At 58.5% G+C, this 46,850-nt stretch carries 31 protein-coding genes and 1 tRNA gene; 4 read left to right on the top strand and 28 right to left on the bottom strand.

From position 1 onward, the window contains the following. From G1C94_RS03285 to G1C94_RS03265, 5 genes are all read right to left on the bottom strand, one after another. Positions 1–5,452: InlB B-repeat-containing protein (locus tag G1C94_RS03285; protein ID WP_172144612.1), on the bottom strand; the 5,452-nt coding region annotated here is incomplete at its 3' end. 1,654 nt (positions 5,453–7,106) lie between these two features. Next, positions 7,107–7,748, bottom strand: coding sequence for a hypothetical protein (locus G1C94_RS03280; protein WP_172144610.1), 642 nt, complete (start codon positions 7,746–7,748; stop codon positions 7,107–7,109). 61 nt (positions 7,749–7,809) lie between these two features. Next, complete coding sequence (locus G1C94_RS03275) at positions 7,810–9,597, bottom strand: isopeptide-forming domain-containing fimbrial protein (RefSeq protein WP_172144608.1); 1,788 nt, start codon at positions 9,595–9,597, stop codon at positions 7,810–7,812. A 224-nt stretch (positions 9,598–9,821) separates the two neighbouring features. After that, positions 9,822–11,579: an isopeptide-forming domain-containing fimbrial protein gene (locus G1C94_RS03270; RefSeq protein WP_172144607.1), complete on the bottom strand. Its 1,758-nt coding sequence runs from the start codon at positions 11,577–11,579 to the stop codon at positions 9,822–9,824. Positions 11,580–11,862: 283 nt separating this feature from the next. Continuing rightward, the gene (locus G1C94_RS03265) at positions 11,863–13,686 is read right to left on the bottom strand and encodes a SpaH/EbpB family LPXTG-anchored major pilin (RefSeq protein ID WP_172144606.1); all 1,824 of its coding nucleotides are present in this window, start codon (positions 13,684–13,686) and stop codon (positions 11,863–11,865) included. A 297-nt stretch (positions 13,687–13,983) separates the two neighbouring features. On the opposite strand from G1C94_RS03265, the gene G1C94_RS03260 reads away from it, so the two are divergent. Next, entirely contained in the window at positions 13,984–14,844 is an 861-nt protein-coding gene (locus G1C94_RS03260; RefSeq protein ID WP_172144605.1) for a PucR family transcriptional regulator, read from the top strand. A gap of 60 nt (positions 14,845–14,904) precedes the next feature. On the opposite strand, the gene G1C94_RS03255 is transcribed toward G1C94_RS03260, so the two are convergent. From G1C94_RS03255 to G1C94_RS03195, 13 genes are all read right to left on the bottom strand, one after another. Further along, on the bottom strand, positions 14,905–15,885 hold the full coding sequence (locus G1C94_RS03255) for a class C sortase (RefSeq protein ID WP_172144604.1): 981 nt from the start codon (positions 15,883–15,885) through the stop codon (positions 14,905–14,907). A 105-nt stretch (positions 15,886–15,990) separates the two neighbouring features. Continuing rightward, the gene (locus G1C94_RS03250) at positions 15,991–17,742 is read right to left on the bottom strand and encodes a SpaH/EbpB family LPXTG-anchored major pilin (protein WP_172144602.1); all 1,752 of its coding nucleotides are present in this window, start codon (positions 17,740–17,742) and stop codon (positions 15,991–15,993) included. A gap of 209 nt (positions 17,743–17,951) precedes the next feature. After that, positions 17,952–19,799, bottom strand: a complete 1,848-nt coding sequence (locus G1C94_RS03245) for a SpaH/EbpB family LPXTG-anchored major pilin (RefSeq protein WP_172144600.1) — start codon at positions 19,797–19,799, stop codon at positions 17,952–17,954. 537 nt (positions 19,800–20,336) lie between these two features. Beyond that, a complete protein-coding gene (locus tag G1C94_RS03240) occupies positions 20,337–22,136 on the bottom strand; it encodes a SpaH/EbpB family LPXTG-anchored major pilin (protein WP_172144598.1) in 1,800 nt (599 codons plus the stop codon). 222 nt (positions 22,137–22,358) lie between these two features. After that, positions 22,359–24,041 (bottom strand): isopeptide-forming domain-containing fimbrial protein, encoded by a 1,683-nt coding sequence (locus tag G1C94_RS03235; RefSeq protein ID WP_172144596.1) that lies wholly within the window; start codon positions 24,039–24,041, stop codon positions 22,359–22,361. Next, positions 24,034–24,342: a hypothetical protein gene (locus G1C94_RS03230; protein ID WP_172144594.1), complete on the bottom strand. Its 309-nt coding sequence runs from the start codon at positions 24,340–24,342 to the stop codon at positions 24,034–24,036. Before G1C94_RS03230 ends, G1C94_RS03235 begins: the two co-directional genes overlap by 8 nt. Before the next feature lie 768 nt (positions 24,343–25,110). Beyond that, positions 25,111–25,800, bottom strand: a complete 690-nt coding sequence (gene rplA / locus G1C94_RS03225) for a 50S ribosomal protein L1 (protein WP_172144592.1) — start codon at positions 25,798–25,800, stop codon at positions 25,111–25,113. A 15-nt stretch (positions 25,801–25,815) separates the two neighbouring features. After that, positions 25,816–26,247, bottom strand: a complete 432-nt coding sequence (rplK, locus tag G1C94_RS03220) for a 50S ribosomal protein L11 (RefSeq protein ID WP_172144590.1) — start codon at positions 26,245–26,247, stop codon at positions 25,816–25,818. A gap of 446 nt (positions 26,248–26,693) precedes the next feature. After that, on the bottom strand, positions 26,694–27,470 hold the full coding sequence (gene nusG, locus G1C94_RS03215; protein WP_172144588.1) for a transcription termination/antitermination protein NusG: 777 nt from the start codon (positions 27,468–27,470) through the stop codon (positions 26,694–26,696). Between the two features lie 63 nt (positions 27,471–27,533). After that, the gene (gene secE / locus G1C94_RS03210) at positions 27,534–27,761 is read right to left on the bottom strand and encodes a preprotein translocase subunit SecE (RefSeq protein ID WP_172144586.1); all 228 of its coding nucleotides are present in this window, start codon (positions 27,759–27,761) and stop codon (positions 27,534–27,536) included. 35 nt (positions 27,762–27,796) lie between these two features. Then, a tRNA-Trp gene (locus G1C94_RS03205) sits at positions 27,797–27,872 on the bottom strand. A gap of 123 nt (positions 27,873–27,995) precedes the next feature. Beyond that, entirely contained in the window at positions 27,996–29,204 is a 1,209-nt protein-coding gene (locus tag G1C94_RS03200) for a pyridoxal phosphate-dependent aminotransferase (protein WP_172144616.1), read from the bottom strand. A gap of 220 nt (positions 29,205–29,424) precedes the next feature. Further along, positions 29,425–29,877 carry a Panacea domain-containing protein gene (locus G1C94_RS03195; RefSeq protein WP_172144584.1) on the bottom strand — a complete coding sequence of 151 codons (453 nt, stop codon included), beginning with the start codon at positions 29,875–29,877 and terminating at the stop codon, positions 29,425–29,427. Between the two features lie 42 nt (positions 29,878–29,919). On the opposite strand from G1C94_RS03195, the gene G1C94_RS03190 reads away from it, so the two are divergent. Next, a complete protein-coding gene (locus tag G1C94_RS03190; RefSeq protein WP_216656808.1) occupies positions 29,920–30,996 on the top strand; it encodes a RelA/SpoT domain-containing protein in 1,077 nt (358 codons plus the stop codon). A gap of 28 nt (positions 30,997–31,024) precedes the next feature. Here G1C94_RS03190 and proB read toward each other — a convergent pair whose 3' ends face one another. The 6 genes from proB to G1C94_RS03160 form a co-directional block, all read right to left on the bottom strand. Further along, positions 31,025–32,170: a glutamate 5-kinase gene (gene proB, locus G1C94_RS03185; protein ID WP_172144581.1), complete on the bottom strand. Its 1,146-nt coding sequence runs from the start codon at positions 32,168–32,170 to the stop codon at positions 31,025–31,027. Further along, positions 32,167–33,855 carry a GTPase ObgE gene (gene obgE / locus G1C94_RS03180; protein WP_172144579.1) on the bottom strand — a complete coding sequence of 563 codons (1,689 nt, stop codon included), beginning with the start codon at positions 33,853–33,855 and terminating at the stop codon, positions 32,167–32,169. The genes proB and obgE overlap by 4 nt, the downstream gene beginning before the upstream one ends. A gap of 72 nt (positions 33,856–33,927) precedes the next feature. Further along, complete coding sequence (locus G1C94_RS03175) at positions 33,928–34,752, bottom strand: hypothetical protein (RefSeq protein ID WP_172144577.1); 825 nt, start codon at positions 34,750–34,752, stop codon at positions 33,928–33,930. After that, on the bottom strand, positions 34,749–35,753 hold the full coding sequence (locus G1C94_RS03170; protein ID WP_172144575.1) for a DNA-processing protein DprA: 1,005 nt from the start codon (positions 35,751–35,753) through the stop codon (positions 34,749–34,751). Before G1C94_RS03170 ends, G1C94_RS03175 begins: the two co-directional genes overlap by 4 nt. 172 nt (positions 35,754–35,925) lie before the next feature. After that, entirely contained in the window at positions 35,926–37,338 is a 1,413-nt protein-coding gene (locus tag G1C94_RS03165) for an ATP-binding protein (RefSeq protein ID WP_172144573.1), read from the bottom strand. A 182-nt stretch (positions 37,339–37,520) separates the two neighbouring features. After that, positions 37,521–38,798: an ATP-binding protein gene (locus G1C94_RS03160; RefSeq protein WP_216656806.1), complete on the bottom strand. Its 1,278-nt coding sequence runs from the start codon at positions 38,796–38,798 to the stop codon at positions 37,521–37,523. Positions 38,799–39,424: 626 nt separating this feature from the next. Here G1C94_RS03160 and G1C94_RS03155 point away from each other — a divergent pair. Next, positions 39,425–39,700: a hypothetical protein gene (locus G1C94_RS03155; RefSeq protein ID WP_172144571.1), complete on the top strand. Its 276-nt coding sequence runs from the start codon at positions 39,425–39,427 to the stop codon at positions 39,698–39,700. A gap of 132 nt (positions 39,701–39,832) precedes the next feature. Here the strand turns inward: G1C94_RS03155 and rpmA are convergent, their stop codons facing one another. The 4 genes from rpmA to dapE all read right to left on the bottom strand — a co-directional run bounded on the left by rpmA (position 39,833) and on the right by dapE (position 45,050). Beyond that, positions 39,833–40,078, bottom strand: coding sequence for a 50S ribosomal protein L27 (gene rpmA / locus G1C94_RS03150; protein ID WP_172144569.1), 246 nt, complete (start codon positions 40,076–40,078; stop codon positions 39,833–39,835). Between the two features lie 45 nt (positions 40,079–40,123). Beyond that, positions 40,124–40,432, bottom strand: a complete 309-nt coding sequence (rplU, locus tag G1C94_RS03145; protein WP_172144568.1) for a 50S ribosomal protein L21 — start codon at positions 40,430–40,432, stop codon at positions 40,124–40,126. 169 nt (positions 40,433–40,601) lie between these two features. Then, positions 40,602–43,541: an Rne/Rng family ribonuclease gene (locus tag G1C94_RS03140; RefSeq protein ID WP_172144567.1), complete on the bottom strand. Its 2,940-nt coding sequence runs from the start codon at positions 43,539–43,541 to the stop codon at positions 40,602–40,604. Between the two features lie 321 nt (positions 43,542–43,862). After that, complete coding sequence (dapE, locus tag G1C94_RS03135; protein WP_172144566.1) at positions 43,863–45,050, bottom strand: succinyl-diaminopimelate desuccinylase; 1,188 nt, start codon at positions 45,048–45,050, stop codon at positions 43,863–43,865. A 327-nt stretch (positions 45,051–45,377) separates the two neighbouring features. Between dapE and G1C94_RS03130 the strand changes: the two genes are divergently transcribed. Further along, positions 45,378–46,319 (top strand): AEC family transporter, encoded by a 942-nt coding sequence (locus tag G1C94_RS03130; protein ID WP_172144565.1) that lies wholly within the window; start codon positions 45,378–45,380, stop codon positions 46,317–46,319. The last annotated feature ends 531 nt before the right edge of the window (positions 46,320–46,850 follow it).

The raw sequence follows: 46,850 nt of genomic DNA, 5'->3' as shown, positions 1-46,850 counted from the left end.
GGGTGCCGCCCTGGGGGTCGAACGCGTCGTCCAGCTTCGTCCAGTGGGCGGTCAGCTTCTTGCCGATCGCATCCTTCACCGTCGTCACCAGATTGCCGTCCTCGTCATACCAGCCATCGAACTTATAACCCGGCAGCGTCGGGGTCGGCAGCTCGCCGTCCGCACCCGTCCAATCCGACGGCAGCTTGCCGCCGGCCGGGTCGAACGCGTCGTCCAGCTTCGTCCACTTGGCGGTCAGGTTCTTGCCCACCGCATCCTTCAGCGTGGTCACCTGGTTGCCGTCCTCGTCAAACCAGCCATCGAACTTATAGCCGGGACGCGTCGGGATGGGCAGCTGGCCGTCCGAACCGGTCCAGTCGGACGGGATCGTGCCGCCGTCCGGGTTCAACCCGTCCGTGCTCGCGTTCTTCGTCCACGTGGCCGTCAGCGTCTTGTCGCCGGTGTCGGACGCGCCGATGCCGGTGACAGGATTGCCCTTCGCATCAACCCAACCCGCGAACGTATAACCACTCCTCGTCGGGCTCTTCAAAGTGGCGCCCACGCCGTACGTGTACGTGCTCGGGTTCTTCGGGTCGGTGCCGCCGTCGAGCTTGTACGTGATCTTGTACGTGTTCGCCTTCCACGTGGCGTTGACCTGCAACAGGGCCTGGTCGAACGTGCCCGTGACGTTCCTGTCCCAGCCGGTGAACGTGTAGCCGGTGCGCGTCGGGTTCGCGGGGATGGTGTACTTGGTGCCCAGCGCGCCGGTGAGGACCTTGGACGCGCTGCCATCCGTGTCCACTCCGCCGTTGTAGGCGAAGATCACCACGCTGGCGGCGGCCGGCGCGTACTGCGCGGTGAACGTCACGTCGCCCGCGACCATCGTCAGATCATCCAGTTCGTCCGCGGTTTTCAGGCCGTACTGGTCCGACTGCCAGCCCACGAACGTCCAACCCTCGTCCACGCTCACGTCCGGGGCCTTGACGCCGGTGAGCCTGGCGCCCGTGGTCACCTTATACTCGTCGGTGCCCGAGATCGAACCATGCGAACCCCTGTCGAAGGACACCGTGTTCGCCGCCGGCTTCCACGTGGCCGTCACCACCAACGACGGCGCGTCGAACGAACCGCTCGGGATCGTGTCCCAACCCGCGAACGAGTAACCCTTCATCGTCGGATCCGCCGGAATCTCATACGCGGTGCCCAACGCGCCGGTCACGGTCCTGGACGGGTTGCCGTCCGCATCGGTGCCGCCATCGAACACGAACGTCACCGAACCCAACGCGTTAGCCGTCCACACCGCCGTCATCTCCACGTCCCTGGCGGGCATGACCAGGTCGGCCAACTGGTCACTGGTGACCAGGCCATACTCGTCGGACTGCCAGCCCACGAACGAATACCCGGCGTTCGCCGTGGCGGTCGGGGCCGATACGCCGGCGTCGGACAGCTTGGCGTCCGTGGCCACACTGTCGTAGGACAGGGTGCCCGAAATCGTGCCATTGGAGCCCTTGTCGAACGTCAGCTTGTGCGACACCGGCGTCCACTGGGCCGTGTACACGGTCACGCCGTCCGACTCGTACGTACCGCTCGGGGTCACGGTCTCGCCCGCGGCGTTCGTCCAGCCGGCGAACTCGTAGCCCTCGCACGACAGGCTGTCCGTGGCGGGCACCGTGTAGGTGCCGCCCTTCAATCCGGATTCGGACAGGAGCGACTGGCCGGCGACCTGGCCGCCGTTGGCGTTGAACACCACCGTCGCGCCATCATTCTTCGCATACTGCGCCGTGAACGTCACCGTCTGCGCGGAACCATCCTGCAGGCCCGTGACCAGGTACTTGCCCTTCACGCCGTCCTTGCCATACACCAGATCGTCCGCATCGCACTTCCAACCCGTAAACGTCCAACCAGCCGCAGGGCTCGCCGTCGGCTCGCCGGGAACCCTGTCGCCGGAAGCCACCTGGTAGGTCGACTCGCCGTCCAGGCCGGTGCCGTCGCCCTGGTCGAACACGACCGTGTTCACGGTCCTCTCCCACACGGCCGTATACGTCACGGACTTATACGTCTCGGACAACTCCTTGTCCCAGCCCTTGAACGTGTAACCCGTACGAGACAACGCAGACGGAACCTTCGCCTTATCCGCAGCCGTGTACCCCTGGCCGTCACGGCCGGTCAACACCAGCGACGAATTATTGTCCGCGTCCAGGCCGCCGGCGTAGTTGTACAACACCTGCACACTCGACTCCGGCACATACTGCGCCGTAAACGACACCGTCCCGGCCTTATCGCCCGTGTTCGTGCCCGCGACGACGTACTTGTCCACAGTGTCCTGCGAATACACCCTGTCGTCCTCGTCGCACAGCCAGCCGGTGAAACGGTAACCGCCATCAGCGGTCGGCGCGGCCGGCTTGCCATTCACCGGGCTGCCGGTCTTCACCTTCTCGTACACCGTGGTCTCGCCCGCGGCGATCGTACCGTGATCGCCATCCTTGAACGTGACCGTGTTCTCATTCGCCGTCCACTGCGCCGTGTACTTCACATTCACGTACTTACCAGACGGGATCGTGTCCCAACCCGCGAACTCGTAGCCGGCGCGCGTCGGCTCCTTCGCGGCCTTCGCCGCATCCTCCGCCGTGTACTCGCCGTTCGCCGTACCCGACAACGTCAACGACGTCACGCCATCGACATTGCCGCCGTTGTAATCGTACGTCACCACCGCATCCGGCAGGTCCGTGTACTGCGCCTTGAACCACAGGCCCGGCTCGGCCGGCAGGCCGGCGATCTGGTACGGCTGGTAAATCGCACCCTCCGTGTCCTCGCCGTCCTTGGTCACGATGGACAGCCAACCCGTGAACTTCTTACCAGCCGGAGCCGTCACCGTCGGCTCCACATACGTTTCCTCGGTGGTGGAGTCCAGCCTCTCGCCGGTATTCACCGTCAACGACGCATTCACACCCTTGTCCAGGGTGCCGCCGTTCGCATCGAACGCCACCGACTGGGGCAACGCGTCCCACTGGGCCGTGAACACCGCATCCGACACAAACGTCACCGTCGTGGCCTCCTTGGCCGGCGCGTCCACGGTCGACGGAGTCGACACCCAACTCTTGAACGAATAACCCTCACGCGTCGGGACCGGCACGGCGGCGGTGGTGTTCTGACGACCCTTGACCGTCGACTTCTCCGCCTCGTCCGCGTCCTTGCCGCCGTTGTAGTCGAACGTCACCGTCACCTCAGGCAACGCCTCATACACCGCAGTGAACTTCAAACCATACTCCGCGGGAACAGCGCCGACCTCATCGGGCTGGTACACCGCGCCATTCACCGTGTTACCGGCAGTGTCGGTCACGCTCGACTGCCAATACAGGAACCGCCAGCCAGCCGTAGGGGTCACCGTCGGACCATTCGTCGCAGGATACGCCTCGCCGTTCTTACCCTTGCCCTTGCTCACAGCCTGCTCGGTCGTGACCACCAGCGTGGCCGGCGTATCAGCCTTCAACTCGCCGTGCTCGCCCTTGTCGAACGTCACCTCGGTATCCGTCGCCGGAGTCCACTGAGCCGTGAACGTCACATCCTTGTCATACGTACCCGTGTACTTACCAGTCGCCGCATCCTTCGTGGGCACGGCGACGGTCGTCGGGCTGGCCTTCCAGCCGCTGAACGTGTAACCCGGCTTCGTCGGCTCCACCGCAGCAGTGGTGTACGTCTTGCCCTTCGAATCAGACAGAACCTCCGACGTCCACGACTTACCATCCACAGTCGAAGTGCCGCCATCGTAGTCGAACCGGACCAACACCTTGTCCTCATCCACATACTCAGCGGTGAACGTCGCATTCGACCTGACCACCCAATTGCCAACGGCAGCCGGGGAGAACAACCCGCCATCCGAACCGGTCGAAGTACCCTCATCGGTCGCGGAAAGACGCCAACCGGCAAACTTCTTACCAGCCTTCGTGCCCGCGTCCGTCACGTTCACCTCGGGAAGCTTATACTCCGCGCCCTTCGACACAGCCAAACCATTCGTCACCACCAGCGAGAGAGGCGTGCCGTTCTTCATCTCGCCGTAACCATCATCGCCGAGATCGAACTTCACCTCACGACCAACCGTCGCCGTAATCTCAATCGCACCGGTCACGTTCTTGGCCGGAATCGTCAACAGGCCACTGTCACCGTCAGCGTCGAACGTGTAATCCGTACCACTCACCAACGTCGTGGTGTCATCGCCGTTCTTGACCTTCACCGACACCAACGAAGAATCCAACGAACCCTCCGAAGCAGTCAACGTCGCCGAATAATCCTCACCCTTCACGGCACGCTTCGCCGTATCAGTGGTCGTCACACGCGCATCCAGGCTATACGTCACATCAACAGGATCAACCGAAGCAGACGCCGTGTTGAGGTTGAAATCCTCAAACTCAACATAAAACTTAAACGAGGAGCTAGCCGCCTCATCATTCCACTGACCGCCAGTTCCAAAACCGTATGTGGCACAACCTGTCACGGTACCGGAGCCGGTGGGTTCATTAGTAGCTTTGTTCCAGTTGGTGTATACGCCATCGGGAGCCTTACCGCTCGGGTATGTGGGACCGGTCCAAAGCAGCCGTCCCTTGCTCGAACCCGTCACCCAATACCACTTCTGACCATAGTCCGCATCCGACTGAGAGGTGGTGGCATCGTACGTGTCAGGATCATCACCAGCATGAGCCTCAGACGTCATACGGGTCGCGCCCATCCAACCATACTGGTTGTTGAACGACCTGTAAATCAGGTTATGCTCCCCAGCCGACTCAATAGTCAGCAAATGACCCTTCGAACCAAGAAACGACAGTTTCTTCGCAGCATCAAACGCGGCAGTCCAAGTCTTGCTCTCCGAGATGTACGTGTATGCGTGCCCGTTGTACAGGACCACCTTATTGTTCATATCGTTGCCGGCCGAGTCCTTGATCTTCAACGTGTCGCTCACCGCGCTGACCGTGATGTTCTGCGTCTTGTTCTCATCGGCATCCGTATAGAACGTCAAACCACGCAAATACGTCTGCAAATCCGCAGGCTGTATGCTCGCGGCACCGTCCGACGACTTGAACGTGATATACGAATACTTGCCATTGGCAGCCACCGAACCACCGGCCACATACGCGCTCGTATTGTCCAGCGCGTCCACGGCGGTCGCGCCGGTCGGCACGGCAGCGGCGGGAATGAAGTAGCCGGAGTCGACCTGCACCACGACATACGAACTCGCCTTGCCCGACACCTCAGCCTGCTCCAACTTGTACGAGGCACCCTCGGTCTTCGAGCCCAAGCCGAGGAAGGTCTTCTGATTCACCTTAAAATCCACCGACGGCCCGGTGGCGGTGGTGTCGCCGCCGTCGCCTTCCGCCCATGCGGAAGGCACGGCCACCGCCAGCACCATCAGCGCAGCCAATATGGCGGCCGGTATGGCCGCCAGCCAACGCCCCAAACCATCATGAGATGAAAATCTCACCATAAGAAACTCCTAAAAATTCCTTTATTCTTCAACCAACCCTCCCCCAACACAAAACGACGCTTCCCCCGCGCGAAACCCGCGCGAGAAAAACGCCCTCCCGGTCGGGAGAGGAGGAAACCCCACGCACCGGCCGACCGGAATATCCGGCCGTTCCGGTGGGACAGGGGTCACCAATAGCCCTGAAAACTACCCCCCCCCGCGACAGCGAGGTCACGAAACTCACGTCCCAGCGGTTGACCTGAACCCCCGAAAGCGACCAGTCCCGCCAAAAACCAAACCCCCGAAAAAAGACACGCCACAAAACGCGAGACCCACGAAAGGAACAAGCCCACCCGAATCCCTCAACCCGGCGGAACGCGCGTACGCCACGCACATCGTGCACGACGACGACAAGACGCTTGCCGCCCCTTGCGGGGCGAGATTTCTCGACTCCGCTACCGCTCCGCTCGAAATGACAAGGAACGATATGCGCTACGCCGAAACGGCAAGCGACGGGACGGAACACAACACTGCTCAAAACGACAAGGAACCCAGCCCCAGGGCTCCCGCTGGCGGGAGCTGTCGCGCGTCTGCGCGACTGAGGGTGGTTGGACCAGACACGTGCCCGGCGAGACCACCCTCAGTCAGCCTGACGGCTGACAGCTCCCGCCAGCGGGAGCCTAGGACGAAACAAACCGGCTACGTCAGAATGCCCTAGGCGGATGTTGACGTGTGAGACGTAAGACTTGGCCTACCGGCCCGGAGGGTGTCGAACACGGCAACATCCGCCGCCAGACACCGGAGCCGATCAAACAACACGAAAACTAAACGGAACCCACTAAGAACGAAGACAACGAGCACTGCAGCCCAAGACAAACCAGGAACAATAGCAAACGCACTGCGACTTAAGACAAACCGAGAACGTAGCAACGGGCACTGTGACTCAAGCACGCAGGGAACGAGTTCACTACGTTAGCATGGGTCTACAGAGAACACGGGACGGACTATTACCGCCAAACCGGTGTCGCCCGTTGATATCGACACGAACAGCCCACTGGGCTGTTCGTCCGGGGTGTCGAACACGGCAACATCCGCCGCCAGACACCGCAATCAGTCAAACAACACGAAAACTTGACGGAACGCACACTGAGAACGGAAAAACGAGCACTGCGACCCAGACAAACCAAAAACGATAGCAATAGCACTGCGACTTGAAACAGACCGAGAACAATAGCAATGGACACTGCGACTCAAACACGCAGGAAACGACTTCACAGCGTCAGCATGGGTCTACAGAGGACACGGGAATGATCTATTACGCAAAATGACGCCGTCCGTTGATATCGACACGAACAGCCCACTGGGCTGTTCGTCCGGGGTGTCGAACACGGCAACATCCGCCGCAGACACCGGACCAGTCAAACAACACGCAAACCAAAACAGAACAGCAAAACGCACATTGAGAACAAAGCCCGATGAGCATCGCGACTGAAAAGCAGCAACCAAACCAACTCGCCCTCAACACGCACACCGCCCCTACGGGGCAAGATTTCTCGACTCCGGCTACGCCTCCACTCGAAATGACAAGGAACGGAATGGACGGGGCAGTATGGATAAGCGGGCGAAACGCACACTGAGAACGGGGAAGAAGGGGCGGAAAGCCGCGGGGATCGCCCTACTGGACTTCGATGGTGACGGGGGGACTTTGGGCTTTGGAATCGTTTTTTAGGGTCAGGCGGGCGACGTAGGTGCCTCTATCCACTTTGGGCAAGGTGGCGTCGTCCGCACATTCGGTGCCGGTGCGGTTCGTGTTCCACGTCACCGTGCGAACCTTCCTGTCGCCGCTGGCCATGAGCAACTGCGTGCCGTCCACGGGGCACAGGTCGGAACGCCAAACCGTCTCGTCACCCGACGTGATGGTGAGCACCAGCGAGGAATCGGAGTCGTCAATCAGGCAGGAATCAGTGCCTTCATGCGTGATCGTCTCGGTCCATTGTAGCGAGCCGCCCACGGCAACCGACGCGGCTTGGGCGCTCAACTCCAGTCGCGTGTCGCTGGAGGCGCAGTTTTTGACGCCGGTGGTGCGCTTCGGTTCGGGTGCGGAATCACGGCCCAACGCGGCATGGCTCGCCGTCGCGCGGCTGATGGCCGGGCCGATTTCGCCCACGCCGCGGACGATGCTGTACACGCAAAATATAGCCAACGCAAGCGCCAGCAACAAGCCGATGCCCACCACAATGCGACGACGGCGATAGACCGCCTGCTGCCGCTTGCTGACCGCCCGCTTGCGTTTGCCGTTCCGTGTGCCCTGTGCCATAACGCCTTTAGTTTACTTCACGCACGGCGCGGCGGGCTCGATATTCGACGGGCGAAATTATCTAGCGCCTGGCCTTGCGACGATGAGCGGCCACAACAGCCACGCTGACGGCGATCAGCACCACGCCGAACACGCCAAATATCACAGCGCCTATTGCGCCGGTTCGCGGCAGTCTGAAGTCGGCCTTCTTGTTTGTAATGTTGAACGTGAGGCGGTTATGTTCATCCGGCTTAACAATGAACCAGCCACCGACCGCACTGGTGTCGTCCGGTATGCCATCGGGTTCATTGGTAATGGAATCATCCTTACCAATCTTTTTTTCGTCACGGATATCAATTGTGGTTGGCTTATTATTGGGCAGAGCGTAACCGCCGGGAGGCGCCTTGGTCTCCACCAGTTCGTAGACACCAGTGGCGCCCAAACCGTCAATCCGAACCTGACCATTGGAACCGCTGGTGAGGATGGGGGTTCCTTCCTTAGGATCAACAATGTAAATACCGTCGCTCTTTTTCTTTACCTTGACTTCAGTGCGCTGGCCGTTGTGAAGAGGATTCTTATATGGCTTCCACTGCAACTTGAACTGGGCATCCTTCAGTTTCTTGGTCTCCTTCTCAGCATCTACCTTGGTGAGCTCGACACCGTAGGTATATACCGTGGTGACGGAGGGACGGCCACCGACTTCCGTGTACTCGCCCTCACGATCGTAGTTATCCTTCAGAATCAGCGCCTGAGCCCAGTTCTCGACGCCGCCTTTAACCGGAGCCTTCTCATTCAACTCGCCCTCGTACTCGATGATGAGTTCCTGTCCATCTTCGCCGGCATTAGTGAGCTTATCCTCATACTGCTCTGAGTTAAATTCAATCGTGAAACCCTGGCCTTTATTGCCGCCGTCGGGGTCAAAAGTCTTCACCGAATAATCTGAGCCGCTATTAAGCATTTCGCCATCACTGATCCGAACCTTGATCGAAGATGTTTTAATGGTCAGGCCAGATTGCGCTTGATCTTTCACGCCGAACTTTTTATTGAAAGTACGCTGAGGATAGTTGGGAACCGGGGTCTTAATCATAAAGTTGAGTTCGTCACCAATCTGGCTATGGGCTTTAGTCTTGATCTTATCAGGCTCGTCTTTGCTAGTTACCGTCTTCGTGCTGGTGATCTTTTTGCTCTTGGCTTCCACATTATTGCCGGGGGCACCATTGACAGTCTCAGCCTTAAGTTTGTAACCCTCGTTAGTCCACTCCGGCTTGATGAAGCTGGCGATCGGCTGATACACGCAAGTGCTGCCGTTGCTGAGCCTAATTAGATAGCCACCCATCTGGAGAGTGAAAACAAGCGAGCTACCGGCACTTTCGTCGGCCTCTGTAGCTTCACCGGCCCTCTCTGCAACACTTTTCTCCTCGCCTCTGCCAGCCTCCGTCAATTGAACAGTTCCCTCCGCGATGGCCGCAAGCAACGCATCGGAGAAGTCACGCATATCACTGTGGAGCAGTTTTCTGAATGTATCAGTCGGCGCGTTATTCTTGCCGATGTACTGCTTAAAAGACGAGTTATTACTATTTTGTATCCATGTGGCCACCTGATCATCAAATACGTACACCGGCTCAACCGGCTGGTGAACATCACCCTCATCTTTCCACTTCAGTGTCATGTATCTGTATGCCTTGCCGATCACACCCGTTTCAAGGCCAGTCACTGTAATCGTGGCCGTGCTGTCTGAAGTCACCGGATCGTTTGCGGGCTCAGCCGTTGCGGACATGGAGGCCAGGCCGAAAGCGCCTAGCATCGCGGTGACCAGAGCAACCGCGATGAGCGTCAAACAGCCACGACGAAACCGTTTCCCTTCAAACATGCTTCATCATTCCTTTCTTCTTCCGCCGCTTCCCGCACGACTTGTATCAATTTCGCTCGCATCGATTCCGTTTTAGACGCTAGCCGTATTCCCCAAAAACCGTTTCACCCCGTCAAGAAACGGCCAACAACACCTCATGAGGTTCACCCGCGGCGCAACCATTGCCCCCATGCTCCCGTGCCTGACGCTCTGGGGGCAATGGCTACGGCCGCTGGCAATCGGCACTACGAAGAGCGCTTGTTCTTGCGGCGATGGGCGATCACGAGAGCCGCGCTGGTGACAATCAGCGCCACGCCAACCACGCCAAAGATGGCAGCGCCTATCGCACCCGTCTTCGGCAACTTGAAATTGGCCTTCCTGTTCACAAATTCGTACACGAGACGGTTCTCGTCGTCCAAAGAAACGGACTTACCAGCAATCGTGCTGGGCTCACTGCCGAGATTGTTGTCAGCAGCAGTATCCGGCACACCATTGATGTCGCTATCATTGATCACGATTTTGATCGACTTACCAGGCAACGCATAGCCACCCTCAGGAGCTTTAATTTCCTTCAGGATGTAGGTGCCCGCGCCCAGACCATCAATCTGAACCAGACCATTGGGACCGCTGGTGATGGTGGTAGTCGCCCCACCACCGGAATCGGGCTGAACGACATACTTGCCCGTGGTAGCACCTTCCCCGGCATCGGTGGCTTCCTGCTGCTTTACATGGACTTCGGTTCTGCCTTTTTCACCTTTTCTGCGCAACTCGAACTGGGCACCTGGGAGTTCGATCTTCTTCTTGTACGAACCTTTGCCCGTCTTGCCAATCTTGGTGATCTTGACACCATAGGTGTGTATCTCCGTATCCGCAGGAGTCGGAGACGTGTACTCGGTGTCAGGCTTGTAGAACTCCTTGGGAATCAACGGATGAGCGCTGTTCTTCGTGCCGCGCATAATCGCAGCCTTATTGTTCAACGTGCCCGTGTAAGTGACGACAAGCTTCTTGCTACCCTTGCCGGCCTTAGCGAGCTTGTCCTCATACTGCATCTTGTCAAAAATAACTTTGAAGCCCATGTCACGATTGTTGCTGCGATCAGGGTCAATAGTCTTCGTCGAGTAGTTTGTGTTTTCAATAAGCTCTTCTCCGCCCTCAATCATGACCTTAATTGAAGTCGTTGTAATAGTCAGACCGGAAGTCGGCTGATCCTTCACGATGAACTCCTTGTTGACGGCATTATCGGGATAGTTGGGAATCGGGGTTTTAATCGTGAAAATGAAAGAATCGCCGATTTGGCCATAAGCTGCTTGGCCGTCGCCATTCACCGTGTCCTTGTCCTTCCTCTTCACCGTCTTTGTGCTGGCGATTTTCATGCTCTTGGCTTCTGCTTTGCCCTCAACAGTCCCAGCCTCAAGTTCGTAGGTTTTGCCATCCCCTTTCGACTTCGGCCTGACGTAAGTGGCAATTGGCTGATATACACAATTGGGGCCGTTGCTGAGCTTAATCAAGTAACCACCCATCTTGAGGTTGAAATTAATTGAGCCATTTTCTGCGCTAGCCGTAGAAGTGGAATCTGACTCCCTAAATACAACATCGTTCTTCTCAATGGCCGCAAGCAACTTGTCAGAAAAATCGCGCATATCACTGGTTCCCAGCGTTCTGAATTTTTCAGTGGGTGCGTTGTTACGGGTCTTAATATAGCTACTGAAGTTCCTCCTCACCCACTGAGTCACCCCATTTGCAAATTCGTATTCGGGGAGGGTCGGCACATTCTCACTAGTGTTCCACTGCACCTCCAGGTATTTATATGCAGTGCCCGTCACACCCTTTTCAACGTCCTTCACCGTAAGATTGGCCGTCTGATTATTTAAATATCCCGATACATCGGGATCGCCCTCCTCCGCAACCGACGTGGAGGCCACACCGAAAGCGGCCACTATCGCCATGACCAGAGCAACCGCAACAGGCAACAAGACGCGATGACACCATTTCCCCTCAGACATGCTCCGCCGTTTCCTTTCTTCCGCCGTCTCCTGATGCAAGAACCAGCCAGCGGGAGAATCTCCAAGGCAAAACAGCCGCAGCACACCGACTTGCCAGCTCGCAAGCTCACATCAATTCTGTCGGTGACACGATAAACCCATTTTGGGCAAGGCTGATGCACCCCATTAAGAAGCATGAACAGCACGCTTCATGGGGTTCATCCAAGTTGTGCACGTCTTACTGCATCTCGTTTCGCCTTTCTGTGCTTGACATTTCTGGGGGGTAGCCGCCTTGTGACCATCGTCACTGTGAGGAGCGTTTGGTCTTGCGGCGGCGATGGACGACCACAAGAACGGCACTGGTGACAATCAGCGCTACGCCAACCACGCCGAAGATGGCAGCGCCTATCGCGCCGGTCTTTGGCAACTTGAAGTTGGCTTTCTTGTTGGTGAGGTCGTAGGTGAGACGGTTATTGTCGTCTACTTTAGCGGGTCTACCAGCAATCGTGCTGGGCTTAATCTTGCCGACAGCGCTACCAGCAGTAGCAGTATCTGGCACACCATCAAAGTTGCTATCTCTGATCACAATCTTAATCGGCTTAGCGCGCAACGTATATCCGCCTGGAGCTCTGGTTTCCCTCAGGATGTAGGTGCCCGCGTCCAAACCATCAATCTGAAGCAGACCCTCGGGACCGCTGGTGATGGTGGTAGTTGCCGTGCCACCGGAACCGATCTGAACGACGTACTTGCCCGTGGAGGGAGCAGCCCCGGCATCGGCGACTTGCTGCTTTAGGGCAACTTTGTTGCCGGGCTCGCCATTCCCCACCCCTCTATAGAGCTCGAACTCGGCACCTGGCAACCCCGACTTGTCTTTGCCCGCCTTGCCAACCTTGGTGATTTTGATACCGTAGGTGTATATCTCCGTATCCGCAGGAGTCGGAGTCGCGTAGTCGGTGCCAGACTTGTAGAGGTTCTTGGGAATCAACGGATGAGCTCTGTTCTTCGTGCCGTTCTTAACCGGAGCCCCACTGTTTAACGTGCCCTTGTACTCGACGGTGAGCTTCTTGCCATCCCTGCCAGCCTTAGCAAGCTTTTTTTCATACTGATCTTTGTTGAATGTAACTTTGAAGCCCATGCCACGATTGTTTTCGGACTGAGCTTGAACGGTCTCCTGCGAGTAGTGGCCTTCGCCTTTGTTTTCTTTATCTTCAGTAAGCTCTTCGTCTCTACTTTCTTTATCCCCAATCCAGACCTCAATCGTACTCGGTATAATGGTCAGGCCAGAAGCCGGCCAATCCTGCACAGTGAAGTCCTTATTGGCAGCTTCAGGGGGATAGTAAGGAATCGGAGTGACAACCTGGAAAATAAAAGTATCGCCGATTTGGCCATGAGCTGACCGGCCGTTCTTATTCACCGCGCCACCGTTATGCACTTTCATCGTCTTTGTGCTGGTGATTTTCTTACTCTTGGCCTCTACAGTATCGCCAGCGGTGCCCTCGACATCCTCAGCTTTGAGTTTATATTTTCCGGCAGATTTATCCCACTCCGGCATAACGAAAGTGGCAATTGGCTGATATACGCGATTGGTACCGTTGCTGAGCGCAATCAAGTAACCACCCATCTTGAGCTCGAAACTAATTGAGGTATCATCAGTTTCGCTACACTTAAAAATCTCATCTGCTGGCAATGCAACTTCGTTTTTCGTGATTGCTGCAAGCAATGCGTCAGCGTAGGTGTGCATCTGAGTGGCTTTCAGCCTTCGGAAATCGGCAGTCGCATAGTTATCTCTGCGCTCACCTGTAATGTATTGCTTAAAAGCCCCCCCCCTCATTTGTGACCTCATCCAGTCAGCCACCTGATCTTCAAATATGTATTTGGAGCTAAGTGGCTGGTTCTCAGTAGTGTTCCAATCTGGATTTGCGTATCGGTATGCCGTGCCGGTCACGCCCTTTTCAACATCTCTCACCGTAAGCTTAACCGTTTGCTCGCTTAAATAATCCGACACATCCACATCTGGAGAATCAGCAGCGACCGACGTGGAGACTAGGCCGAAAGCGGCGGCTATTGCCATGATTAGAACAAGCGCAACGGGCAATACGCCGCGACGACATCGTTTCCCCTCGAACATCCTGAAGCCATTTCCTTTCTTCTTCCGCCGTCTCCTGATGCGGGAACCGGCCAGCGGGAGCAATCCCCACGGCAAAGCAGCCGCCAGCAGCACGCCGACTCGGCCGGCTCGCAAGCCCGCATCAATTCCACTGGTGACACCGTAAACCCATTCCAGCCAAAGCGATTCACCCCATAAAGAAGCGTGAACAGCACACCTCGTGGGTTCCCGCCCTTACTGCCCCCGCTGCCTCATGCCCCGCCCTGCAACGAGACCAGCTGACGGCGAAACATATTGAACATCAGTACACTGGGAGAGATGACCAGCGATTTTCTGAGTCTGCTGACTGCCGACGACACGGCGGGAGGAGACGGCGGTGGCCGCGTGCGCGCCGTCGCTTTTGAATGTCTCGTCTCGGGCATTATCGACGAGCGCGCCGTTTCCGTCTTGCGCCTCGCCGGGTTCGACGGCGATTTCGGCTGTTTCGCCATCGCCGGGCGACCCGCCGACGGTGGCGGCGCGGGGGCTGCCATAGCAACCATCCGTCAGGCCGTGCATGACCTTGGGGGCAGCGAACCGTTGACCGGCGTGCACGATGGGGCCGTCGTCGCGCTCATCCGCCTTGAGGCGGCTGTCCGGCCGGAAGCCACTTGCACCGCGGTGTCCAAGGCGTTCGCCCCCGGCACGCCGATATGCCTCGGGCCGACCAGACGCGGCGTCGAAGGCGCCTCAATCGCCATGCGCGCGGCATTGACAACGTTGGCAGCGGCACCGGCGCTGAGCAACACCGCACTGAGCAACACTGCGCTGAGGCACACCCCAGTCCCAAGCCGAGCGACGGCGCATCGGCCAATCGTCCTGCACGCCGAAGACGCCCTGCCGGAGCGCGCGATGCTGGGCGATCAGGAGGCGCGCCGCGAACTCGTCGACGAGGTGTATGCGGAATTGCTCGGGAACAGCGACGACGACCCCACCATGCTCACCGTCGCGACGTTCCTGGAATCAGGCGGCTCGCTGGAAGTCACGGCACGCGCGCTGAGCATCCACCCGAACACGGTGCGATATCGCTTGAAGCGCATGGCCGACACCACCGGCTGGGACGCCACCGACCCGCGTGATGCTTTCGTACTCACTTGCGCGATCGCACTGGGGCGCATCGCGCAACATTCGCGTCTCTGACAGACGCGCATCATACGCACACATCGCACACGCACATCACAGATCACACATCAACGCACATCACAACCGCGAGCGCCGCCGCGACTCATCCGCGTGCCGCGCCCGCACACCAGGCATCAAACGCCGCACGGCAATAACCATCATCAGAATCTCGAGAATAGCCAGCATCGTGGTGCCGCCGGAAAAAATGCTCAAACGAACGATCCACGGCAGCCGCTCGAACCACAGGGGCTTTGGAAACAGCTCCGCAAACTTCGAGCCCTTCGACTGAGACGCGCGCTTCTGCCCGGGCAGGCGGTCGGCGCGCTCCCCCGTGACGATGAGCCGGCGCGTGTTCACGCCGTAGGGCGTGCACGTGACCAGCGAGACCAGGTCGCGGCCGGCCACAGGGCGGAGCTTGCCCACCTCATGCGGCCTGATCGTTTCGATTTTCACGACATCGTACACAAGCTGCCTGCCCAGCACGTTGATGACGAATTCGTCGCCTTCCTCCAGCTCGTCGAGTCGGGTGAAAAGCAGGGCGCTCGGCAGGCCGCGATGGCCCGTGAGCAACGAGCGATATCCCTTGCCGCCGATGGGAAGCGCCGTCTGGACGATGTGCCCCACGCCTTTGGCGAGCGCCTCGTCGCCGATGCCGTGGTAGATGGGCAGATCGACGTTGATTTTGGGAATCGTGATGCCGCCCATCACGCCGTCTTTGTTGACGTTCAGGATTTCTTCGTAGTTGGCGGGCCGGGTATAGCGGCTGCCGGCCACGAACGGGTCGTGCACTGGGTCTGAGGCGAGGTTTTCATTGTATGCGAGCGCGGCGTCCCATTCGGCTTGCAGCTGGTCTGTCGCCTGCTTGGATACAACGTTGTTCTGGTTCGCGATGACTTCGGTGTGTTCCATGTCGGCCAGCCAATCCGCCACCATGGGGTACGAGAAAACGCCTACTCCCAGCATGAAAAGCAGCGCCGCCAGCACGAGAAACGGAACTCCGCCGTGTTGCTGCTCGCGGCGGAGTCCGCTTCCTATCGAGACCACACTGTTTGTGACCATATGACCCTTCGTGGCGATTAATTCGTGGTGATTACTGCGTGATGGTTACTTCGTGGCGTAACGATTGCTTCGTGTCGATTACTTTCGTAACGATTATTCGTGACATTACGAGGAGCGCCGGGCTCTGCGACGAATAATCACAAGAACCGAGCTGATGGCAACCAGCGCCATGCCGATTACAGCGAAGACCGCAGCACCCATCGCGCCGGTTTCAGGCAGCTTGAAGTCGGCTCTCCTGTTTTCGATCTTGAACGTGATGCGATTATCGCTGGCATCCAGAGTGGCAGGTCCGCCATTAACCATACTGGTGGTGTCTGGCTTGCCATCTGGTTCAGCGGGCTTACCGTCGGATCCATCGTTGCGATTGTCGTCGCGGATGGTGATTGTCGTAATCGGATTAGCAGGCAAGGTGTAGCCATTGGGCGCCCTGACCTCCTTCAGTTCGTAAGTGCCAGCGCCCAGACCATCAATCTGAACCGTGCCATCCTTACCACTGATGATGGCGGAGGTGCCCTCGGGATGAACAATGTACTTGCCCGAAGCATCAGCGCCCGTAGTGCCAGCAGCCTGCTTCACCTTGACCGCGGTGGCATCCCTGGCATCCTTCTTCTTAGACGACTTCGACTTCCCAGACGACTGCTTATACAACTCGAACGTGGCACCCGAAAGCAGGATGTTCCCGTTACCTTTCATCACCTTGGTGGCCCTGATGCCGTAGGTATACACCGTGGTGACAGCGGCAGGTGGGGGCGGGCTTGTGTATTCGCCGCCCTCGGAATCGTAAATGCTCTTCGGCAGCAGCGGCCACGCACTGTTGCTCGTGCCGTCTTTAATCGGAGCTTTATCATTCAAACTGCCTGTGTATTCGACGATGAGACTCTTGCCTATCTTGCCGGCCATAGCGAGCTTCTCGCGATACTGATTACTGCTGAACTCAACCTTTATGCCAGCAGAGTGGGTGGCATCAGCAGGAATTTCGGTCACGCTATAAGCCGAAGTCGGAAGATCAGCGTCGCCTTCAATCTTGACCCGAACGCTGTCCTGCCGAATACTCAACCCAGGCCCCGGGCTGTCCTGCACGCCAAACCGCTGGTTGGTGGCATGAGTGGGATAGTGAGGAATCGGGGTCTTAATTTGATAGAGGAGATCCTCGCCGATTTGGCCGTGGGTCTTCAGCTTGCCGTGCACCGTCTTCGTGCTCTCGATCACTTTGCTCTTGGCTCTCGCTTCGTTGCTTGCGCCGCCATCAACATCCTTAACCTCAAGTCTGTATCCCTCGGCACCCTCATCCCACTGCGGCTTGACGAAAGTCATAATCGGCTGATACACGCGCTTGCTGCCATTGCCGAGCTTGATCACGTAGCCTCCCATCGCAAGCTTGAAAATAATCGCGTCATCGTCAGCAGAGGTAGGAATGAAATTCGAGAAATCCGACTCAGTAGAAGGCAAACGAACAGTTCCAGCCTGGATGGCCGCAAGCAGCCGATCGGCGAAGTCGCGGGTTCCTTCGGCACTGAGGTTTATGAAATCGGCGGTCGGCTCGTCGTCGGTACCGATGTAGCTCGGGAAGTATTTCCTCACCCAGTCGACCGCACCCGGAGCGAATACACGAACCGGATCAACCGGCTGACCGACTTGATCATCCCACTTCATATCCATGTACTTGTATGCCGTACCTTCCACGCCCGTCTCGACCTTACCCACCGTAAGAACGGCCGTAGTCTGCGAAGTCACATCCGCCGCGGGCTTGGCAGTCGCCGACGCGGCAGCCCAGCCAAAAGCGCCCACCATCGCGACAATCAGAGCAACCGCAATGGGTAGCAAGCAATCGCGACGAGACCGTTTCCCATCAAACATATTCCGTTGTTCCTTTCTTCTTCGCCGCTTTCCAGCCGCATCCCCCGCTGGTTACACGCTAGATTCATTCCAGCTAAAGCGATTCACCCCATCAAGAAGCATGAAGACCACACCTTATGAGGTGCGCCCAGCTCCCAGTCGGCTGTGCGGCGCTTTTGCTTTGGGCGCTCGTTCGGCACTTCTGCTGCGGCGCTCTCCGCTCCGCGGCATTACGAGGAGCGCTTGCCCTTGCCCTTGCGACGACGACGATGGACGACCACAAGAGTCACGCTGGTGGCGACCAGCGCCACACCGAGCACACCGAAAATCACAGCACCTATCGCGCCAGTTTCGGGCAGATTGAAGTCGGCCTTTCTGTTCGTGAAGGTGTATATGAGGCGATTATCGGCGGAGTCCACAGTGGCGGTCTTGCCGCCGATCTTGCTGGTGCTGTCTGGCACACCATCGGGTTCAGCAGGCTCAGACTGATCGCCTTTATCGCCAGACTCGCCGTCGCCGTTGGCCTGTTCGTCTTTGATTTCAATCACGATCGGCTTATACGGCAGGGTGTAGCCGCCGTTGGGCGCCTTGACTTCCTGTAGCCTGTAGGTGCCCGCGCCCAGGCCGTCGATTTGCAGCAGACCATTCTCGCCGCTGGTGAGGGTGGCGCTGCCGGAGGGACCGCTTTGGACAACGTACATGCCCGCGGTGGCGCCGGCTTTTGGCTCCGAGCCAGCATCCCCCTCCGAGCCAGCATTCTCCTCCGAGCCAGCATCGGTGATTTTCTCTCCTACACTGACTTCAGTATTGCCACTCTTCCCCCTGTACAGCTTGAACGTGGCACCCTTCAGCCCATTATTCTCGTTTTGAGAATCCGCCTTGGTGAACCTGATGCCGTAGGTGTACACCGTGGTGACAGCGGGGCGGGGGAGCGGGTCCGTGTAGCCGACAGTTGGGTTGTAGATATTCTTCGGAATCAATGGCTGAGCGTAGTTATGTGTGCCACCCTTAATCGGAGCGTCACGATTCAGCGTGCCCTTGTAGGTGACGGTGAGCTTCTTGGCTTGTCTGCCGGCATCAGCCAGCCTGTTCTCATATTGATCATTTGTGAATTCGACCTTGAAGCCAGTGCCGCGCTTGTCATCAGCTCCGGCATCAACAGCCCTCACTGAGTAATGCGTATCGGGATCGAGCGGGGCTTCTTCGCCCTCAATCTGAACCCTAATCGAAGATGGATTAATAGTCAGACCGCGATACGGGTGATCCTGCACGCCGAACTTCTTGTTGAGGGCACCATCGGGATAGTGAGGAATCGGGGTCGTAACGAGGAAGTCGAGAACATCGCCGATTTGGCTGTGGGTCTTCTTCTTGGTGTTCACCGTCTTCGTGCTGGTGATTTCCTTGCTCTTGGCATCAAATTCCGTATCGCTGGGAGTGCCGTCGATATTCTCAACCTCAAGTTGGTATCTCTTGGTGGCCTCATCGTACCGCGGCCGAATATAAGTGCCAATCGGCTGATACACGCGACTAACGCCGTTGCTGAACCCAATCAGATAGCCACCCATCGGGAGGTGGAAAGTGAGCTGAGCATTGTCGCTGCCGTCGGAGCCGACACTCGCGGCAGTCTGCTGGTCGACTTGCAGAGTAGCTACATTAACGGTACCTCTCGCAATAGCCGCAAGTAATCGATCGGAAAAGTCGCGCATATCAGCGGAGTTCAGGGTTCTGAATGAGTCGGTTGGGCCGCCGTCGGTGCTGATGTAGTTTTTAAAACCCGTCTGTTCTCTCAGCCACTTAGCCACTTCGGTGTCAAATAAGTATTGCGGGGTGCGTGGCTGATGCACTGTATCATCCCAATTCACGCTCATGTACCTGTATGCCGTGGCTTCCACGCCATCTTCAAGGTGAGTCACCTTGAGCGCGGCCGTGGTCGCTGAGGTCACGTTGCCGGCTGGAGCTGCTGCAGGATTAGCCGTCGCCAGCGTGGAAGCCGAGCCGAAAGCGCCCACCATTGCGGCCACCAGAACAACCACAATGGGCAACAGGCGGCCGCGATGAGACCGTTTCCCATCAAACATATTCCGTTATTCCTTTCTTCTTCCGCCGCTTTCTTTAGCGAGCCAGCCAGGAAACCCGAGGCGGGCAACCAGCGCAAGCCGCGGGCGAAGCGAGGTGCCGCCCGCTTCAATTCCCGTCGATTCTCCCGAAAACCCGCCCCGCGCGCAGCCCATGATCCCCCATGACACCACAGCATGAACTGCGCGCGCTTCCCCCTGAGAACACCTTTTGATTGAAAACTTTCAGCAGCCCATCAACAGCCCATCCTTGTATTCCTTTGTATTCCTTGTTTCCCTTGTATTCGCAACAATTTCCGTCGCTTATACGCTAGCCGCATTCCGAAAGGAGCGGTTCACCCCGTCGCGAGGCGCGAATGGCACCCCACGGGTTGCGGGTTCGCGCAGAGGCGCTGGGGGGGTCGCCCAGCTGTGCAAGCACATGTTGGTTCGCCCGGCCGAGACACATGGGTTCGCCCGATCATGCAAGCATGGGGTTCGCCCAGCCATGCAACGCCTTTGAGGCCTTTGACGTTTTTACCGTATAGCTACTCTGCGGCGCTAAGAGGAGTGCTTGACCTTGCGGCGACGTATGACCACCACAAGAGCGACACCGCCAGCGACCAGCGCCACACCGATCGCGCTGAAAGCCGCAGTGCCCATCGCACCAGTCTTCGGCAACGTAAAGTCATACTGGCCTGGGTCTGGGCCGGGGCCGGGACCTGGCTGCGCCGTCGACTTGTTCTCAATGTTGCCTACGAGGCGGTTGTTATCAAGCGCCGTAACGGCCTTACCACCAATCATGCTGCTGTTGTCGAGATCCGGCTTACCATCAGGCCCATTAGAGCTACCATCTTCAGTTTTTTCGTCGCGGATTATAATCTCAGTCGTCACCAGCTCAGCAGAGTCGCTATAACCTTCAGGAGCCTTGGTTTCCTTCAGTATGTAGGTGACACCTGCATTCAGACCATCAATCTGAACGAGCCCCTCGGCATTGCTGGTGATGGGGACGCTACCCGGGGAACCAGCCTCCTGAACAACGTACATGCCCGTGGCGGCACCAGCCTGTCCCGCTGAGGTGGGATCAGCGGATTGTTTTTTTACCTTGATTTCAGTAGTGGTGCCATCTTCCTTCTTATACAGCTCAAATTCGGCATCCCCCAGCTTTCTGCTCTCATCCTTGGAATCCACCTTGGTGAGTTTGACGCCGTAAGTGTATAACGTGGTAAAAGCAGGAGTTTCAGGCGGATTCGTGTACTTGTCGAAGAGGTTAAGCTTGGGATCGTAGTTATCCTTCACAATCAGCGGACGAGCGTGGTTTCGTGTACCGCCACCCTCAATCGAAGCCTTATCATTCAATCTGCCTTCGTATTCGACGATGAGGCTCTCGCCTGATTCGGCAGCGTCGGTGAGCTTACTCTTATTATATTGCTCAGTGTTGAATTCGATTCTGATACCACTGCCTCGATCTTTTTCAGCAGAGACACTATCATCCGAATAATCCTTGTTCTCCTTCGAAAGCATCTTCCCGCCAATTTGAACCTTAATCGAAGATGGCTTAATGGTCAGACCACAATCCGGATGATCTTCCACGCCAAAATGCTTGTTGGTGGCATGAGTCAGATATTTGGGGATCGGAGTTTCAACCCGGAAGTTCAGAGCTTCGCCGATTTGGCTATGGGTTTTAGTCTTATTGCCATCCACCGTCTTCTTGCTGGTAATTTTCTCGCTCTTGGCCGCTATTGCGTCAATAGGGCTAAGGTCGAGATCCCCCCGGATCTGAAGATTTCCATTCGGGTGCAACCAGACATCAGCAAGAATCGGGGTATATATGCAATCGCTGCCGTTAGTGAGCTTAATCACGTAGCCCCCTACCGGGAGGGTGAAACTAATCTCGGCTTTACCGCCAGTACCGGAAACCGCAACATCACTCGAATAAGAAGTCAAAGTAATTAAGTCATTCGCGACAAGACTGAGCAACTTGTCGGTGAAAGCGTTTCTGTCTTCAGAGTCCATGTCCCTGAACTCTTTAGTCGGTTCGTCGCCATCTTTGTCGCGATCTTTGATGTAGTTTTTGCTTGCAAAGTCATTGCTCACCACGTTGATCACTGGTGACTCGAAGTGCTGTTTCGGCTGGTTGTCCTGGTCTCCCTCTCCCTCCACCTTCATATATTTGTATGCTGTGCCTTTTACGCCCTTTTCAAGGTTAGTCACCTTAAGCTCAGTGGTGAGGGCTGAAGTCCCCTCGGACTCGGCCGTCGCCGACATGGAGGCCGAACCGAAAGCACACACCATCGCGGCGACCAAGGCGACCACAATGGGCAACAAGCAACCGCGACGAGACCGTCTCCCATCAAACATGCTCGGTTATTCCTTTCTTCTGCCGCTTTCCCCCCGGAAATCAGCCAAAGGAAACCTAAAGCAAGGTGACCGGCGCAACCACGGAAAACAAAGCAAGCTATCGCCGTACACGGTAGCCGCGTTCCCACAAGACGAATTCACCCCGTCACGAGGCACGAGAGGCACACCCCATGGGCTTTGCCCAGCCATGCGGCGCTCTCGGCCATTGAGTCACTGGCCAACTTAAGAAGATTGCTTGTCCTTTCGACGGCGGACGATGACAAGCGCGACGCCAGCAGCGACCAACGCCACACCGAACGCGCTGAAGACCGCGGTGCCCATCGCACCAGTCTTCGGCAGCGTGAAGTCGAATTGTTCTTCGGGCGGCCTTTTCTTCGTGTTCGTAAGCGTGTACGTGAGGCGGTTATCCTCGAGCGCCGCAGTAACGGGATTACCACCAATCATGCTGCTGTTGAGATCCGGTATGCCATCAGGCTCATCAGGATCTCCATCCTTAATCTCAATCGTAACCGGCCCAGCAGGGTCGTAATCCTCGAGAGACTTAGTTTCCTTCAGCGTGTAGGTGACGCCCGCATTCAGACCATCAATCTGAACCAAACCATTCTTACCGCTAGTGATAGTGGTAGTGATGCCGCCAGGACCGGCCTCTTGAACAATGTACATGCCCTCGCCTTTTTGTTTTACATGGACTTTACTGTCATTCTTATGCAGTTCGAACTGGGTACCCGGCAGTTCGGCCTCCGTCTGGGAATCCATCTTGGTGAGCTTGACGCCGTAGGTGTATATCGTGGTAAAAGCGGGAGCATCAGGCGGATTCGTATACTTGTTGTTGAGGTCAAGTTCAGGATCGTAATTATCCTTCACAATCAACGGATGAGCATGATTTTGTGTACCATTCCCACCCTTAATCGAAGCCTTCTCATCTAACTTACCTTCGTATTTGACGATGAGCTTCTTGTCTAACATGGCGGCTTCAGAGAGCTTACTCCTGTATTGCTCCGTATCGAATTCGACTCTGAAGCCCTCGCCACCCGCGTCGCCGGGGTCGGCACCGACGGAATCCGTCGAATAATCTTTACTATTTTTATCAAACGCGGTTTGTTCGCCCTCAATTTGAACCTTAATCGACTCCAATCTGATGCTCAAACCAGGATCCGGGTGATCTTGCACGCCAAAATACTTGTTGGTGGCATTAGCCGGATATTTGGGGATTGGAGTCTTAACTTGGAATCTGACAATATCGCCGATTTGGCTATGGGTCTTAGTCTTATTGTCATCGTCACCCACCGTCTTCTTGCTGGTAATTTCCTGGCTTTTGGCCCCTATAGAGGCAAGAGCGCTTTGGTCGAAATCCTTCCTAACCGTAAGAGTCCCGTCCTGCGGCCAAATATAAGCAAAAATCGGGTCATATAGATGACTACTGCCGTTGGTGAGCTTGATCACGTAACCTCCCATCGGGAGATGAAAACTAATACCGTCACCATCGCCAGAAGCCACGACAGAAGCCACGACAGCCTCTGACGGCAAAGTAATTCCTTGATTCGTGATAACAGCAAGCAACTTGTCAGAGAAAGCATTTCTGCCATCAGCGTCCATTCCCTTAAACTGTTCAGTCGGTTTGCCCTCACTGTCGATGTAGTGTTCAAAGTTTCTCTTCACCACATCGGTCACTTGTAGACCGAACTTTTCTACCGGCTCAGTTGATCCACCTTCCAAATTCACATCCATGTACTTGTATGCTGTGCCTTTCACGCCCGCTTCAACGTTAGTTACCTTAAGCGTGATTTTTTCGGGTTCGGCTGTGGCCGATGTGGAGGCTGAACCGAAAGCGCATATCATCGCGGCGACCAGGGCAACCACAATGGGCAACAAGCAACCGCGACGAAACCGTCTCCTCTCAAACATGCTTGATTGTTCCTTTCTTCTTCTCCCCAAACAGCCTGAACTCGGCACTCTCCAGCCCCATCGTTGTCTTAGTCGTTGTCTTAATCGTCGTCTTAGAACTCACGTTGGCGGCATTGAACCAATGGGCGATCACCGCAGTGATAGCGGAAAATTTCGGCCAAATCGGCCAAATGCAAGTGGCCAGCGGCAGACTCGCGCAATCAATACCATCAACACCATCAGCACCATTGCCGAACCCAATCAGGCGACCACCCGCAACTCCGCGCTTCGCGATAACCGCAAATAACTTGCCAAAAAACATGCACACATCACAGGCTGTCAGCCTTTCGAATCGACCAGTCAGCCCACCATCGATATAGCATTTAGCAGACGAATCCCCCCCCCCTCTTTTTCAGCTTCCGTTTCGGCGGATTCCAGTGATCGTCGCAACACTCGGGCGTAACCGGTTGGCTGGCAACAGCGCCCCAACCCACAGTCATGTTTCTATATGCCATGCCGCCCCCTTCTCAGCGCCAGTCACCTTGCGTGGTTTTGCTACCGAAAGAAAGGCAAGGCAACCGGCACGACCGCGGGGAAGACGAAGCACACCACCGCTTCATCCCCGGGTCATGCCGGAAACCTGTGCCACGCGCGCAGTCACAATCCCCCATGACAACACAGTGTGCTGTGCGCGATTTTCCCAGTAACATCTTTAATTCAATTAACTCAATTGAAAGCGACCGTCAGCAGCACGTTCGACTTTCGCAGTTCAATCGTTCGCAATTCAATCCGTTAAGTTAAGTTCGTTAAGTTAAGTCTGTTAAGTTCAATCCGTTAAGTTAAGTTCGCATACATTCGGTCGGCTTTAGCGTAGACCCATATTCGAAGAAACCAATTCCCCCTGATGAGAAGGTGGGCGGCGCACCTAATGGAGGCGATGGTGAGGGGGCTGATGAGCGCTGCTGACGGAGGCTGCTGACGGAGATTGCTCACGGAAGCCGACGGAGGCGGATAACCGCTTCTCCATGCGAAGACCCCCGCCACGCACGAAGCGCGACGGGGGTCTTATTTCGCTTAAGTTTCGTTTACATCACAGAGCGTTCGTGTCAACCGGAACGCCGGGGCCCATCGTGGAGGCGATGGTGGCCTTGGTGATGTAGCGGCCCTTGACGGTGGAGGGCTTCAGGCGCTTGACCTCTTCGGCCACGGCGCGGAAGTTCTCGTCCAGAGCCTTCTCGTCGAAGGAGACCTTGCCGATCAGGAAGCTCAGGTTGCCGTCCTTGTCGACGCGGAACTCGATCTTGCCGCCCTTGATGTCCTGCACGGCCTTGGCCACATCCATCGTGACGGTGCCGGTCTTGGGGTTCGGCATCAGGCCGCGCGGGCCGAGCACACGGCCCAGCTTGCCGACCTTGCCCATCATGTCGGGGGTGGCGACGACGGAATCGAAGTCGAGGAAGCCGCCGGCCACTTTCTCGATCAGCTCGTCGTCACCGACGATGTCGGCGCCGGCTTCCTGCGCGGCGGTGGCCTGCGGGCCACGGGCGAACACCAGCACCTTGACGGTCTTGCCGGTGCCGTTGGGCAGGCTCACGGTGCCGCGGACCAGCTGGTCGGCCTTGCGCGGGTCGACGTTCAGGCGCAGCACAGCTTCGACGGTCTCGTCGAACTTGCGGGCGGGCAGGCTCTTGAGCAGAGCAATGGCCTGGTCGGGGGTGTACAGGTTGTTGCGATCGATCTTCTCGGCCGCTTCGCGATATGTCTTGGAATGCTTAGCCATCTGTCCTTCTCCTTATCAGTCGGTCACCGTGATGCCCATGGAGCGGGCGGTGCCTTCGATGATCTTCATGCCTGCCTCGATGTCACGGGCGGACAGGTCGGCCATCTTGATCTCGGCGATCTCGCGAACCTGAGCCTTGGTGACGGAGCCGACCTTGTGGGTCAGCGGGTTCTCGGTGCCCTTGGCGACGCCGGCGGCCTTCTTCAGCAGAGCCGCGGCCGGCGGGGTCTTGAGGATGAAGGTGAAGGAACGATCTTCGTACACGGTGATCTCAACGGGGATCACCTGGCCCATCTTGTCCTTCGTCTGGTCGTTATAGGCCTTGCAGAAGTCCATGATGTTCACGCCGTGGGAACCCAGAGCCGGGCCCAGCGGCGGAGCCGGATTGGCTTTGCCGGCTTCGATCTGCAGCTTGATCAGCGCGGATACTTGCTTTTCTTTAGCCATAGTAATGGTCTACTTTCTATAACGCGGTTCAGCCGGTCGCCGTGCCGTGTTCGCCCGATACCTTGGCTTTCTTTCGCCTTTCGGCACCAACGCGCCCAAGCGCGGTCTCCTCCCGCAACTTATATTGCTGTGCTGTGCTAGCGGGTCTCCCCTCCAGACACAAGCTTTCCCATTATGCCGCCCCCGTCTGACAACGGCGATACTTTCCTGTCATCCCGAGCGGGGCGCAGCCGACGCTCCATCACCATTGACAACGGCTGAAACACGCTGACGCGTGCGGCGGCAAGGCGCACCGAGGGAAGGCGTACGAAGGTACGTCGACCGAGGCGCTGGCTTACGCCAGCCTTCGCGGGCGCAAAATAGCGCGCCCGCTCACCTCACCTACAGACAGTCCACCGGACTGTCTGCTTAACGGTTCGGCGCAGAAGACGCTCCGTCAGCGTGTTTCAGGAGAGTTTTTCGACTTGGGAGAAGTCAAGCTCCACCGGCGTGTCGCGGCCGAAAATGGACACTAGCACGGTGAGCTTCTGAGTGGCGGGCTCGACGTCGGAGACGGCGGCGGGCATGGTGGCGAAGGGACCGTCGGTGACGGTGACCTGATCGCCAACGGCGTAGGAGACTTCGAGCTTGCGCTTCTTGGCAGCAGCGGGCTTGTCGCCGGCCTTCTTCAGGGCTTCGGAAGCGATCATGGGAGCCATCATGGCGACGACTTCCTTGCGGCTCAAAGGAGCGGGATCCTTGGTGGGGCCGACGAAGCCGGTGACACCTTCGGTCTCGCGGACGATGCGACGGGCGTCCTCGTCGGGCCACATGCGGATGAGGACATAGCCGGGGACGCGCACGCGGGTGATGACCTTCTTGCCTTTGTCGGTGTGCTTCTCGACTTCCTCCATCGGCACTTCAATCTGGAAAATCTTATTTTCCAGACCGAAGCTGGAGATGCGGGACTCAACGTTGGTCTTCACGCGCTTTTCGTAGCCGGAGTAGGTGTGCAACACATACCAGTTGCCTTCGAGGGTGCGCAGAGACTTGAAGAACTCGTTAACGGCGGCCTGACCGGCGTCAACCGGCTCGGCGGCTTCCTCAGACTGAGCGGTCTCGGCAGGCTGAGCGGCCTCAGCCGAAGCCTCTTGCTCCTGATCGCCCGCAGTTTCGGAAGCGTCGGCGACCTCAGCCACATCGGGCAACGCGTCGATGTTTTCGAGATTCACTTCATCACTCATGCGTTATTCACCTTTAGGTTCACACTAGGTTCACAGTTCGATCAGCATTGAGCCGCGCGGCAATCAGCCGAACACCCACAGCACGAGCTTGCTCAAGCCGAAATCCATGCCCGTGACGAACGCCATCAGCAATAGTACGAAAATGAACACAGCCAGCGACCAGAGAAACAGCTCCTTGGCCGTCGGGGTGACAACCTTGCGCAACTCATCGATGATCTGCTTGATGAACAGACCGATGCGCATGAACACGTTGGGCTTGACGGCCTTCTCGCTTTTGCTTGCCTTCGCCATATCCATCCTTACGTTTGCAGGTGCTCATCACAACTTGGCAGGGACGGCGGGACTCGAACCCACAACCTACGGTTTTGGAGACCGTTGCGCTACCAATTGCGCCACATCCCTAGGTGAACTTCGTCTCGGCTTGTTTCCCTCACGCGAGGGAGCGCTTCGCCATGACGAAAACCGCCAAGGCGATACCTTACCAGCAGGCCGCGATTTCGACAAGCGGGGACGACGCGCGGTGGGTCAGGCCTCGACGTAGGCCTTCATGCGGCGCATGCCTTCGGCGAGCTGATCGTCGGCCAGCGCGTAGGAAAAACGCAAGTATCCGGGCGCGCCGAACGCCTCGCCGGGCACGGCGGCGACGTGCGCTTCTTCGAGCAGCGCGGCGGCGAACTCGCTTGAAGTGCGCGAAACGGTACCGTTCGGCCCAAGCGGCTTGCCCAGCAACGCGGTGATGTCCGCGAAGGCGTAGAACGCGCCGGTGGGGGTCGGGCAGTTCACGCCCTCGATGTCGTTGAGCGCGGCCACGATGGCGCGGCGGCGCACGTCGAAGGCCTCGCGCATGCGATGCACCTCGTCCAGCGGGCCGGACACGGCGGCGAGCGCGGCGCGTTGCGAAACGTTGGCCACGTTGGATGTCATGTGCCCTTGCAGTTTGGCCGCCGCCTTGGCCACCAGCTCGGGCGCGACGAGCCAGCCGACACGCCAGCCGGGCATGGCGTAGGTTTTCGCCACGCCGTTCAAGACGATGAGTTGGTCGCGCAGTTCGGGCACGGCGGCGCCGATGTAGGTGGTGCGGGCGTCGTCGTAGTTCAGGTGTTCGTAGATTTCGTCGCTGATCACCCAGATGTGGTGCGCGAGCGCCCATTCGCCGATTGCTTTGATGGTTTGTTCGCTCCACACCGCGCCGGTGGGGTTGTTCGGCGAAGTGACGATGATCGCCTTGGTGCGTTCGGTGCGGGCGGCTTCGATGGCCTCGATGCTCGGCTCGAAGCGGCGGTCGGCTCCGGCGAACACTTCGACGGGCTTGCCGCCGGCGAGTTTCACGGCCTCCGGGTAGCTGGTCCAATACGGCGCGGGGATGATGACTTCGTCGTCGTCGTTGAGCAGGATTTGGAATGTTGAATAGACGGCTTGTTTGCCGCCGTTGGTGACGACCACCTGGCTTGCGGCCACCTCGTAGCCGGAGTCGCGTTTGACTTTGTCGGCGATGGCCTGGCGCAGTTCGGGCAAGCCGGGCGTGGGGGTGTATTTGTAGTTCTTCGGGTCGCGGCAGGCTTCGGCGGCGGCTTCGACCACGTTTGCGGGGGTGGGGAAGTTCGGTTCGCCGGCGCCGAACCCGATGACGTCGAGGCCGGCGGCCTTCATGGCTTTGGCCTTGGAATCGACGGCGAGAGTGGCGCTCGGCGTCACGTGATTGATGCGTTCGGACAATATCTGCCAATCAGCCATGCTCATGCCTCTCATGCTATTGCCGCCCCGTGACGACACCAACATGTCGCCACAAACATGTTTTGGCTGTGGCGAACGGGATGATGTCACTGAATGGTCACACTGAATGACAAAAATGGCGGGCCTTCGGAAAACCCGAATGACCCGCCTCATGTATTGCGCTCTTGCCGCAATTCCCCATTTCGATTCGATTTCATTCAGCCTGTTCAGCTTATTCAGCTTATTCAGCAATCACAGGATTGTCTTGATAGAAATCTCGAATCGCTTCCTTGCTGATGACTGTTCTGCATGTTGCAGCTGGCGCCAACCCGCCGCGTGCATCAATCCACGGTTTTTCGCGGTGAGTACGCCGACTGAGTTCGTTGCCTGTGCAAGCGAACAATTTGGAGCACACCCTGTCTATGGTCTGCTGTTCCTCGACGGTCAGGTTGATCTGCCCAGAAGGCAGCGCGATCTCATTTGCTCGGATGATGAACTTGCCCTTGTGCAAGGCATACAGCTCGGAACAAACCGGACCGCCTCTCCATGCCTGAAAATCCTCGTCAAAAAGGGGACGAGCATGACGTGACAAAGACTCCGCTTGCGAGTAATAGGCCAATTTTTGCAGTTTCATCGTGGTCGTAGAGCCGTAATTCTTCAGAATATACACTGCGACATCAGCAATATTTGCCATTGCTATCCCCCTTTCTGCCGGCGCAAAGTATACTAATCTTCCATGACTACAGACGGTATGGCCCAGCATATCAGTCGCACTCTCGCCACAAAAGCAGGCCGTGTTCTGCGTGCCGGTCCGGCTGCGGAAGCCGATGCTTATCAACAGGCCTTGATCACCGCTCAACAGTGGCGCGCTCAGCATCTAGGTGCTACGGAGCAATGCTTCACACAAGTTTTGGCATGTTCACACAAGTTTGAGAATTCAGTGGCCACATACCGCCTCAAGCGCTTGGCGTCAATCGTTGCAAAAGTCCAACGTCCTGAAGCGAATTTCAAACTCGGGGAGTTGGACGATATCGGTGGATGCCGACTTATTCTCGAAACCGTTGAGCAAGTCCATCAAGCCGCAGATACACTGAAAGCTCGTCTCATATTGAAAGGCAGCGACGGCGAGAAAAACTACATTGACACCCCCAGGGAAAGCGGATATCGGTCATACCACTTGCTCACCAATAATGAAACGCCGGAAGGCTCATATCACATCGAAATCCAGATACGCACAAAACTGCAGCATTACTGGTCCACAGCAGTGGAAGCCGCCGGCGAAATTTATGGCGCGGAATACAAAAGTATGGAAACAAACCGGGTCAACGATGAGCAAGAGGCGGAAAGACTGTGCTTTTTCAAAATCGTCTCCAGTTTGTTCGCTTTGGAAGAACACACGTCGCCAGTTCCGGGATTCACGGACAATCAACATGATCTGCGGGCACAACTACGTTCACTCGATTGCGCCAAGCAGCTACTTGACGATTTACAGCAAGCAACCGATAGTGTTTTGCCCATCGAGACCAAACAGAACAGCGATAAGGAGCTTTTCCTGCTCAAGCTTTCAAGAAGCAATCAGGATCTCGACATCGAATCGTACGGACAGCGACAACTACTCGACGCAATGAGCCAATACAGTGTTTACGAGCACCGGATCGAAGCGAGCCTGATGGGGCAAGAGTCTGAGGAATGTCCGTATGACAATGTCGTGCTGGTGTATGCCCGCGATTCGAAGCAATTGGAAATTGCGTATCCGAATTATTCAACGAATGTCAAACAGTTTATCGGCATTGTTCGTGACTATCTTTCTTGATTTCCCCGTCGATATGCGGCGGGGCCGGCTAGAGCAGGACGAGGTTGTCTCGGTGGATGAGGGGGTGGGCGTATTCGGCGCCGAGGGAGGTTTTGAGCTGGGCGGTGGTCAGGCCGCACATGCGCGCGGCTTCCTCGGAATCGTAGGCCACCAGGCCGCGAGCCAGGTGCGTGCCGTTTTCAGCGTCCACCCACACCGGGTCGCCTGCGGAGAACGCGCCGCGCACAGCCGAAGCGCCGGCGGCCAGCAGCGAGGCGCGACCGCCACGCACGGCCTTCGCGGCACCGGCGTCCACCACAATCGAGCCGCGCGGTTCGGCGGCGAAACCGATCCAGAGCCGGCGGGTCGAGCCGCGGTGTTTGACGGGCGCGAACGTGGTGCCCACCGGGTCGCCCATCAGCGCCGGGCCGGCATTGCCTGCGCAAGTGAGCACCGTGGGGATGCCGGAAACCGCCGCCACGCGCGCCGCCTCCAGCTTGGTCACCATGCCGCCCGTGCCGACTTTCGAGCCGGAGCCGGAGACCTCGACCTCGCCCAGCGCCTCCAGCACGTTCGGCACATAGGCGATGCGCCTGGCCGCCGGGTTGGAGGGAGGCGCGGTATAGAGCGCGTCCACGTCGGTGAGCAGCACCAGCGCGTCGGCGCGCACCAAGTTGGCCACCAGCGCGGAGAGGCGATCGTTGTCACCAAAGCGAATCTCGTTGGAGGCCAGCGAATCGTTCTCGTTGACGATGGGCAACACGCCCAAGTCGAGCAGGCGTTCCAGCGTGCGCTGCACGTTGCGGTATTGCGCGGCGCGGATCGTGTCTTCGGCGGTGATGAGAATCTGGCCCACGCGCACGCCGAAGCGGGCGAACGCGGCCTCGTATTGAGCCATGAGCAGACCTTGGCCGACTGCGGCGGTGGCTTGCTGGGTGGCGACGTCGGTGGGGCGGGCGTCGAAGCCGAGCGGGCCGAAGCCGGCGGCGATGGCGCCGGAGGAGACGAGCACGATGCGCGCGCCCATCAACTGGGCGTTGGCGAGCGCGGTGGCCAGCGCGTTCAGGCGCTCGGGGTCGATGTGGCCGCTCGGCTGGGTGAGTGAGCTGGAGCCGACTTTGACGACGATGGTTTGCGCTTCGGCGATGCGCCGGCGGATCTCGTCATAACTTGGTGTGCCGCTTGGTGTGCTCATTGCTCATCGCCTCGCCCGAAGAGGCTGTGTTCGTCGTGCCGGTCGTCGTCCACGGACGGGTCGGCCCAGTGGCCGGCCTTGCGTTCGGCCATCATCGCCTCGCGTACGGCGGCTTTGGCGTCCATCATTTCGTGGTATTCGCGGCGGCGTTCGGCGTTGGTGCGTCGGCGCGCGCGGCCCTCGTCTTCTTCCAAGCGCAAGTCTTTGCCGCGTGCGCCCAGCGGCGTGCCGTCGAGCATTTCCGCGCCGGCGGCGATGGTGGGATCCCAGTCGAAGGCGACTGCGCGTTCGCCGCGCCCGATGCGAATCTCGTCGCCGGGGTGCGCGCCCTGACGGCCCAGCTCGTCCTCCACGCCCAGCTTGGCGAGCCGGTCGGCCAGATAGCCCACGGCTTCGTCGTTATCGAAGTTGGTTTGCTGCACCCAGCGTTCGGGCTTGCGCCCGGTGACCTCGAACCAAGTCTCGCCGTTGCCGAGTTCCTTGTGCTCGATGGTGAAATCGAGCGCGGTGCCGTTTTCGTCTGCCGTGCGGCGACGGCGGCCACCGCCACCGCCACCACTGCCACCTTCCAGCGGCTTGATAACCACGCGCGCCTCGTCTTCGGCGGCTTCGCGTTTGGCGACCTCTGCACGCATCCGCGTCACCATGTCGGCCAAAGCGAAGTTAAGCTCCTTCAAGCCCTCGTGCGAGGCAGTGGAGATGATGAAGGTCTTCATGCCGCGCGCCTCAAACTCGGGAGCGACAAACTCGGCGAGCTCCTTGGCCTCGGGCACGTCCGCCTTGTTGAGGATCACGATGCGCGGGCGCTCGGGAATCGGAATGGCACCCAGCGGCAAGTCGAGCGAATCGGCGTAAATGGCCAACTCCTTCTCCAGCGCCTCGTAATCGCTGAGCGGGTCGCGCCCCGGTTCGAGCGTGGCGCAATCGATGACATGCGCGATGATTTCAGTGCGCTCGATATGCCGCAGAAACTCAAGCCCCAAACCCTTGCCCTGCGAGGCGCCGGGGATGAGGCCGGGCACGTCGGCAATGGTGTAGCGCCGATCCCCCGCGACGACGACACCGAGATTCGGCACCAGCGTGGTGAACGGATAATCCGCGATCTTCGGCTTGGCCGAGCTCATCGCGGCGATCAGCGAAGATTTGCCAGCCGAGGGGAAGCCCACCAGCGCCACGTCGGCAATGGACTTGAGCTCCAGAATCACGTCGCGCTCCTCGCCGAGTTCGCCGAGCAGGGCGAAGCCGGGGGCGCGGCGGGTCTTGTTCGCCAGCGCGATATTGCCCAAACCGCCAGCCCCCCCGGCCGCCGCGACGAACCGGTCGCCCTCGTGGCGCAGGTCGACGAGCTGCTCGCCAGGGCGCTTCGGCTGGCCTTGCGCCCCGCGCGCGGTGAAGATGACGGTGCCGCAGGGCACGGGCAATATCAGGTCCTCGCCTTTGGAGCCGTCCTTGTTGTCGCCCAAACCCATCGTGCCATTGCCGGCGGTGCGGTGCGGCATGAAGCGATAATCGAGCAGACTGGTGGCGTTGCGACTGGCCACGAACACGACGGAACCGCCATCACCGCCGTTGCCCCCGTTCGGCCCGGCCAGGGGCTTGTATTTCTCGCGGCGAATGCCCGCCGAACCGTTGCCCCCGTCGCCGCCCTTGACATGGACGGTCACTCGATCCACAAAATCACTCATAAAGCCACCTTATCGCCCCGCCGCTACCGCGCTAAACGCGCTAAACGCCCCCGAGCAACCAGTCAACTCGGTTCACACTGGATGCTGGCACAGAAGCCAAGGGCAACAATCCCGGTACTCCAGATGCCGGAAGCCATTGGCGACATCCGAGCCAAGATTGCCTTCGATCCAATCCAAATCGATGATTCGGGCGATGCAATACACGGTGATACGCGCCGCACCATGGCCGCGCAGCATTGCCACGGCCGATTGAACCGTCGCGCCGCTGGTCCACGAATCCTCGATTAGCAAAACGTGCGCGAGATTCAACTGCTGCGATTCGGACGATAGCGAGAACACCTGTGGATTGATTCGGTTATGTGCTTTATCAGTGTTTGCAGTCAAGCGAAGCTGTGGGATTCCCAGCCGAGCCATGAACGGCCTGACCAAATTGGTCAGGACATGAGGCTTCCCGTAATTGCGGCTGGATTGGGTGGAGGGAATAGTGGCCCACGCGGTTGGCATACTGCCGGCGAAACGCTTTATGCATGAGTAATGTACGACCAGCGCGTCGGCGGCGATGTACTTGACATCCGTCTGATAGTCGCTCGCAGCAGGATCGGCGGCACTCTTATAACCCTGCATGACACGGTACATCTGCTCACCCTTATAGGCGTAATGGCCAAACCGGACGCCATCGGCAAGAGCGAAGCCACCAGACGGCAGTGAGGAGGCTTGCCTTGCCTCGTCATCGCATGCCGCGCACAGTTCATACTCCGCCTTCTTGGGACCTGCGCACACAGAGCAGACATGCCCGAACTTGCTGTGGTAAATGACGCCACGCGCGTAACTGCCCATGCGTTCGGCCTTCGCGAGTTCCAGCCGGCGATTGTTGCTCACATGCTGCGGAGCACTCATACCGTGGCCGGATCCTCGGCAAGCACGGCCTCAATGAGCCCATCCACGTTGTCATTGACGAAGAAAATCCCATCCAGCGCGCTACTGGCATCCGCCACGTTATCGACGATATGCACGCCGGGCCTGCCTGCCAGATCCCGCGCCCACCGGGCCTTGCTCAAAACCATGCGATTGATGATGATAGGACGGCCGTGGCGCTGGGCTTGACGAGCTTGGGCTCGCGTGCCGGAGTGTTCGCCGGCATCCGCGATGATCGTGGCGACGCCGTAGCCGGACATCAAAGCGTTGCGCATCGGGAACGACTGCTTGGTTGGCTGGGAGCCGGGCCAGAACTGCGAGAGCACCAGTCCGCGTTCCTCGATCTCATGCTGCAGGTCACGGTTCTCGGCCGGGTATTGCCGGTCGATACCGGTGCCGATGAACGCCACGGTGCGGCCCCCATCATTCAGCGCGGTCTGGTGGGCGAAGGTGTCGATGCCCTTGGCCAGACCAGCGATGACGGTCAGCCCACGCTCGACCAGCATGTGGGCGCAACCCACGGCGAAACTTGCGCCTTCGGGCGTGCAGTGGCGCGAGCCGACGACGCTGACACCCAAATCGTCAGGCCTCAACTCACCGCTGGCAAACAGGAACGGCGGCACGTCAATGGTGGCGCGCAGGCGTTCGGGGAACCTCGGGTCGAACACCGACACGAAATCAAGGCCTTGGCTTTGCCACGCCTCAAGATCCTTCCCGGCCTCAGCCCAAGCGTCTTTCAACGCTTTAATCTGCCCGGAACTTAACCCGACATCATCCAGCAACGTGCCCTGCATGTCGTCACCATCGACGTCATCGCGCAACAACGGGCAGGATGCGGGGTCGATCTTATGCAGAAGCATGCGCTCGGCACTGCCTTCGAGCACACAATCATTGGCGATGGAAGTCCAAGTGTCCGGTTTCTCACAGGTCCTGAGCAGAGCAACCAGCGCGGAGTTCTCGCGCATAAGTTCAACATGATCCATAGCGCACCTCCATCATTCCGATTTGCCATTACTCGACGCCCCACACCACTACCCAGTGTAAGCAGAGCGCGCGGAAACCGACATATTATTCATTTTTTCGCACCATTTGTGGACATATAGGCAGTCACTCGATCCACAAAATCACTCATAGAGCCACCTTATCGCCCCGCCGCTACCGCTCATAGATGTCCGCAGCCGAGACGAACTCGACCCGCCCCGCATATTTGCGTCTCGTCGCCTCGCGCACCGGCCGCTTGCTGAAAAACATCAGATGCGTCGTGCGATACCCCGCAATAAGGCCAACCCTTGCAAGCAGCGCCTCCACCGCTTCGGTCTCATCGAATGTGTTGCGCCACTTGCATTCCCCAAGCAGCAAGGCTTTGGAGGACTGGTCAGCCGCAACGATGTCGATGTCCGTCTGCTCTTTTTTGAGCGGATTGGTGCCCCACCACTGCCCAAAATGAGTGGCCAGCAGCGGCAGTTTGTCGGTGCCGTTAACCCGTTTGACCCATTGCATGCACACGGTCTCGAACTGCTTGCCCACATACGTGGAGAACGCCTCGCCGAACGCCAGTTGCCGCGCCGCCACTTCGCCTTTGCCGCTTTCGATGGGCCCGGCATTCGGCCCCACGAAACGATACCAGTAGGAAAAGAACGGGTCGGCAATCACCCACATGCCCTTGCGCGACTTCGACGGATTGTCGCCAAAAGGCACGCGGCGTTCCGCCAATCCCAAGCCTTCCAAGGTTTTGAGATATGCGCTGATGGCGTTTTGGTCGACCCCCGCATGTTCGGCAATCGCCTTGGGAGTGCCGTTGCCGTTGGACATGGCTTGCAGCACCGAATAATAGATGCCCGGGTCGCGCAATTCCTCACGCAGCAGCATCATGGGTTCTTCGTGCAGCAGACCATACGGGTCGAAGCACAGGTTAATCACGTTGCGCTCGTACGAGCCTTTTCGCCTCTCCAGTTGAGTGAGGTAATAGGGGGTGCCCCCGAATGTGGCGTAATGGTTCACCAGCTCCTCGGGTCGGCAATTCGGCAAGAACTCGGCTGCGTCCAGGTAGTCGAATGGCTTCAGTTTGATTTGCGCGCTTCTGCGGCCATAGAGCGGGCTTTTACTGCCGAGCACCTCGCTCTCCATGAAACTTTCGTTGCTGCCCGAAAGAATGATAAGGATATTGGTGTTTTTGAAGCCGTGGTCGATGGCGATTTGCAGGGCGGACGGAAGCGACTTGTTGGCTTGGGTTGCGTAGGGGAACTCATCGAACACGAACACGAATGGCTTGCTGCGTTCCCGCGCGCGGTCGGCCACGTATTTCAGGGCGCTTTGCCAATCCGCAAATGCCGGTGTGCTGTTCGGCAAATCGAAGAACCGCGCGACTTCCTGGGTGAAATCAGCGAGATTGAGTTTGTCGCTTTGCTGCAATGCCGTGAAATACAGCGTGTCTTTGGATTTGGTGAACTCATCCATCAGCGCGGTTTTGCCCACGCGGCGACGGCCGTATAGCACGACCATGGCGAATTGGTTGCGCGAATACATGCGCTCAAGGGTTTCCAGCTCATGCTCGCGGCCGATGAACATGTTCGCTCCTGTCTCGGTTGGCTGTAGTTTTGTTAAGGTAAATATACTTAAGGTAAGTATACATAAGTTAAGTATACTTACCTTATTTGCTTGCTTGTTTGCCTGTTTGTTCGCGGGGTGCGTGGATTGGTTCGCGGTGCGGTATGAAGCGATAATCGCCCTGCCGCTACCGCACTACCGCACTAAACGCGCCCGAGCAACCAGTCGATAAGGTTCACCCCGTTCACCCCGTTGCGGGAATACGGAAACTCATCCAACGACAGCACCGTTTTGGGATAGTTGTCTTGTATCGCCTCCAAAGCGCCAAATTCCCTCTCACGCGTACTCTCGTCCGCCGCCAGATAAGAAACCTGATAATACTCAGTCTTCTCCTCCTTGCGCGCGATGAAATCAACCTCCGCGTTCCCGACTTTCCCAACGGTCAGCGCATATCCGCGCCTCATCAGCTCCATGCACACAATGCCCTCAAGCACCTGATCGATACCAGCCACGTTGTCTATTCCCAGCGCCTGACGCAACCCCTGATCGACAACGTATATTTTCTCATTGAACGCAAGGATTTTCTTGCCAGCCGCGTCTTCTCTCCCAACGCGATAGAGCACATAAGCCTTCTGCGCGGCATTGAGATAGTTGGCGATCGTTTCCTGCGCCACTTTGCGGCGCTCGCTTTTGAAGAAGTCGGAAATCCCCTTCGCGTTGAGCAGATGGCCCTCTTGCTCCAGCGCATAACGGGTGATGCGTTCCAACAAATCCACATCGCGGATGCTGTTGCGTTTGATGACGTCCTTGAGCAAGATTGTGGAAAACAGATCCTCCAGATAGTGCAACGAGGCCTGCTGATCGAAGCTCAGTTCATGCTGGAAGGGGAAACCCCCTTGCGTGACATAAGCCCGGAACGCGGCGCGATCGTCGCCGCCTTGCGCCTGCCGCCAAGCGGGCGCGAACTCCGCAAACGACAGCGGAAACACGTTGATCGTGACGTAACGGCCGGTAATATAGGTGGCCAAGTCGCTGGAAAGCACATGCGCGTTCGAGCCGGTGATGTAGATGTCGGCATGGTAATCGACCAGAAATGAGCGCAGAGCCTTTTCCCAACCATCGACTTCCTGAATCTCATCGAGGAACAATCTCAGCGGGCGGGTTTTGGTGGTCTTATCGGGCGCGTGCCGGGCCACATACTCGATGAGGTCGCTGCTCGTTGCGATATGCGCGTATTCCTTGGATTCGAACTTAAGATGAAGCATGGTATCGGCGGGAACGCCGTCCGAAAGCATCCGCTCGTGAAGCTGATCGAGGATGGTCGATTTGCCGGAACGCCTGACACCAACCAGAACCTTGATGATGTTTTTGCCGATGAAGGGCGCGATTTGGTCGAGATATTCAGAGCGTTGGATCATTGGAACCTCTTGGGTCTCCTGGATCTTCTGAGCCTTCTGAACTTTCTGAGCCTTCTGAACCATGGCTTCCCACCTTGCTTACATATCTGACTACCCATCAATACAAAAATCAGTTATAACTGAAACTATAGCGCATCTACAGCATAGTTTCAGTCACAACTGAATCTTTAGTCCATTGGCGAAATAGTTTCAGCTATAACTGAATCTTTAGCGGAACGGCTCAAAGCTGCGATGCTAGGGAGCGCAGCTCCGAAGATGGAACGATCCCCTCAACGACATCCCCACGTATACGACTAGTTACAACAAACGGAAAAGGCCACCGACCTTAAGCCGACGACCTTTATCCGTTACTCATTAGAGGACGTCAAGCCCGCCCTATCGAATCAGGACCCAACGGAGCAAAAGCTTCAAACTGCCGCCTAAAAAAAACTCCGAAGTTGAACCGATCCCTTCAACGACACACCCAAGTATACGACCAGTCACAACAGACGAAAAAGGCCGCCGATCTCAACGACCGACGGCCTTAATCCGATTTATAGAGGGCGTCACACAATCGCCCTATCGAATCAGGATCCAACGGAGCAAAAGCTTCAAGCTGCCGCCTAAAAAAACTCCGAAGTCGAAACGATCCCTTCAACGACACACCCAACTATACAACCACTTGCCCCAAACGGCAAGCAGCCGGTAGCATGCACCTTACCGCACATGCGCGGCCGATTCCCCTCGAAACGGAAATCCAAAACGCATGGGCGATCGACCGGGCCAACCGGTCCGGTCGCCGATTTATAGAAAGTGAGCTTATTATGGCTTCACCGCACAAACCCGGCAAACCCGGGAATAACCCAGCCACAACGATCATCATAATCGTTGTGCTCGCCTCCTACGCCGACAAGACGTGGGTGACAGCAATCCTCGGCGTGACTGTTTTGTACGGCCTCATCGTGGATTGGCTGGCCCGTAAGTAGTCGGGAAGTTCCTGCGCGGGGCGACTCGTGCAGGAACACTACCCCTCAGCATAAACAAAAACCGCACCGGCGCGGGGCATTGGTGCGGTTTGAAGAGTTTGCGTTGGCTGGCGTCAGATGACGCTGAGCCGGTCAGATGACGTCGACAACCTTGCGGTCGCGGCGGACGCCGAACTTCACGGAACCGTCGGTCAGCGCGAACAGGGTGTGATCCTTGCCCATGCCGACGTTCTGGCCGGGGTGGAAGTTGGTGCCACGCTGGCGGACGATGATGTTGCCGGCGATAACGGCCTCGCCACCGAACTTCTTGACGCCGAGGTACTGAGGCGATGAATCGCGACCGTTGCGCGAGCTGGACGCGCCCTTCTTATGTGCCATGATGTGTTCCTTTCGACTGCTTTACGACTGTTGAAACCCAAAACCTCAGGCGATCGCCGTGATCTTGACGGCGCTCAGCGGCTGACGATGGCCCTTGCGGCGGGCAACGCCGGTCTTGTTCTTGTATTTCTGGATGTTGATCTTCGGGCCCTTGGCTTCGTCGTCAACAACCTCGGCCTTGACGGAGAGCTTGGCCAGATCGGAAGCAGCCATGGTCACCTTGGAACCGTCGACCACGAGCGCGACCGGGAACTCCACGGTGCTGCCCTTCTTGGCGTCAAGACGGTTGACGAGAATGACGTCGCCGACCTCGACCTTTTCCTGATGGCCACCGGCCTTCACAATCGCGTACATAATCGTTCCTTTTATTTCCTGTTATTTCAGCGAAGCTTTCCTGTCTGCGCCGCGCGGGTGCCAATAACGGCACAAGCGCCTGTGACAGACACCAGCAATCTAACTTACACGGGCGGGCGGACTAGCGCAACTGCGTGTCAAGCGGGACGCGACACGCAGTTGACGCCAATTATTCTTCCGAATCGGCGGATGCGTCCTTATCCTCCGTATTCTCCGTGTTATTGGCGTTCTTTGCGCCTTTCGCGTTCTTTGTGCCCTTTGCGTTCTCTACGTTCTCTGCGTTATTGGTGTTCTCTGCACCTTCCGCAGTCTCTGCATTCTCCGCGTTATCGGCACCCTCGGCACTCTCGATACCTTCGGTGCCTTCCGCACTCTCCTTATCCGCCGCGCTTTCCTTATCCCCCGCGCTCTCCGCATTATTCGCGGCAACAGCGGCAGCGGCAATCTGCGCGAGCTTGGCCTTGACATCCGGCGAGGACCCCTGCGGCTCCGGCGCGGGCAAAGTGCCGTGCCCATGCTTGTTCGTCTTGACGAACGGATCGCCGCCACGCATGGCGTACGGGTCGTCATAATCGGCGGAAACCGTGGGCTCGTCGTGCAAAATGAAGCCGCGCCCCTTGCAAGTGGGGCACTCCTCGGAGAACGCCTCGACCAAACCCTGCCCGATGCGCTTGCGCGTCATCTGCACCAAACCGAGCGACGTAACCTCGGCCACCTGGTGCTTCGTGCGGTCGCGAGCCAGGCACTCCACCAAGCGCCGCAACACCAGGTCGCGGTTCGCGGGCATCACCATATCGACGTAATCGATCATCACCATGCCGCCGATGTCGCGCAGACGCAGCTGGCGCGCGATCTCCTCGGACGCCTCAAGATTGCACCGCGTCACCGTCTCCTCAAGCGAGCGCCCCTTGCCGATGAAACGCCCGGTGTTCACGTCGATGGTGGTCATGGCCTCGGTGCGGTCGATCACAATGGAACCGCCGGAAGGCAAGTAAACCTGCCGCTCCATGCCCTTGCGCAGCTGGGAGTCGATCTGCCATTTGTCGAACACATCCTTGCCTTCGCGCTCGGACGGATCCCACTTCTCGAGCTTCTCCTTCAGGTCGGGCGCCATCGTGTCGAGATATTCCTCGATGCGCTCGTACACCTTGTCTCCCTCGACGATGAGCTTGCTGAAATCGTCGTTGAAGATGTCGCGCACCACGCGAATCGCCACGTCCGGCTCGCCCTGCAGCAGCTTGGGCCGCTTGCCGTGCCAGAACTCCTCGCGCTTGGCGTTGATGCGCTCCCACTGGCGCACCAGATTCTCAAGATCCTTGACGAGGGCTTCTTCGGAGGCACCCTCGGCTGCGGTGCGGATGATCACGCCCATGTCCTTCGGCGCGACTTTCGCCACGATGGACTTGAGGCGGCTGCGTTCGCGCTCGGACAGCTTGCGGCTCACGCCCGTCATGCCGCCGGAGGGCACGAGCACGAGGAAACGCCCGGCGAGCGTGACCTGCGAGGTCAGGCGGGCGCCCTTGTGACCGATCGGGTCTTTGGTGACCTGCACGAGCACCGGGTCGCCGCTCTTGAACGCGAGCTCGATGCGGCGCGGCTGGCCTTCGAGGCGCGCGGTGTCCCAGTTGACTTCGCCGGCGTAAAGCACGCCGTTGCGCGACTGGCCGATGTCCACGAACGCGGCCTCCATGCTGGGCAGCACGTTCTGCACGCGGCCAAGGTAGACATTGCCGACGGTCTGCACTTCCTGGATGTCGGAAACGTAATGCTCGACCAGCACGTTGTCTTCCACCACGGAAATCTGGGTGTGCTTGTCTTTCTCGCGCACCACCATCAGGCGCTCGACGTTCTCGCGGCGGGCGAGGAAGTCCTGTTCCATGATCTGCGACTGGCGGCTGCGTTCGCGGCGGTTGTCACGGCGGCGCTGCTTCTTCGCCTCGAGGCGAGTGGAGCCCTCGATGTCGGTGATTTCGTCGATATATTGCTGCTTGCGCGAACGGCGGATGAGCGGCTGGTCATCATCGTCACCGACCGACTTGCCGCGGCGGCGACGGCGGCGGCGCGTGACTGTCCCCTCGTCGTCCTCGTCGTCGTTGCGCTCGTCGCGACTGCTGCGGCGCTCGTTGCCGTTTTCGTCGGAGCGGGTGCGGCTGCGACGCCGGCGGCGCGAGCGGGTGCGCAACTCGTCCTCGTCGTCGCTTGCCTGCGCATCGTCTTCTTCGTCTATCGGGCGATAGTCGATATCGTCGAGCTCAAGGTCTTCCTCGATCTGCTCGACTTCGGCGGCGGCGCGGCGCTCCTGCGCGTTGAGGCGGCGGTTGCGGCTGCGGCGGGCGGACGGCTCTTCTTCGCGCTCGTCGTCGCTGTTGCGATTGTTATTGCGATCGTTATTACGCTCGTTATTGCGATTATCGTCACGATTGTTATTGCGACTGTTGCCACGATCACTATCACGATCATCATTACCGGCACGCTCGTCACTGCCGGCACGCTCGCCATAGTTGTCGTCACGACTGTCGCGATCGTCACGATTATCCTCACGCTCGCTGCGCTCGTCGCGGTAATCGTCACGGCGATTGCGACGGTTGCGGCGGCGGCTGCCGCGCTCCTCACGCTCGTCATCGTCGTCCTGACTATCAGCACTCAGGCTCGCGGGAATAACCGGCTCCTGGAACAGCGGCGACGCCATCGGGCGCGCGGCACCAGCGAACTGCGGAGGTTGCGGCGGCTGCGGGGGCTGGGGCGGGGCGAGAATCCCGGCGGCGCTGCGCTCGTCGTCGCCATCCGCCGCCCGCCGACGCGAACGGGCGCTCGGTGCCTCAGCGGCCGCAGAACGACGGCGGCTTTTGGGCGCGGGCGGCTCATTGTAGCCTGCGTCGTAATGCGTATTGCCCGAGAAATCAGGCGCCTCGAACAGCGGCGAGGCGTGATCCTCCACCTTCAGCTCCAGAGAAACGCCTGCCTCACCCGCGCCGCGCACCACGCGACGGCCACCGCGCCGCCGACGTGCGGAAGCCGAAGTTGACTCGCTCTTGTCGCTATTGCTATTGCTGTTTTGGTTATGCTGGGCATCGGCGTCGCCGATTTCGCCCTTCTTCACAGTGGGCACAATGCTCCTTGCGGACGCGCTGCATCGCGTCGGCTCCGGGCCTCGCTCGGCTGTCACACCACACTCTCACCGTGGCCGCGCATCTTGTGCGCCCGAGGAAGCAATTCCATACAAAGTCTGTGTTGCTCAAAGGGCGGACACCGTCGCTTGCGTCGAATCAGAACGACCGCAAGGGGATCAACGCCATCTGGCACGTTGGCGGTTTGCAGAACCGCCGTTATTCAGTATGCCACAAGATATCGAATATGCGCGGCTTAACTCAGTTAACTTAGCTTAACTCAGTTAGTATTAACTCAATTAACCCAGCCACTAACCCAACCACTAACCCAACCAGTCTTCAAGAATATCAGCCATAAGCGTAAGGTCGGATTCAGGCAACTGCTCGTCGTGCTTGTGGGCGAGCAGCGGGCTGCCGGCACCAAGGTTGACGGCCGGGATGCCCAGCGCGGCGAAACGCGCCACATCCGTCCAGCCGAGTTTGGCGAGCGGTTCGCGGCCGGTGCGCTGGCGCACGAGATCAGCCAGCGAAGCCGCCAGCGGCGCGTCAAGCCCGGGGCGGGCGGCAGGGGACTCGTCCTTCATCTCGATGCCGAACCCCTCGAACACGCCGCCGGTGGCAACATGCTCGCCATTGCCCAGCTCGGCCCCCGCGCCGGCCCCCATCATCAGCGCCTTCGCCTCGGCCAGCGACTTGTCGGGCGCGAAACGGTAGTTCACATGCACGCGGCATTCGTCGGGGATAACATTGGTGCCCTTGCCGCCGGAAATCAGCGTGGCGTTCAGGCCCTCGCGGTATTCGAGGCCGTCCACCGCGACGGTTTGGGGCTCGTAGGCGTTGAGGCGGTTGAGAATGTCGGCGGCCTGATGGATGGCGTTGCTGCCCATCCACGCGCGCGCCGAGTGCGCGGCCACACCGTGCGTGACGACCTCGAAGCGCATGGTGCCGTTGCAGCCGCCCTCGATGCCGCAATCGGTCGGCTCGCCGATGATGGCGAAATCGCCTCGGAGCCAGCTGGGGTGCGCGGCCGCTACTTTTTTCAGGCCGTTCTTTTCGCCGGAGACTTCCTCGTGATCGTAGAAGACGAAGGTCAGGTCGGTTGTGGGGTTGGTGAGCGTGGCGGCCAGATAGAGCAGCACCGCGTCGGAGCCCTTCATGTCGGTGGCGCCGCGGCCCCACATCACGCGCTCGCCTGGGTGCGCGGCGGCGATGTCCTCGCGGATGCGCGGGTCGCCGGGTTCGAGCCATTGGGGTGGGAAATTGTCGATGACGGGCACGGTGTCGAGATGGCCGGCCAGAATGACGCGCTGCGGCTTGCCGAGGTTCGTGGAGGCGAGCACCGTGTCACCGTGGCGGCGCACGGCCAGGTGCGATTGCGTTTTGAGGAAATCCTCGACTTGGTTGGCGAGCGCGGTTTCGTCGTCGCTAACGGAATACACGGCCATAATCTGTTCAAGCAACCCGTTCAACTGCTCGCCGCGGGCCCCATCCATACAAAGCGCAAGTGTCATACACCAATCCTAACCCGCCCGACCGAACCCACCGGCACCCATGACCAATCAGACACCAAAACGTCCGATTAGTAATGGAGTAACACCATTCGTTACCAATCAGACACCCGCACGTCCGATTCGTAACGGGGTAGCACCATTCATGACCAATCAGACATCACAGCGTCCGATTCGTAATGGAGTAAGGACTGACAATGTTCGTTACCAATCAGACACCGGAGTGTCCGATTCGTAACGGGGAGCGACCGAAACGGCCGGCCATTTGGTGAGACGGGGAGGCGGCGGGAGCGGGATTGTGACAGACTGGGTGCCGGGAAGGAGAGGAATATGGGCTTGCTCCACGCCATGCAAGGCTTTTGCGTGATCGGCATCGTGATCCTCGTGGGTTATATCGCGGCGCGCTTGCGTATCGGCGGATCGACCGCGCAAATGGTGCTCAACCGCTTCTCCTTCTTCGTTTCCAGCCCCTGCCTGATGTTCGCGATCCTCTCGAAAGAGCAGATTCTCACCATCTTCCACCCCTCGATTCTCGTGGCGTTCTTTTCCGCGCTGCTGGTGGGCGTGGCGTTTCTGGTGCTCAATCGCCTGTTCTTCCATCTCGGCCCGGCCGACGCCACCATCGGCACGCTCAACTCGCTGTATTTGAACTCCAACAACATCGGCCTGCCCATCGCCACCTATATTCTCGGCAACGGCGCGCTGGTGGCGCCGATTCTGGTGATGCAGCAAGCGCTGTTCACGCCGATTGGGCTGACGGCGCTGGACGTGACCACCAAGGGGCATGTGTCGCTCAAGGAAATCGTCAGGCAGCCATTGCATCAGCCGCTGCTCATCGGCTCGCTGGGCGGCATCGCCGTTTCCGCGCTTTCCGCGCAACTGGGGTGGTTTCCCATTCCCAATTACATCTTCGACCCGATCAATATGATTGGCGAGTCGGCCGTGCCGATGATCCTGATGGCGTTCGGCATGTCGCTCAACGGCAGCACACCGCTGAAGGAGAAGGGCGACCGGCCGGCGATTTTCACGGTGGCCGCGCTGAAGAACATCGTGATGCCGATTATCGCGTTTCTGCTGGCGTATTTCGTGATGGGCTTTCGTGGCTCTGAACTGTATGCTTGCGTGGTGCTGGCGGCGCTGCCGACCGGCCAGAATGTCTACAATTACGCGGCTCGCTACAACGTGGGCCTCACGTTCGCGCGCGACGGCATCCTAATCTCCACAATGACCAGCCCAATATTCATCGCCCTAATCGCAGTACTGCTGGGATAATTACTGTATAGCATCACGAGCGGCAAGACGCTACGAGAACTTGGTATAGGCCACGTTCTCAGTACCTTACCGGTGGCTCAGCGGGAAAGCAGGTCAGATAAGCAAGGCACGTGTCTTGGGGAGCGGATGTCGCCGTGTTCGACACCCTCCGGGCCGGTAGGCCAAGTCTTACGTCTCACACAGCGACATCCGCTCCGAAAGCCGTTTCGCTTGTTTAGTTTGCGGAGTTTGTTTTCGAGCGAGATTACCTCGGTTATTGTCATTTCGACCGGGACGAACAGTCCAGTGGACTGTTCGTAACAGCGAGCAGCGATAGCGTCGCGAGCGCGCGACCCCAAACACGGGAATCTATAGGCCCCCGCAGGCGGGGGCTGTCGCGCGAATGCGCGACTGGGGGTGGTCACGCCAGTCACGTGATCACGCCCGCACCACCCCCAGTCCGCCCGCTGCCCGCAGCCCCCGCCAGCCGGGGGCGAGGGCCGCAAAAGCCAGGTTGGGCGTGGAGAAAGAGGCGGGGGGGGGGGGGGGGAG

This window comes from Bifidobacterium panos, assembly GCF_012932445.1.
In the GTDB taxonomy this organism is placed as follows: Bacteria; Actinomycetota; Actinomycetes; order Actinomycetales; family Bifidobacteriaceae; genus Bifidobacterium; species Bifidobacterium panos.
This window is presented reverse-complemented; position numbering and strand designations above follow the sequence as displayed.

What these genes read in the sequence shown, in the direction of transcription:
- G1C94_RS03280 (WP_172144610.1), bottom strand. Translation starts at nt 7,748, where the DNA reads ATGGCACAGGGCACACGGAACGGCAAACGCAAGCGGGCGGTCAGCAAG.
- G1C94_RS03275 (WP_172144608.1), bottom strand. Translation starts at nt 9,597, where the DNA reads ATGTTTGAAGGGAAACGGTTTCGTCGTGGCTGTTTGACGCTCATCGCG.
- G1C94_RS03270 (WP_172144607.1), bottom strand. Translation starts at nt 11,579, where the DNA reads ATGTCTGAGGGGAAATGGTGTCATCGCGTCTTGTTGCCTGTTGCGGTT.
- G1C94_RS03265 (WP_172144606.1), bottom strand. Translation starts at nt 13,686, where the DNA reads ATGTTCGAGGGGAAACGATGTCGTCGCGGCGTATTGCCCGTTGCGCTT.
- G1C94_RS03260 (WP_172144605.1), top strand. Translation starts at nt 13,984, where the DNA reads ATGACCAGCGATTTTCTGAGTCTGCTGACTGCCGACGACACGGCGGGA.
- G1C94_RS03255 (WP_172144604.1), bottom strand. Translation starts at nt 15,885, where the DNA reads ATGGTCACAAACAGTGTGGTCTCGATAGGAAGCGGACTCCGCCGCGAG.
- G1C94_RS03250 (WP_172144602.1), bottom strand. Translation starts at nt 17,742, where the DNA reads ATGTTTGATGGGAAACGGTCTCGTCGCGATTGCTTGCTACCCATTGCG.
- G1C94_RS03245 (WP_172144600.1), bottom strand. Translation starts at nt 19,799, where the DNA reads ATGTTTGATGGGAAACGGTCTCATCGCGGCCGCCTGTTGCCCATTGTG.
- G1C94_RS03240 (WP_172144598.1), bottom strand. Translation starts at nt 22,136, where the DNA reads ATGTTTGATGGGAGACGGTCTCGTCGCGGTTGCTTGTTGCCCATTGTG.
- G1C94_RS03235 (WP_172144596.1), bottom strand. Translation starts at nt 24,041, where the DNA reads ATGTTTGAGAGGAGACGGTTTCGTCGCGGTTGCTTGTTGCCCATTGTG.
- G1C94_RS03230 (WP_172144594.1), bottom strand. Translation starts at nt 24,342, where the DNA reads ATGTTTTTTGGCAAGTTATTTGCGGTTATCGCGAAGCGCGGAGTTGCG.
- rplA (WP_172144592.1), bottom strand. Translation starts at nt 25,800, where the DNA reads ATGGCTAAGCATTCCAAGACATATCGCGAAGCGGCCGAGAAGATCGAT.
- rplK (WP_172144590.1), bottom strand. Translation starts at nt 26,247, where the DNA reads ATGGCTAAAGAAAAGCAAGTATCCGCGCTGATCAAGCTGCAGATCGAA.
- nusG (WP_172144588.1), bottom strand. Translation starts at nt 27,470, where the DNA reads ATGAGTGATGAAGTGAATCTCGAAAACATCGACGCGTTGCCCGATGTG.
- secE (WP_172144586.1), bottom strand. Translation starts at nt 27,761, where the DNA reads ATGGCGAAGGCAAGCAAAAGCGAGAAGGCCGTCAAGCCCAACGTGTTC.
- G1C94_RS03200 (WP_172144616.1), bottom strand. Translation starts at nt 29,204, where the DNA reads ATGGCTGATTGGCAGATATTGTCCGAACGCATCAATCACGTGACGCCG.
- G1C94_RS03195 (WP_172144584.1), bottom strand. Translation starts at nt 29,877, where the DNA reads ATGGCAAATATTGCTGATGTCGCAGTGTATATTCTGAAGAATTACGGC.
- G1C94_RS03190 (WP_216656808.1), top strand. Translation starts at nt 29,920, where the DNA reads ATGACTACAGACGGTATGGCCCAGCATATCAGTCGCACTCTCGCCACA.
- proB (WP_172144581.1), bottom strand. Translation starts at nt 32,170, where the DNA reads ATGAGCACACCAAGCGGCACACCAAGTTATGACGAGATCCGCCGGCGC.
- obgE (WP_172144579.1), bottom strand. Translation starts at nt 33,855, where the DNA reads ATGAGTGATTTTGTGGATCGAGTGACCGTCCATGTCAAGGGCGGCGAC.
- G1C94_RS03175 (WP_172144577.1), bottom strand. Translation starts at nt 34,752, where the DNA reads ATGAGTGCTCCGCAGCATGTGAGCAACAATCGCCGGCTGGAACTCGCG.
- G1C94_RS03170 (WP_172144575.1), bottom strand. Translation starts at nt 35,753, where the DNA reads ATGGATCATGTTGAACTTATGCGCGAGAACTCCGCGCTGGTTGCTCTG.
- G1C94_RS03165 (WP_172144573.1), bottom strand. Translation starts at nt 37,338, where the DNA reads ATGTTCATCGGCCGCGAGCATGAGCTGGAAACCCTTGAGCGCATGTAT.
- G1C94_RS03160 (WP_216656806.1), bottom strand. Translation starts at nt 38,798, where the DNA reads ATGGTTCAGAAGGCTCAGAAAGTTCAGAAGGCTCAGAAGATCCAGGAG.
- G1C94_RS03155 (WP_172144571.1), top strand. Translation starts at nt 39,425, where the DNA reads ATGCACCTTACCGCACATGCGCGGCCGATTCCCCTCGAAACGGAAATC.
- rpmA (WP_172144569.1), bottom strand. Translation starts at nt 40,078, where the DNA reads ATGGCACATAAGAAGGGCGCGTCCAGCTCGCGCAACGGTCGCGATTCA.
- rplU (WP_172144568.1), bottom strand. Translation starts at nt 40,432, where the DNA reads ATGTACGCGATTGTGAAGGCCGGTGGCCATCAGGAAAAGGTCGAGGTC.
- dapE (WP_172144566.1), bottom strand. Translation starts at nt 45,050, where the DNA reads ATGACACTTGCGCTTTGTATGGATGGGGCCCGCGGCGAGCAGTTGAAC.
- G1C94_RS03130 (WP_172144565.1), top strand. Translation starts at nt 45,378, where the DNA reads ATGGGCTTGCTCCACGCCATGCAAGGCTTTTGCGTGATCGGCATCGTG.